The sequence below is a fragment of the Streptomyces sp. NPDC014894 genome (genome assembly GCF_043080985.1).
Taxonomy (GTDB): domain Bacteria; phylum Actinomycetota; class Actinomycetes; order Streptomycetales; family Streptomycetaceae; genus Streptomyces.
The window spans coordinates 135,463-176,008 of record NZ_JBIBWD010000015.1 but is presented as its reverse complement, the minus strand read 5'-3'; the positions used below and the strand labels follow the sequence as shown (position 1 = coordinate 176,008).

At 72.1% G+C, this 40,546-nt stretch carries 39 protein-coding genes and 1 riboswitch; of the genes, 27 read left to right on the top strand and 12 right to left on the bottom strand.

Annotated elements, in window-relative coordinates:
• Positions 1-188: 188 nt before the first annotated feature.
• The 10 genes from ACF089_RS29865 to ACF089_RS29820 all read left to right on the top strand — a co-directional run bounded on the left by ACF089_RS29865 (position 189) and on the right by ACF089_RS29820 (position 10,700).
• On the top strand, positions 189-797 hold the full coding sequence (locus ACF089_RS29865; protein ID WP_392033191.1) for a CDP-alcohol phosphatidyltransferase family protein: 609 nt from the start codon (positions 189-191) through the stop codon (positions 795-797).
• A 110-nt stretch (positions 798-907) separates the two neighbouring features.
• On the top strand, positions 908-3,403 hold the full coding sequence (locus tag ACF089_RS29860) for a sugar phosphate nucleotidyltransferase (RefSeq protein ID WP_392033188.1): 2,496 nt from the start codon (positions 908-910) through the stop codon (positions 3,401-3,403).
• A 98-nt stretch (positions 3,404-3,501) separates the two neighbouring features.
• Complete coding sequence (locus ACF089_RS29855) at positions 3,502-4,431, top strand: DUF881 domain-containing protein (protein WP_392033185.1); 930 nt, start codon at positions 3,502-3,504, stop codon at positions 4,429-4,431.
• A complete protein-coding gene (locus ACF089_RS29850) occupies positions 4,428-4,760 on the top strand; it encodes a small basic family protein (protein ID WP_006376801.1) in 333 nt (110 codons plus the stop codon). The genes ACF089_RS29855 and ACF089_RS29850 overlap by 4 nt, the downstream gene beginning before the upstream one ends.
• 5 nt (positions 4,761-4,765) lie before the next feature.
• Positions 4,766-5,698 carry a DUF881 domain-containing protein gene (locus ACF089_RS29845; protein ID WP_392033183.1) on the top strand — a complete coding sequence of 311 codons (933 nt, stop codon included), beginning with the start codon at positions 4,766-4,768 and terminating at the stop codon, positions 5,696-5,698.
• Positions 5,699-5,846: 148 nt separating this feature from the next.
• Positions 5,847-6,722, top strand: coding sequence for an FHA domain-containing protein (locus ACF089_RS29840; RefSeq protein WP_392033223.1), 876 nt, complete (start codon positions 5,847-5,849; stop codon positions 6,720-6,722).
• Between the two features lie 30 nt (positions 6,723-6,752).
• Positions 6,753-7,526, top strand: coding sequence for a MerR family transcriptional regulator (locus tag ACF089_RS29835; RefSeq protein WP_392033180.1), 774 nt, complete (start codon positions 6,753-6,755; stop codon positions 7,524-7,526).
• Positions 7,527-7,579: 53 nt separating this feature from the next.
• Positions 7,580-8,053 carry a bifunctional nuclease family protein gene (locus tag ACF089_RS29830; RefSeq protein ID WP_006123076.1) on the top strand — a complete coding sequence of 158 codons (474 nt, stop codon included), beginning with the start codon at positions 7,580-7,582 and terminating at the stop codon, positions 8,051-8,053.
• 217 nt (positions 8,054-8,270) lie between these two features.
• Positions 8,271-8,873 carry a MerR family transcriptional regulator gene (locus tag ACF089_RS29825; protein WP_392033177.1) on the top strand — a complete coding sequence of 201 codons (603 nt, stop codon included), beginning with the start codon at positions 8,271-8,273 and terminating at the stop codon, positions 8,871-8,873.
• Positions 8,874-9,008: 135 nt separating this feature from the next.
• Positions 9,009-10,700, top strand: a complete 1,692-nt coding sequence (locus tag ACF089_RS29820; protein WP_392033175.1) for a DNA polymerase IV — start codon at positions 9,009-9,011, stop codon at positions 10,698-10,700.
• Here ACF089_RS29820 and ACF089_RS29815 read toward each other — a convergent pair.
• Complete coding sequence (locus tag ACF089_RS29815; protein ID WP_392033173.1) at positions 10,610-10,993, bottom strand: PRC-barrel domain-containing protein; 384 nt, start codon at positions 10,991-10,993, stop codon at positions 10,610-10,612. The two genes, ACF089_RS29820 and ACF089_RS29815, sit on opposite strands and share 91 nt — an antisense overlap.
• Before the next feature lie 114 nt (positions 10,994-11,107).
• Positions 11,108-11,205, top strand: a riboswitch (glycine riboswitch).
• Between the two features lie 186 nt (positions 11,206-11,391).
• Here ACF089_RS29815 and gcvP point away from each other — a divergent pair.
• A complete protein-coding gene (gene gcvP / locus ACF089_RS29810; RefSeq protein ID WP_392033170.1) occupies positions 11,392-14,277 on the top strand; it encodes an aminomethyl-transferring glycine dehydrogenase in 2,886 nt (961 codons plus the stop codon).
• A gap of 350 nt (positions 14,278-14,627) precedes the next feature.
• Here the strand turns inward: gcvP and ACF089_RS29805 are convergent, their stop codons facing one another.
• Positions 14,628-14,825 carry a DUF5999 family protein gene (locus ACF089_RS29805; protein WP_392033167.1) on the bottom strand — a complete coding sequence of 66 codons (198 nt, stop codon included), beginning with the start codon at positions 14,823-14,825 and terminating at the stop codon, positions 14,628-14,630.
• Positions 14,826-15,140: 315 nt separating this feature from the next.
• Positions 15,141-15,728, bottom strand: coding sequence for a hypothetical protein (locus ACF089_RS29800; RefSeq protein WP_392033163.1), 588 nt, complete (start codon positions 15,726-15,728; stop codon positions 15,141-15,143).
• A gap of 504 nt (positions 15,729-16,232) precedes the next feature.
• Here ACF089_RS29800 and ACF089_RS29795 point away from each other — a divergent pair.
• Positions 16,233-17,747: a glutamate-cysteine ligase family protein gene (locus ACF089_RS29795; protein WP_392033160.1), complete on the top strand. Its 1,515-nt coding sequence runs from the start codon at positions 16,233-16,235 to the stop codon at positions 17,745-17,747.
• A 281-nt stretch (positions 17,748-18,028) separates the two neighbouring features.
• Positions 18,029-18,811 (top strand): CPBP family intramembrane glutamic endopeptidase, encoded by a 783-nt coding sequence (locus tag ACF089_RS29790; protein WP_392033157.1) that lies wholly within the window; start codon positions 18,029-18,031, stop codon positions 18,809-18,811.
• Positions 18,812-18,838: 27 nt separating this feature from the next.
• On the opposite strand, the gene ACF089_RS29785 is transcribed toward ACF089_RS29790, so the two are convergent.
• Positions 18,839-19,663 carry a PhzF family phenazine biosynthesis protein gene (locus tag ACF089_RS29785; RefSeq protein WP_392033154.1) on the bottom strand — a complete coding sequence of 275 codons (825 nt, stop codon included), beginning with the start codon at positions 19,661-19,663 and terminating at the stop codon, positions 18,839-18,841.
• Positions 19,664-20,064: 401 nt separating this feature from the next.
• Here ACF089_RS29785 and ACF089_RS29780 point away from each other — a divergent pair, with 401 nt between their 5' ends.
• Together ACF089_RS29780 and ACF089_RS29775 are read left to right on the top strand one after the other, a co-directional pair.
• Positions 20,065-20,964, top strand: a complete 900-nt coding sequence (locus ACF089_RS29780) for a phosphotransferase (RefSeq protein WP_392033151.1) — start codon at positions 20,065-20,067, stop codon at positions 20,962-20,964.
• Between the two features lie 550 nt (positions 20,965-21,514).
• Positions 21,515-22,156 (top strand): PadR family transcriptional regulator, encoded by a 642-nt coding sequence (locus ACF089_RS29775; RefSeq protein ID WP_392033148.1) that lies wholly within the window; start codon positions 21,515-21,517, stop codon positions 22,154-22,156.
• A gap of 110 nt (positions 22,157-22,266) precedes the next feature.
• Here the strand turns inward: ACF089_RS29775 and ACF089_RS29770 are convergent, their stop codons facing one another.
• Both ACF089_RS29770 and ACF089_RS29765 read right to left on the bottom strand, forming a co-directional pair.
• Positions 22,267-22,695, bottom strand: coding sequence for an SRPBCC family protein (locus ACF089_RS29770; protein ID WP_392033145.1), 429 nt, complete (start codon positions 22,693-22,695; stop codon positions 22,267-22,269).
• A 61-nt stretch (positions 22,696-22,756) separates the two neighbouring features.
• Positions 22,757-22,969: a hypothetical protein gene (locus tag ACF089_RS29765; protein WP_392033143.1), complete on the bottom strand. Its 213-nt coding sequence runs from the start codon at positions 22,967-22,969 to the stop codon at positions 22,757-22,759.
• A gap of 222 nt (positions 22,970-23,191) precedes the next feature.
• On the opposite strand from ACF089_RS29765, the gene ACF089_RS29760 reads away from it, so the two are divergent.
• Together ACF089_RS29760 and ACF089_RS29755 are read left to right on the top strand one after the other, a co-directional pair.
• On the top strand, positions 23,192-23,734 hold the full coding sequence (locus ACF089_RS29760; protein ID WP_392033140.1) for a Clp protease N-terminal domain-containing protein: 543 nt from the start codon (positions 23,192-23,194) through the stop codon (positions 23,732-23,734).
• A 49-nt stretch (positions 23,735-23,783) separates the two neighbouring features.
• Positions 23,784-24,812 carry a DMT family transporter gene (locus tag ACF089_RS29755; protein WP_392033137.1) on the top strand — a complete coding sequence of 343 codons (1,029 nt, stop codon included), beginning with the start codon at positions 23,784-23,786 and terminating at the stop codon, positions 24,810-24,812.
• A gap of 114 nt (positions 24,813-24,926) precedes the next feature.
• Here the strand turns inward: ACF089_RS29755 and ACF089_RS29750 are convergent, their stop codons facing one another.
• Positions 24,927-25,592, bottom strand: a complete 666-nt coding sequence (locus ACF089_RS29750) for a pyridoxamine 5'-phosphate oxidase family protein (RefSeq protein WP_392033135.1) — start codon at positions 25,590-25,592, stop codon at positions 24,927-24,929.
• A 23-nt stretch (positions 25,593-25,615) separates the two neighbouring features.
• Here ACF089_RS29750 and ACF089_RS29745 point away from each other — a divergent pair, with 23 nt between their 5' ends.
• On the top strand, positions 25,616-26,947 hold the full coding sequence (locus tag ACF089_RS29745) for an aminotransferase class I/II-fold pyridoxal phosphate-dependent enzyme (protein ID WP_392033132.1): 1,332 nt from the start codon (positions 25,616-25,618) through the stop codon (positions 26,945-26,947).
• Here ACF089_RS29745 and ACF089_RS29740 read toward each other — a convergent pair.
• Positions 26,938-28,086, bottom strand: coding sequence for a DMT family transporter (locus ACF089_RS29740; RefSeq protein WP_392033129.1), 1,149 nt, complete (start codon positions 28,084-28,086; stop codon positions 26,938-26,940). The two genes, ACF089_RS29745 and ACF089_RS29740, sit on opposite strands and share 10 nt — an antisense overlap.
• Before the next feature lie 178 nt (positions 28,087-28,264).
• On the opposite strand from ACF089_RS29740, the gene ACF089_RS29735 reads away from it, so the two are divergent.
• Positions 28,265-29,176, top strand: a complete 912-nt coding sequence (locus tag ACF089_RS29735) for a LysR family transcriptional regulator (protein WP_392033126.1) — start codon at positions 28,265-28,267, stop codon at positions 29,174-29,176.
• A gap of 41 nt (positions 29,177-29,217) precedes the next feature.
• Here the strand turns inward: ACF089_RS29735 and ACF089_RS29730 are convergent, their stop codons facing one another.
• Positions 29,218-29,685 (bottom strand): pyridoxamine 5'-phosphate oxidase family protein, encoded by a 468-nt coding sequence (locus ACF089_RS29730; protein WP_392033123.1) that lies wholly within the window; start codon positions 29,683-29,685, stop codon positions 29,218-29,220.
• A 142-nt stretch (positions 29,686-29,827) separates the two neighbouring features.
• Between ACF089_RS29730 and ACF089_RS29725 the strand changes: the two genes are divergently transcribed.
• Positions 29,828-30,541, top strand: coding sequence for a cysteine hydrolase family protein (locus ACF089_RS29725; RefSeq protein ID WP_392033120.1), 714 nt, complete (start codon positions 29,828-29,830; stop codon positions 30,539-30,541).
• Between the two features lie 116 nt (positions 30,542-30,657).
• Here ACF089_RS29725 and ACF089_RS29720 read toward each other — a convergent pair whose 3' ends face one another.
• Positions 30,658-31,326 (bottom strand): Rieske (2Fe-2S) protein, encoded by a 669-nt coding sequence (locus tag ACF089_RS29720; protein WP_392033117.1) that lies wholly within the window; start codon positions 31,324-31,326, stop codon positions 30,658-30,660.
• A 99-nt stretch (positions 31,327-31,425) separates the two neighbouring features.
• Positions 31,426-33,573 (bottom strand): prolyl oligopeptidase family serine peptidase, encoded by a 2,148-nt coding sequence (locus ACF089_RS29715; RefSeq protein WP_392033115.1) that lies wholly within the window; start codon positions 33,571-33,573, stop codon positions 31,426-31,428.
• 106 nt (positions 33,574-33,679) lie between these two features.
• Here ACF089_RS29715 and ACF089_RS29710 point away from each other — a divergent pair, with 106 nt between their 5' ends.
• The 7 genes from ACF089_RS29710 (at position 33,680) to ACF089_RS29680 (ending at position 39,899) form a co-directional block, all read left to right on the top strand.
• Positions 33,680-34,522 carry a HipA family kinase gene (locus ACF089_RS29710; RefSeq protein WP_392033112.1) on the top strand — a complete coding sequence of 281 codons (843 nt, stop codon included), beginning with the start codon at positions 33,680-33,682 and terminating at the stop codon, positions 34,520-34,522.
• Positions 34,519-34,902, top strand: coding sequence for a DUF3037 domain-containing protein (locus ACF089_RS29705; RefSeq protein ID WP_392033109.1), 384 nt, complete (start codon positions 34,519-34,521; stop codon positions 34,900-34,902). Before ACF089_RS29710 ends, ACF089_RS29705 begins: the two co-directional genes overlap by 4 nt.
• Positions 34,903-35,326: 424 nt before the next feature.
• Positions 35,327-36,088: a 3-oxoacyl-ACP reductase FabG gene (gene fabG / locus ACF089_RS29700; RefSeq protein WP_392033106.1), complete on the top strand. Its 762-nt coding sequence runs from the start codon at positions 35,327-35,329 to the stop codon at positions 36,086-36,088.
• Positions 36,089-36,105: 17 nt separating this feature from the next.
• Complete coding sequence (locus ACF089_RS29695) at positions 36,106-36,864, top strand: SDR family oxidoreductase (protein ID WP_392033103.1); 759 nt, start codon at positions 36,106-36,108, stop codon at positions 36,862-36,864.
• Between the two features lie 84 nt (positions 36,865-36,948).
• Positions 36,949-38,529: an ABC transporter substrate-binding protein gene (locus ACF089_RS29690; protein WP_392033100.1), complete on the top strand. Its 1,581-nt coding sequence runs from the start codon at positions 36,949-36,951 to the stop codon at positions 38,527-38,529.
• A gap of 91 nt (positions 38,530-38,620) precedes the next feature.
• A complete protein-coding gene (locus ACF089_RS29685) occupies positions 38,621-39,304 on the top strand; it encodes a uracil-DNA glycosylase (RefSeq protein WP_392033097.1) in 684 nt (227 codons plus the stop codon).
• 127 nt (positions 39,305-39,431) lie between these two features.
• Complete coding sequence (locus ACF089_RS29680) at positions 39,432-39,899, top strand: hypothetical protein (RefSeq protein ID WP_392033094.1); 468 nt, start codon at positions 39,432-39,434, stop codon at positions 39,897-39,899.
• Positions 39,900-39,968: 69 nt separating this feature from the next.
• Here ACF089_RS29680 and ACF089_RS29675 read toward each other — a convergent pair whose 3' ends face one another.
• A complete protein-coding gene (locus tag ACF089_RS29675) occupies positions 39,969-40,481 on the bottom strand; it encodes a hypothetical protein (protein ID WP_392033091.1) in 513 nt (170 codons plus the stop codon).
• Positions 40,482-40,546 lie beyond the last annotated feature (65 nt).

Sequence of the window (40,546 nt, the reverse complement as noted above, 5' to 3'; positions counted from 1 at the left end):
CCCTGTGGGAGAGTAGGACGCCGCCGAACAATTTTTAGCCTCAGTCTTCCCGGACCTTGTGTCCGGGGAGGCTGAGGCATTTTTGCGTTCACCACTTTCCGTGGCCGGCCACCCCTGTGCCGGTAATCGCCCTCGCTGAAGGTAAGGTCAGGGGAGTCATTGCCACATTGCACACAGGAGGCCCCCGGGTGGAGGTCCAGGAGACCCGCGTTCAGACGGACCGGGTGCTCACCATCCCCAACATCCTCAGCATGGCCCGCCTCCTCGGCGTGCCGCTCTTCCTGTGGCTGATCCTCCGGCCCGTCTTCGGCGGGCCCAGCAGCGATGGCTGGGCGCTCCTGGTGCTCATGCTCAGCGGCATCAGCGACTATCTCGACGGCAAACTCGCCCGCCGGTGGAACCAGGTGAGCAAGCTCGGCCGGCTTCTCGACCCGGCCGCGGACCGGCTGTACATCCTCTCCACCCTCGTCGGGCTGACCTGGCGGGAGATTCTGCCGCTCTGGCTCACCGCGGCCCTGGTGGCCCGTGAGCTGATGCTCCTGGTGATGGTGGGAATCCTCCGCCGGCACGGCTATCCGCCGCCGCAGGTGAACTTCCTGGGCAAGGCCGCCACCTTCAATCTGATGTACGCCTTCCCGCTGCTGCTGCTGAGTGACGGATCAGGGTGGCTTGCGTCACTCGCTGCTATTTTCGGATGGGCCTTCGCCGGATGGGGTACAACTCTGTATTGGTGGGCAGGGATCCTCTATGTGGTCCAGGTTCGCCGACTCGTCAAGGCGGACGCAGTGGCCGATTGACCTCGTCGATGCAGGGCTGTGCAGTGTCGCACGCCGCGCATGACGCCAGAGGGCCTCTTTGGACGAGCGCAGTCGGCTAGACCGTCTCTCTCAAGGAGGACGCTTCCGACATGAAGGCCGTCGTGATGGCCGGTGGCGAAGGCACCCGGCTTCGCCCCATGACTTCAAGCATGCCCAAGCCACTGCTCCCGGTCGTCAATAGGCCGATCATGGAGCATGTGCTTCGCCTGCTGAAGCGCCATGGGCTCAATGAAACCGTGGTAACCGTTCAGTTCCTCGCGTCGCTCGTCAAGAACTATTTCGGTGACGGCGAAGAGCTTGGAATGGAGCTGACCTATGCCAACGAGGAGAAGCCGCTCGGCACCGCCGGCAGCGTGAAGAACGCCGAGGAAGCGCTGAAGGACGACGCCTTCCTCGTCATCTCCGGCGATGCGCTCACCGATTTCGACCTCAGCGATCTGATCGCCTTCCACAAGGAGAAGGGCGCTCTGGTCACGGTCTGTCTGACCCGGGTGCCCAACCCTCTGGAATTCGGCATCACCATCGTCGACGAAGAGGGCAAGGTCGAACGCTTCCTGGAGAAGCCCACCTGGGGTCAGGTGTTCTCGGACACCGTGAACACCGGGATCTATGTCATGGAGCCCGAGGTCTTCGACTATGTCGAGGCCGATGTGCCCGTGGACTGGTCGGGCGATGTGTTCCCTCAGCTCATGAAGGAGGGCAAGCCGATCTTCGGCTATATCGCCGAGGGCTACTGGGAGGACGTGGGCACCCACGAGAGCTATGTGAAGGCCCAGGCCGACGTCCTGGAGGGCAAGGTCGACGTCGACATCGACGGATTCGAGATCTCCCCCGGGGTCTGGGTCGCCGAGGGCGCCGAGGTGCACCCCGACGCGGTGCTCCGCGGTCCGCTGTACATCGGGGACTACGCCAAGGTCGAAGCCGATGTCGAGATCCGCGAGCACACGGTCGTGGGATCCAACGTCGTGGTCAAGACCGGGGCCTTCCTCCACAAGGCCGTGGTCCACGACAACGTGTACATCGGCGAGCACTGCAATCTGCGCGGCTGTGTGATCGGCAAGAACACCGACATCATGCGAGCCGCCCGGATCGAGGACGGCGCCGTCATCGGCGACGAGTGTCTCGTCGGCGAGGAGTCGATCGTCCAGGGCAATGTCCGCGTCTATCCGTTCAAGACGATCGAGGCCGGCGCGTTCGTCAACACCTCGGTCATCTGGGAGTCCCGCGGTCAGGCGCATCTCTTCGGGACCCGGGGCGTCTCCGGGATCCTCAATGTGGAGATCACGCCCGAGCTGGCGGTGCGGCTGGCGGGCGCGTACGCCACCACTCTGAAGAAGGGCGCGACCGTCACCACGGCGCGTGACCACTCCCGTGGCGCGAGGGCGCTCAAACGGGCGGTGATCTCGGCGCTCCAGGCCAGCGCCATCGATGTGCGGGACCTGGAGAACGTGCCGCTGCCCGTGGCGCGCCAGCAGACCGCGCGCGGCAGCGCCGGCGGCATCATGATCCGTACCTCGCCCGGGGTGCCGGACTCCGTCGACATCATGTTCTTCGACGAACGAGGGGCCGATCTCTCCCAGGCCGGGCAGCGGAAGCTGGACCGGGTCTACGCGCGCCAGGAGTACCGGCGGGCCTTCCCGGGCGAGATCGGGGATCTGCACTTCCCGGCGAGCGTCTTCGACTCGTACACCGGCTCGCTGCTGCGTAATGTCGACACCACCGGGGTCGCCGAGTCCGGGCTGAAGGTCGTCGTGGACGCCTCCAACGGCAGTGCCGGGCTGGTGCTGCCGAGTCTGCTCGGACGGCTCGGGGTGGACGCCCTGACCATCAATCCGGGGCTCGACGAGGCCAGGCCGACCGAGACGGCCGATACGCGGCGGGCCGGTCTGGTGCGGCTCGGCGAGATCGTGGCGTCCGCGCGGGCCGCCTTCGGGGTGCGGTTCGACCCGGTCGGCGAACGGCTGTCCCTCGTGGACGAGCGAGGCCGGATCATCGAGGACGACCGGGCGCTGCTGGTCCTGCTCGACCTGGTCGCCGCGGAACGGCGCAGCGGCCGGGTGGCCCTTCCGGTGACCACGACCCGTATCGCCGAGCAGGTGGCGGCGTACCACGGCACCCAGGTGGAGTGGACGACGACCTCGCCGGACGATCTGACCCGGGTGGGCCGTGAGGAGACCACGATCTTCGGCGGCGACGGGCGCGGCGGGTTCATCGTGCCCGAGTTCAGCAGTGTCTTCGACGGTACGGCGGCTCTGGTGCGGCTGGTGGGCCTGGTGGCCCGGACCCAGCTCACGCTGAGCCAGATCGACGCCCGTATTCCGCGCGCGCATGTGCTCAAGCGGGATCTCGCCACTCCGTGGGCGGTCAAGGGGCTGGTGATGCGCCGGGTGGTCGAGGCGGCCGGTGAGCGACATGTCGACACCACCGACGGCGTACGGGTGGTCGAGGCCGACGGCCGGTGGGTGATGGTGCTGCCGGACCCGTCCGAGGCCGTCACCCATTTGTGGGCCGAGGGGCCGGACGACGCATCGGCTCAGGTCCTGCTCGACGACTGGTCCGCGGTGGTGGACAGCGCAGGTCACTGAGGTGTGACCGGTATGCCGGGAGCCGTCGGAATCGCGGCTTCCGGCACACCGGTGGGGCCATTCGGCGGTAGCGGTCACGACGTGCGACGATGTGCGGCATGCCCCAGCAGCACCCCGTTCGGAGCACTGACTCTCCGCCTCCGCGTCCCGACGCGTCCATGTCGCTGCTGACGAATGTGATGGAGCACAGCCTCGACGAGGGCTATGCGGAGGCGACCGCCCGCCGGAAGGCGGAGGGCGGCGGAATGCCCCGTCCGCTGAAGGCCAGACTGGGCCTCGCCGCGGGTCTGGTGGTCGCGGCCCTCATCGTCACCGTGGGCGCGGCGGAGGCGCGGATATCCGCGCCCGTGCTGGCCAAGGAGCGCGAGGAACTCATCGACCGGGTCGAGAAGGAGACCTCGGACGCCGATGCGCTGGAGCGCTCTGTCGAGACCCTGCGGGACGAGGTGGGGGAGCGGCAGCGCCGGGCCCTGAACGCGCCGGGCGGCGACCGTGAGCAGCTGGTCTCGCTGCTGGCGGGCGCGACGGAGGTCGCGGGTCCTGGGCTCAAACTCGTGGTCGACGACGGCGAGGGCAGCGAGCAGGGCGGCGGCGGCCCGCGTGAGACCAGTGGTTTCAGCGATACGGGCCGGGTGCGGGACCGCGACATGCAACGGGTCGTCAACGGGCTGTGGGCGGCCGGGGCGGAGGCCGTGGCCATCAACGGACAGCGGCTGACGGCCCTGTCGGCGATCCGGGCCGCGGGAGACGCCATACTGGTGGACAACAGGCCGCTGGTGCCGCCTTATACGGTGCTGGCGGTGGGGGACGGGAAGAAGTTGAAGACGGAGTTCCAGGACAGCGCCGACGGACGGTATCTCCAGGTGCTGCGGGAGAACTTCGGCATCCGTTTCAGCGTCTCCGCCCAGGACAAGGTGCGTCTTCCGGCTGCCCCGAGCCTGATCGTACGTACAGCAGAGCCGACATCCGCCTCCGCCGGGAAGGGCGCCGGGCAGGGCACGGCAGACACAGGGAAGGGCACATCGTGATCGCCGTACTGGGCCTCGTGGTCGGAGTCGTGGCCGGGCTTCTGGTCCGGCCCGAAGTTCCGGCGGTGGTCGAGCCCTATCTGCCGATCGCTGTCGTGGCGGCGCTGGACGCCGTCTTCGGCGGGCTGCGGGCCATGCTGGACGGGATCTTCGTGGACAAGGTCTTCGTGGTCTCCTTCCTGTCGAACGTCGTGGTGGCGGCGCTGATCGTCTTCCTCGGCGACAAGCTCGGCGTCGGCGCCCAGCTCTCCACGGGTGTGGTCGTGGTCCTCGGTATCCGGATCTTCTCCAACGCTGCCGCGATCCGCCGGCACGTCTTCCGGGCGTGAGGCCGATGAACGGCGACGCGCGCGGCGGCGACGAGCGGAAGGGCGCCGGCCCGGTGGACCGCGACTCCGTGGAGCGTGACCCCGTGGCCGGGAATCCGGTGGCCGGGAGCCGGCCGGACGAGCCCGGGGCGGACCGGGACGGTCCGGTTCCGGTGACCGGCGGCCCGGCGGAGGCCGAGAGCCCGCCGGAGGCCCCCCGGGGCGGCCCCAGGGCCCAGATGACGGGACGGCAGCGGCTGGTCGCGGGCCTGTGGCCGCCGCGGGTGACGCGCGCTCAACTCACCGTCGCCGCGCTGTTGTTCGTCCTCGGTCTCGGCCTCGCCATCCAGGTCCGCTCGACCAGCGACAACAGTGCGCTGCGCGGGGCCCGGCAGGAGGACCTCGTCCGGATCCTGGACGAGCTGGACAGCCGCACCGAGCGCCTGGAGCACGAGAAGCAGCGGCTGGACGACCAGCGCACGGAGCTGGAGAACAGCTCGGACCAGGCGGAGGAGGCGCGCCGGCAGACGGAGCAGAAGGAGCAGCAACTGGGCATCCTGGCCGGTACCGTCGCCGCGCGCGGGCCCGGCATCACGCTCACCATCACCGGCGGCTCCGGCGCGGTGGAGGCGGACATGCTGCTCGACGCGATCCAGGAGCTGCGCGCGGCGGGGGCGGAGGCGATCCAGGTCAATGACGTCCGGGTCGTGGCGGATACGTACTTCACCGGGACGGGTGGCGACATCGAGGTGGACGGGAACCGGATCGGCGCACCGTACATCTTCAAGGTCATCGGCAAGCCCCAGGATCTGGAGCCGGCTCTGAACATTCCGGGCGGAGTGGTGCAGACCCTGGAGAAGGAGCAGGCCACCGCCACGGTGGCCCGCTCGGAGAAGATCCTCGTGGACGCCTTGCGGCCCGCGAAGCGCCCTGACTACGCTCGGTCGTCGGCGCGATGAGGCGGGGTCGTGAGATGTCCCGCGGGTCGGAGCGAGAGGTTGCGGGGGGTCGGCACATCGAAGCTGTGCCGCGTGGTGGAAACTGTCTGACGGGTACGGACGTTGTGAGAATGTCCGGGTCGGCAGGTCTGATCAATGAGGGTTCGTCCTGCCCCACGGGCGGGTCTATTTCGGTCAAGGGGAATCGCCCGTGAAGTTGTTTGCGAAGTTGTTCGGAAAGAGCGCACGCGAGGACGGCGGCAACGCCAAGCATCGCGCGCGGCGTCATGGCCAGGAGGAGGAGCAGGGCGGTGAGCGGCCGCTCTTCCGCGACGAGGTCGCTGGTCCGGGCGGTGACATTCCCGGTGGGCGGGGCGCGTCGTCTGTTGACCCTGCCGGTCCCGGCCGCATAGGTTTCGGGGAATCATCACCCTCAAGTACGGGTGGAGGGTTTGCCCCCGATCCGTATGCGACCAATCCCCATGGGGGACAGCCGCGGCAGGAGGATCCGTCCATGGCGGCCGTGACGGTGTGTACGAGGTGCGGGAACCGCAATCCGCAGTCGAGCAAGTTCTGCTCCAACTGCGGCGCGCCGCTGCGCGGCGGAGTGCCCGCCGAGCGGGCCTCGGAGACGACCTCCACCATCTCGATCTCGGGCCTGGAGGCGTACGACTCCGAGGTGACGGGGCAGACGCAGCTCCCGTCGCTCTCGCCGGAGGCGCAGGCCGCGGTGGAGGCCCTGCCGCTCGGCTCGGCGCTGCTGGTGGTCCGTCGCGGGCCCAATTCGGGAAGCCGCTTCCTGCTGGACGGTGAGCTGACCACGGCCGGCCGTCACCCGCAGAGCGACATCTTCCTGGACGACGTGACGGTGTCGCGGCGGCACGTGGAGTTCCGCAGGGGGCCCGACGCCGGGTTCAGCGTCGCCGACGTGGGCAGTCTGAACGGCACCTATGTCAATCGTGAGCGGATCGACTCGGTCTATCTGTCCAGCGGTGACGAGGTCCAGATCGGCAAGTACCGGCTGGTCTTCTACGCCAGCCAGTAGTGGGGTATGCGACCCCGCCAGGGAAGGCACATGCGCACACCGACGGGCGGTGCCGGTCACGGCACCGCCGCCGCGGCGGAGAGGCTTTCCGCGGGCGAGAGGCTGATGAGCATCGGTACGGTGCTCGGTCAGCTGCGTGACGAGTTTCCTGAAGTCACGATTTCCAAGATCCGTTTTCTGGAGGCCGAGGGGCTGGTGGAGCCGCGGCGCACGCCGTCGGGGTACCGCAAGTTCAGCTCGGCGGACGTCGAGCGGCTGGCCCAGGTGCTGCGGATGCAGCGGGACCACTATCTTCCGCTGAAGGTGATCCGTGAGCATCTGGACGCCATGGCCCGGGGCGAGCAGATTCAGCTGCCCGCCCAGGGAGCCCCTCGGGAGCCCTCTGGCGACGCGTGGGGCTCCGGGGGCTGGGAAGTGCCCGGCGAGCGCCGTACGGCCGCCAGAGTGGGCCGGGCGGAGCTGCTGGCCGCCGCGGAGCTGGACGAGGAGCAGCTGGCGGAGTGGGAGTCGTACGGGCTGCTCGCGCAGCATCCCGACGGCGGCTACGACGCGGAGTCGGTGACCGTCGCCCGGCTGGTGTCCGATCTGGGCGGCTTCGGTCTGGAACCGCGCCATCTGCGGGCCATGAAGGCCGCCGCCGAGCGGGAGGCCGGCCTGATCGAACAGGTGGTCGCACCCTTGCGGCGGCATCGGAATCCGCAGACCAGGGCGCATGCCGAGGCGACCGCGAAAGAGCTGGCGGCCCTGTCCGTACGGCTGCACGCGGCCCTGGTGCAGACCGCCCTCGGGGTGCGGATCGGCTGATCCGGGAGGTGCCCGACTACCCAAACGGGTCGGGCACGTCCTAGGGTTGCTGTGTGAACGAGCTCGACGTTGTGGGTGTCCGGGTGGAAATGCCCTCCAACCAACCGATCGTGCTCCTGCGTGAAGTGGGAGGCGATCGGTACCTCCCCATTTGGATCGGTCCTGGGGAGGCGACCGCCATTGCCTTCGCCCAGCAGGGCATGGCGCCCGCCAGACCGCTGACGCACGACCTCTTCAAGGACGTCCTGGAGGCGGTGGGGCAGGAACTCACCGAGGTCCGCATCACCGACCTGCGCGAAGGGGTCTTCTACGCGGAGCTGGTCTTCGCCAGCGGAGTCGAGGTGAGCGCGCGGCCGTCCGACGCCATAGCGCTCGCCCTGCGCACCGGAACGCCGATCTACGGCAGTGACGGGGTGCTCGACGACGCGGGAATCGCGATTCCGGACGAGCAGGAGGACGAGGTGGAGAAGTTCCGCGAGTTCCTCGATCAGATCTCTCCGGAGGACTTCGGGACCAACAGCCAGTGACCGCCGCGCGGTGAGCCGGTGGCCGTCGGATTCCGGCGGTCACCGGAGAGGCCGTCGCGGGAGTGACTTCGGCGCATTCGAGGAGCCTTTCCCCGTTTTGGGGCACGGGAAACCACTCTCAGGGTGATTATCACTCGGCGTGCCGAGTGTGGCGATCGTTGACGCACCCCTGGTGACTGCCTACCGTCGAGTGGGCAGTTCAAGGACGGAGGTCGGCGTGAGAAGCAGCGGCGACGGTGCGGTGGGGGGTGCCCTCGGACGCGGTCTGGGGGAGAGCGGGCCGTATCCGCTCCCGGAGGGTGCGATCGACCGGCCGGCGGACACGGACACGGTCGGTTATCGAGGGCCGACCGCGTGCGCGGCGGCCGGGATCACGTATCGACAGCTGGACTACTGGGGCCGTACCGGCCTGGTCGAGCCCAGTGTGCGGCCCTCGTACGGCGCCGGGGCCCAGCGGCTCTACAGCCTGCGGGATGTGGTCGTCCTCAAGATCGTCAAGCGTTTCCTGGACACCGGGGTGGCGCTGCAGAACATCCGCGCCGCCGTGCGGCATCTGCGCGGCCGCGACCACGCGGATCTGGAGCGGATGACGCTGATGAGCGACGGGGCGACGGTCTACGAGTGCTCCTCGCCCGACGAGGTGGTGAGTCTGCTCCAGGGCGGTCAGGGGATCTTCGGGATCGCGGTCGGGGTGGTCTGGCGCGATGTGGAGACCGCGCTGTCGCAGCTGCACGGCGAACGGGTCGACACCGGCGAGACGCTCGTCGGCCACCATCCCGCCGACGAGCTGGCCAGACGGCGGCAGAATCGCGCGGTCTGACGGTCTGGGCCGCTGTCCGCCGTGGCGCGGCAGGGTCCTGCGGCGGTACGAGCCCCCGGGCCGGGGACCGGTGGTCGGGCCGGTGCGGGCCCGTCGGCCGGGGCGATGTCAGTGCCGTAGGGCAGCATCGAGGGTGTGAGACCCGCGCCGACGATCCTGCATCTGGACATGGACGCCTTCTACGCTGCCGCGGAGCAGGCGGCCAAGCCCAGTCTGCGCGGAAAACCGGTGATCGTCGGGGGGCTCGGCCCGCGCGGAGTGGTCGCCACCGCCTCGTACGAGGCCCGGCGCTTCGGGGCGCACTCGGCGATGCCCATGGCGCAGGCCCGGCGGCTCGCGCCGAACGCGGCGTATCTGGTGCCGCGCTTCTCCTTCTACCGTGCGATCAGCGATCAGGTCATGGAGCTGCTGCGATCGCTCTCCCCGCTGGTCGAGCCGCTCAGCCTGGACGAGGCCTTCGTGGACCTGGAGGCCGGCGGCGCGGCGCACGATCTGCCGTCGGCGCTGGCCGCCGGTGAGCGGCTGAGAGTGGACATACGCGCGGTGACCGGGCTGACCGGCTCGGTGGGGCTCGCCGGTTCCAAGATGCTCGCCAAGATCGCCTCGGAGCAGGCCAAGCCGGACGGGCTGGTGATGATGGAGCCGGGCGCCGAGCGGGAGCTGCTGGGCCCGCTGTCGGTGCGGATCCTGCCCGGGGTCGGCCCGGCGACGGGGGAGCATCTGCGGCGCGCGGGCATGACGACCTGCGCCGATCTCGCCGAGGCGGGCGAGGACGAGCTGGTGAGGCTGCTGGGGCGGGCGCACGGGACCTCGCTGTACCGCATGGCGCTGGGTCACGACGAGCGGCCCGTGGTGGCCGAGCGGGACACCAAATCGGTCTCGGTCGAGGACACCTTCGATGTGGATCTCCACGACCGGGTGCGGATCCGGACCGAGGTGGAGCGGCTCGCGCTGCGCTGTGTGGCGCGGCTGCGCGAGTCCGGGCACTCGGGGCGGACGATCGTGCTGAAGGTCCGGCGGTACGACTTCTCGACGCTGACCCGCTCCGAGACGCTGCGGGGCCCCACGGACGACGCCTCGGTGGTCCGGGAGGCGGCCGCGCGGCTGCTGGAGTCGGTGGACACCACCGGCGGGGTGCGGCTGCTGGGCGTCGGGGTGTCCGGGCTCGCGGACTACACGCAGGAGGATCTCTTCGCCCAGGCCTCCGCCGCCGCGGAGGCCGCCGCCGGCGCACCGGCGGCCGTGTTTCCCGCTCCCGGGCCGGACGGCGCCGGGGAGCAGGACGCGCGGCCGGCGGGCGGGGCGCGCGAGACGGATGCGGCGGGGGAGGCGGAGGGGGACGTGCCCGCGGTGCGGGAGTGGACGCCCGGGCACGATGTGCGTCATGACCTGTACGGGGCGGGCTGGGTGCAGGGCAGCGGCGTCGGGCGGGTCACCGTGCGGTTCGAGCGCCCCGGCTCGCCCCCGGGGCGGGTGCGCACCTTCCGGGTGGACGATCCGGATCTGATGCCGTCCGATCCGCTGCCCCTGGTGGGAGTGGGAGTGCGAGCGGGAGCGGAAGTTCCGGAGCCGGGCGCCGGGGCGGCGGGGGAGGCCGGGACGGACGCCGGGCCGCTGCCCGTACCGGAGTCGGCGGCGGTGGCGGACGCTGGGCCGGGGCCGGGGCCGGAGCCCGAGCCGGGGCCCGCGCCGGATGCCGGGGGTGCCGACGGGCCCGGCGGGGCTGGGCGCGGTGGTCAGTCCTCGTCGCCCGCCAGCCGGCCGAAGGAGCGGTCCTCCGGGGGCGGAGCGGGAGCCTCCGGAGACGCCGAGAGTTCGAGGCCGTAGTGCTGGTAGAGCTGGATCTCCTGCTCGGGGGAGAGATGGCGGCCGACGCCGAAGTCCGGCGCGTCCTTGATCAGCGAGCGTTCGTAGGGGACCCGGAGGATGTCGTCGGCGAAGGTGCTCGGCTCCAGCGGGACGAAGGCGTCCCGGCTGAAGAGCCCGGTGCGCACCGCCGCCCATTCGGGTGTACCGGTGGCATCGTCCAGGTACACCTCGTCGATGGTGCCGATCTTGGCCCCGTCGCGGTCGAACGCCTTGCGGCCGATCAGGCTGCGCGGATCGATATCGGTCTGCACGGTCCCTCCATATGGTCGCAACTGCTCTTTAATCCATACGAAAGGGCACATCGAAGGCGTCGGCCACTTGAGCGATCGCTGAAAGGGCGCGCTGGTAGGCTGGCAAGCGGCTGCTGACCCCGCGCGGGAGAGTCCACCGGCAGGACGACGGTGGCGCCGAAGGAGCAAATCCTCCCCGGAATCTCTCAGGCACCCTGTACCGCGCGGACGAGGTCACTCTGGAAAGCAGGGCGGGCGTCGGACGGCATCCGCTCTCACCGACGGTGAAAGCCGGAGCGTCGCAGGCAGGCGGTCCGGTGAAGCTCTCAGGTTGAGATGACAGAGGGGGAGGCCCGTCCAGGGCACCCCGCGTGCGGTGGTGCCTCTCGCAGGTCGCGTCAGACCAGGAGGCCTCCTACATGACCGCCAACCGCATTCCGCTCTCCAGCCTCGAACAGGGCATCCCGTTCGAGCAGCGCCACATCGGGCCCGACGCCGCGTCGCAGGCCAAGATGCTGGCCCAGGTGGGATACGGCTCGCTGGACGAGCTGACCGCCGCGGCCGTCCCCGACGTCATCAAGACCGCTTCGGCGCTGGGCCTGCCCGAGGCGCGCACCGAGGCCGAGGTGCTGGCCGAGCTGCGCACCCTCGCCGACCGCAACGCGGTGCTGACGCCGATGATCGGCCTCGGCTACCACGGCACCTTCACACCCCCGGTCATCCTGCGCAATGTCATGGAGAACCCGGCCTGGTACACGGCGTACACGCCCTACCAGCCGGAGATCTCCCAGGGCCGGCTCGAGGCCCTGCTGAACTTCCAGACCATGGTCGCCGAACTGACCGGACTGCCCACTTCCGGAGCCTCCCTCCTCGACGAGGGCACCGCGGCCGCCGAGGCGATGTCGCTCGCCCGCCGGGTCGGCAAGGTCAAGCAGGGCGTCTTCCTGGTCGACGCCGATGTGCTGCCGCAGACCCTCGCGGTGATCCGGACCCGCGCGGAGCCGACCGGCGTCGAGGTCGTCGCCGCCGACCTCGGCGAGGGCATCCCCGCCGAGATCGCCGAGCGCGGCGTCTTCGGCGTGCTGCTCCAGTACCCGGGCGCGTCCGGAGCCGTGCGCGACATCAAGCCGGTCATCGAGGAGGCGCAGGCGCTCGGCGCGATCGTCACCGTCGCCGCCGATCTGCTGGCGCTGACCCTGCTCACCCCGCCCGGGGAGCTGGGCGCGGACATCGCCGTGGGCACCACCCAGCGCTTCGGCGTCCCCATGGGCTTCGGCGGCCCGCACGCCGGCTTCATGGCCGTGCGTGAGAAGTTCGCCCGCAGCCTGCCCGGACGGCTCGTCGGCGTCTCCGTCGACGCCGACGGGAACAAGGCGTACCGGCTCGCGCTCCAGACCCGTGAGCAGCACATCCGCCGCGAGAAGGCCACCAGCAACATCTGCACCGCCCAGGTGCTGCTCGCCGTGATGGCCGGCATGTACGCCGTCTACCACGGGCCGGACGGACTGCGCACCATCGCCCGCCGCACCCATCGCTACGCCACCCTGCTCGCCGCCGGGCTGCGCGCGGGCGGCGTCGAGGTCGTGCACGGCGCGTACTTCGACACCGTGACCGTACGCGTCCCGGGCCGCGCGGCCGAGGTGGTCGCGGCCGCCCGCGAGGGCGGGGTCAACCTCCGCGCGGTGGACGACTCGCATGTCTCGGCCGCCTGCGACGAGACCACGCTGCGCACCCACCTCACCGCGGTGTGGGCCGCCTTCGGCGTCAGCGCCGACATCGAGGCGCTCGACGGGTCCGCCGAGGACACCCTGCCGGCCGAGCTGCTGCGGACCGACGACTACCTCACCCACCCGGTCTTCCACCAGCACCGCTCCGAGACGGCGATGCTGCGCTATCTGCGCCGGCTCTCCGACCGCGACTACGCGCTCGACCGGGGCATGATCCCGCTCGGCTCATGCACGATGAAGCTGAACGCGACCACCGAGATGGAGCCGGTCACCTGGCCCGAGTTCGGGCAGATGCACCCCTTCGCCCCGGTCGACCAGGCCGGCGGATATCTCACCCTCATCCGTGAGCTGGAGGAGCGGCTCGCCGAGGTCACCGGCTATGACAAGGTCTCCATCCAGCCCAACGCGGGCTCGCAGGGCGAACTCGCCGGGCTGCTCGCCGTCCGCGCCTACCACCGGGCCAACGGCGACGAGCGGCGCACGGTCTGCCTGATCCCCTCCTCCGCGCACGGCACCAACGCCGCCAGCGCCGTGATGGCCGGGATGAAGGTCGTCGTGGTCAAGACCGCCGACGACGGCGAGGTCGACATCGACGACCTGCGCGCCAAGATCGAGCAGTACCGCGAGGAACTCTCCGTACTGATGATCACCTACCCGTCCACCCACGGCGTCTTCGAGGAGCACGTCGCCGACATCTGCGCCCAGGTCCACGAGGCCGGCGGCCAGGTGTACGTGGACGGGGCCAATCTCAACGCGCTGGTGGGTCTGGCCCGGCCGGGCGAGTTCGGCGGCGACGTCTCGCACCTGAATCTGCACAAGACCTTCTGCATCCCGCACGGCGGCGGCGGCCCCGGCGTCGGGCCGGTCGGCGTCCGGGCGCACCTCGCCCCGTATCTGCCGAATCACCCGCTCCAGCCGACCGCCGGACCGGAGACGGGCGTGGGGCCGATCTCGGCCGCGCCGTGGGGTTCGGCGGGCATCCTGCCGATCTCGTGGGCCTATGTGCGGCTGATGGGCGGCGAGGGTCTCAAGCGCGCGACGCAGGTCGCGGTGCTGGCCGCCAACTACATCGCCAAGCGGCTGGAGCCGCACTACCCGGTGCTCTACACGGGTCCCGCCGGGCTGGTCGCCCATGAGTGCATCGTGGACCTCCGCCCGCTGGCGAAGGCGACGGGCGTCAGTGTGGACGACATCGCGAAGCGGCTGATCGACTACGGCTTCCACGCGCCGACGATGTCGTTCCCGGTGGCGGGCACGCTGATGATCGAGCCCACCGAGAGTGAGAATCTGAGCGAGATCGACCGCTTCTGTGCGGCGATGATCGCGATTCGACAGGAGATTGAGAAGGTCGGATCGGGTGTGTGGCCCGCCGAGGACAATCCGCTGCGGAACGCTCCGCACACGGCGGCTGCCCTGGGCGGTGAGTGGGAGCACGCCTACACCCGTGAGGAGGCGGTCTTCCCGGCCGGCGTCAGCCCCGCGGACAAGTACTGGCCGCCGGTGCGCCGGATCGACGGGGCCTTCGGCGACCGCAATCTGGTCTGCTCCTGCCCGCCTCTGGACGAGTACGACGGCTGACGGCTGACGGACGCCGACCGGCGGCTCACAGCTGACAGGCGGTGGCGCTGATGCGCGGGGGCCGGTGCGGAGATCTCTCCGGCCGGCCCCTCGTCATGTCCCGTACGAAGGGGTGGAGCGGCTACGGGCGGGGCGGTACGCACGGGCCGCGGGCCGCGCCGGTTCTGGCGCCCTCGTCCGGACGAGCCGCCCGGCGGACGGGAACGGTCGGGCCGGAGAGGCCGGACCGGAGCGCGGGCGGGAATGACCGGACCGGACCGGACCGGACCGGACCGGGCCGGAGCGGGCCGGAGCGGGCCGGAACGGAACGGTCGGAGCGCGGGCGGGAGCGGTCCGGCGGCGTGGTGCGGTCAGGCGGCCGTCGGCGTCAGACCCACCCGGTGCGGTGCGATGATCTGACCGTTCGGCAGCAGCTCGCCCGTGTCCTCGAAGAGCACCACCCCGTTGCACAGCAGGCTCCAGCCCTGCTCCGGATGGTGCGCCACCAGGCGCGCCGCGTCCCGGTCGGCTGAGTCGGAGGTCGGGCAGGGCGGCTGGTGCTGGCACATGGGCGGGTTCTTTCGCTGTGATGTGGTGAGTGTCCTGCGGCTCGATGAGGTGTTCATGGCCGCCCCCGTATCTGTAGGTCCGGTCCCCAGTGTTGCCCCACGGGCGTCATCCCGCAGGGATTTCGCGACAGCTCGTCTCACTGATTAATGACGCCTCACCCGTGTGCCCGGTTCATTCCAACTGCCTTGTACTTTCGGGTGGTTCAGGGGGGCCGGAAAGGACTAGTCCGGTGGTGGCGCACGTGCGCCCCGCGACCGACCGGTCACGGGGCGCGAACAGGGGGCGCGTTCGGCCCGCTGGGTGGTGGCGTCCGGTCAGACCGGGGAGCCGAGAAGGGGTGCGGGGGTGAGCCGCAGGGTCATCACGGGCAGAAGGTCGGCCACCCGGTGCGGCCGGTCGGCCGCGATGCCGGGCGGGGCGGGCGCGAGCGGGATCAGAACGTCGTTGGGCAGCGGTACGCCTGACGCGGCGTCGGCGCTCGTGTCGCCGTGCAGCCACAGGGTGAGCATGTACAGCTCGGGGATGGACAGAAGTCTGGGCTGGAAGGGGGTGGCGAGCGACTCCGCGTGCCGCAGGGCCCGTTCGGTGGAGGTGAGGTAGGGGCCTTCGAAGAAGTGCGAGAAGGCCCAGCCGTCGGGGGTGAGCACCGTCTCCGCGGCGGCCACGTGCCGGTCGGCGGCGCGGATCAGGAAGCGCCACCCCGTCAGCCGGGTGCCGGGGCGGGCCTGGTCGGGGGTGATGCGGTCGAGGACATGGACGGGCAGAGGTGCTTCGGGGCTCACAGGTCCCTGGACGGACCTGAGGGCGGGAATGCGGTCCTCGCTCACGGCGGCGGGAGAGCTGAGCGCGGTGAGGACGCTGCGCAGTGCGGGCGCGGGGGCCGGGAGAGCGTGCAGCGGCATGGTGGGTCGCCTCTCACTTGGGGAGACACGGTGAGGCAGAGGCAGATGCGGACGGCGCTGTCAGCGTGCGGGCCAGAACGGCCGGGAAGGCGACTGGGCGCCAACTCTCTGCCTGCTGGACAAAGTTTATACGACACGCGTTCTCGCAGTGTTTCCGCTAGCGGTCGTGCGCATTAACTGCAAGGCAGGTTCAGGTCTTTGGCAGGGGTGGGATGTGTCGGATTCCCGAGGAAATTTCCATCTCGTCCAGGGGATTAACCCCGGAGGCGGTAGGCCGAAACCGGACGGTGTTTTTCAGCATACGACCGGCGGTGGTATCTGCGTACTGCACTCTGCTGAGGGCCCGTGCTCCATCGCACCGGCGGATGTGCCCTGTGTCACTGATGACACCCTACCTGTCTCCGGGTGCTGCCGCCGCGTTATGGATCAGCCAGGCTGGGCATTATCGTCCGTGACGTGAGCGACCCGATGTCGCGCGATGCCCACTCGAGGAGGGACGCTTCGATGGGGGAAAAGGTCGTGGCCGGCAGCTTCGAGCTGTCCGATCGCCAGCGCTACCGGCGAAAGCTGCAACAGTGCCTGGCGGGGCTCGCGCGACTGCTGGCCGAGCGGCGGTTCGACCGGCCCAAGAATCTGATCGGTCTCGAAATCGAACTTAATCTAACAGGTTCGGACGGGCTCCCTCGGATGATGAATGCCGAGGTACTCGAGAGAATCGCAAGTCACGATTTCCAGACCGAGCTGGGAATGTTCAATCTGGAAGTAAACATTGTCCCCCACCGGCTCGGCGGCCGCGTTCTCGACCAGCTGGCAGAGGAGTTGCGCGCGGGGCTCGGATATGCCGACCGGAAAGCCAACGAGGTCGGCGCCGGGATCGTGATGATCGGGATTCTGCCGACGCTCGCCCAGGACGATCTGGTCTCCGCCAACCTCTCCGACGTGGACCGCTACACGATGCTCAACGAGCAGATCGTCGCGGCCCGCGGTGAGGAATTCACCCTCGATATCGATGGCGTGGAGCGGCTGACCTGCACTTCCGCGTCGATCGCGCCCGAAGCGGCCTGCACCTCGGTCCAGTTGCACCTCCAGGTGACGCCCGCCCGGTTCGCCGACGTGTGGAACGCCTCGCAGGCCGTCGCCGCGGTGCAGATCGCCGTCGGGGCCAACTCGCCCTTCCTCTTCGGCAAGGAGCTGTGGCCCGAATCCCGGCCGCCGCTCTTCCAGCAGGCCACGGACACCCGCCCGCCCGAGCTCCAGGCCCAGGGCGTACGGCCGCGCACCTGGTTCGGCGAGCGCTGGGTGGACTCCGCGTACGACCTCTTCGAGGAGAATCTGCGCTACTTCCCGGCCCTGCTCCCGATCTGCGACGACGGGGAGGACCCGCTGCGGATCATCGACGACGGCGGCGTCCCCGGCCTGCGGGAGCTGATCCTGCACAACGGCACGGTCTACCGCTGGAACCGCCCGGTGTACTCGGTCGTCGACGGCGTCCCCCATCTGCGGGTGGAGAACCGGGTGCTCCCGGCCGGCCCCACGGTCACCGACGTGATCGCCAACGCGGCCTTCTTCTACGGACTGGTGCGCGCCCTCGCCGAGGAGCCCCGGCCGGTGTGGACCCGGCTGCCGTTCTCGGCCGCGGCCGAGAACTTCGACACCGCGTGCCGCGAGGGCATCGACGCCGGACTGCTCTGGCCGCGCCCCGGCCGGGCGGGCGGCGTCACCCGGGTGCCCGCGGTCAAGCTCGTACGGGACGAACTGCTGCCGCTGGCGGCCGCCGGTCTGGACTCCTGGAACATCGAACCCGCCGACCGCGACCGGTACCTCGGGGTGATCGAGGAGCGGTGCAAGCGGCGGGCGAATGGAGCCACCTGGCAGGCGGAGACCTATCACCGCGCCCTGGAGGCCGGACTGGAACGGGACGCGGCCCTCGCCGCGATGACCCGCCGCTACAGCGATCTGATGCACGGGGGCGAGCCGGTGCACACCTGGCCGGTCGGCTTCCCGGGGCGCGAGGCCTGAACGCCCGCCGGGAGGCCCGTCCGTCCGCCGGGAATCCGGAGAGCCCGGCGCCGGGGCCCGTCCGCCCGCCGTGAGGCCGAGCGCCCGGCGCGCCGCTCCGTCGGGCCCGCCGCGCTCCGGGGCCCGCCGCGCTCCGGGACCTGCCTCCTCCCCGCGCGGCGGCGTCGGGCAAGCTGTGATCTCCCGTGCGGTGACACCGGCGTTCGTCCCGCGCCCGGGTGAGGATGGTGCCCGGCGGGACCGAACGACTGGAGGCATGTGTGCAGACGGCATCAGGACGCGTGGCTGATTCCCTTCCCCCCGAGGCCCTGTCACCGAAGACTCTGCGGTCCGAGACGCTCCTGGTGCTCGCCCTCTCGCTGGGCGCGAGCGCGGTATCGGCCCTGATCAGCTTTGTCGGATCGCTGACCAAACCGGGCGGGCTCAAGGACCAGGCGGCGACGCTGAACGGGTCGTACGCGCCCGGCCGCCCCTGGCTCGATCTCTCCTGGCAGCTCTTCGGCATCACCACGGCCCTGGTGCCGGTCCTGCTCGTCGCGCACCTGCTGACCCGCGAGGGCGCGGGCGGGCTCCGGTCGATGGGCTTCGACCGGACCCGGCCCTGGTTCGACCTGGGCCGGGGCACCCTGCTCGCGGCGGGGATCGGCAGCGCCGGTCTCGCGTTCTACCTGGCCGCGCGCGCCGCGGGCTTCAACCTCACGGTGGTGCCCGAGTCGCTGCCCGAGGTCTGGTGGAAGTTCCCCGTGCTGATCCTCTCGGCGATCCAGAACTCCGTGGTGGAGGAGGTCATCGTCGTCGGATATCTGCTGCGCCGGCTCGACGCGCTGGGCTGGACCCCGACCGCCTCGCTCGCGGCGAGTTCGCTGCTGCGCGGCTCGTACCACCTCTATCAGGGCATCGGCGGGTTCATCGGCAATGTGGTGATGGGCGTCGTCTTCGTGCTGCTCTACCGCCGGTGGGGGCGGGTCGGACCGCTGGTGGCGGCCCACGCGCTGCTCGACATCGTCGCGTTCGTCGGTTACGCGCTGCTCGCGGGCCGGGTGGGGTGGCTGCCCACCGCCTGAGCCGCCGCCGGGTCAGCCGCCGCCGGGTCAGAGGGCGGTCAGCAACTCCCCGTCGATGACCGTGACCGCGCTGCCCGTGAGCAGGGTGCGCGCGTCCCGCAGAGCGGTACGGACCGTTCCCGAGCGCGCGGACGCCTGGAGTCCGGTCAGCTCGGCGCGCCCCAGACGGGCCGACCAGAACGGGGCGAGGGCGGTGTGCGCGCTTCCCGTCACCGGGTCCTCGTCGATTCCGACGTTCGGGAAGAAGCAGCGGGAGACGAAGTCATGACCGAGGGACGGATCCTCGGCCGGAGCGGTGACGATGACGCCGCGCCGGGAGTGCGCGCCCAGCGCGCGGACGTCCGGCGTCAGCTCGCGCACGGTCCGCTCGTCCGCCAGCTCGATCAGGAGATCGCCCACCTGGGGGCCGGTGTCATGGGCCGAGAGCACGGCGGCTCCCAGCGCCTCGGCGACGCCCGCCCAGGTCTCGACCGGGGTCAGCGGGGCGGTCGGGAAGTCGAGGGTGATCGTGCCGTCCCCCTGCACGGCGGAGGTGAGAACGCCGCTGCGCGTGGCGAAGCGGACCGTACCGGTGGCGGCTTCGGCGGTGTGCAGCACATGGGCGGTCGCGAGGGTGGCGTGCCCGCACAGGTCGACCTCGGTGGACGGGGTGAACCAGCGCAGCGCCCAGTCGGCCTCGCCGCCCGGCGGGAGCGGGTGCGCGAAGGCGGTCTCCGAGAGATTGACCTCGGCGGCGACGCGCTGGAGCGAGCCGGGATCGGGGAAGGCGGTGGAGCCGGGCAGCAGGACGACTCCGGCGGGGTTGCCGGTGAACGGGGTGTCGGTGAAGGCGTCGACGATCTGGATCCGCATGGGCCGACGGTAGCCCGGCGCGCGCCCCCGAGCGCCGGGGCCCTGCGGTATCGGCGGTTCCGTGTGGCGGGGGCCGCTCGACGGCGCCCATCCGTATGGAGGGGGCCCGCTCCACGATGCCCATCAGTATGGCGGGGCCCGCTCCACGATGTCCCGATCGCGTCGGCGCCGCCGGGTTCGCCTGCGGCTCTGTCGTCCCGTTACCCTCCGCCTCCCCGCAACCCTCGGTCGTACGCCGCGAGTAGTCCTCGCCGGACCGGATGACCTGGGACGACGAGCGAGTCTGACCGCGTCGCCCGAGACGGGACACCCCCCTGTGTCCTTCGGCGCCCGAGCGGAGGCCAGGTGTGCCGGGCCGTAATGGTCGGCGCCGACTCCCTCGTCCGTGCCAGGATTCGGGGGTGGACACGACCGACATCACGCGCGCGATCACGGCTGCGACCTCGGTCGCCGCGTCGCTCGGCCTGCCGGCGGACGACGCGGTCGTTCTCCACCGCTCGAACAGGCTGGCGCTGCGGCTGACGCCGTGCGACGTCCTCGCCCGGGTGGCCCCCGCGGGGTACGAGGCCGCGCGGTTCGAAGTCGAGCTGGCCCGACGGCTCGCCCGGGCCGGATGCCCGACGGGCCTGCTGGAATCCCGGGTGGACCCGCTGGTGCACACCCGCGACGGTTTCACCGTGACGCTGTGGACCTACTACGAGCCCGTGACGCCTCACACCTCGCCGGCCGACTACGCCCGGGCGCTGGAACGGCTGCACGCCGGTATGCGCGAGGTCGACGTGGTCGACGTGCCGATCCCGCGGTTCACGGATCGCGTCGCGGAGGCGGAAGGCGTCGTCGCCGACCCGGATCTCTCGCCGGAGCTGGCCGACGCGGACCGCGCGTTCCTCAGCGGCAGACTGGCAAGCCTGCGACGGGCGATCGAGGGCCGCGGCGCCGTGGAGCAGCTGCTCCACGGCGAGCCGCATCCGGGCAATGTGCTCGCCACGAGGAACGGCCCGCTCTTCATCGACCTCGAGACATGCTGCCGCGGACCGGTCGAGTTCGATCTCGCCCATGTCCCCGAGGCGGTCTGCGAGCGCTGTCCGGACGTCGACCGGGGCCTGCTGGACGACTGCCGGCAGCTCGTTCTCGCGGTGGTCGCCGCCTGGCGCTGGGAAGTCGGCGACCGGCTCCCGAACGGGAGACGGTTCGGAGACGAGATGCTGCGTTCGCTCCGCGAGGGCCCTCCCTGGCCGACGCTCGACACGATCGCCGGTCGACTGGACGGTCAGGAGCCGAAGGCCACTCGACGGCGGTAGGCGGCGAAGCGCCGTCGCGACCCGCTGAGCGCCGGCCTCTCGCTGTGACGTTGAACCAGGGCGCTGCTGTCGACGCTCGACGCTGACACCAGTGAAAGGGCACGGGTGTCAGTGAAGAGGCCCGGCACGGGAGGCGCCGCCGCGTCTTCCGCCGCCGGTACGCCTGTTCGCTGCAGGCCCGGGAGCGGCGCGGGGCGGGCGGCGAAGGCACCGGACGGCCAGGGCGCCGCACGGTGGAGGTGCGGACGCCCGTGAGGCGATCCCGGCCGCCCTCCGGACCAGGGTCCGGCACGATCCAGCGGTCCCGCCCCGGCCCCGGTCCCGCCCCGGCTCCGCCGCGCCCGCGACGCGCAGCCCGGATGGCAGCCGGGCCGCCGCCGTGCGCACAAGCCCCGCCCCGGCTCCCGCCGCGACGCCCTGCTGTTCGGCGCGCTCGGACGAGATCCACTGCCGCGGGACCACCCCCGGTATCGCTCGGGCATTGTTCTGCGAGCTATTCCGATATATCGTTGAGGTATCGCGACTGATCAACGATGGAAGGAGCGTAACGATGCGTCCTCATGTTTTCGAGCAGGAGCCCGACGGCGGGCACTGCGGTCCCGGCCATCCGGGCCGGGGCGGGTTCGGCGGGCATCGGGGGGCCTTCGGGCCGTTCGGGCCGCCCGGGCCGCCGCTTGGGCCGCCCTTCGGGGGAGGTCCGTTCGGCGGGGGGCCCTTCGGCGGGCGCGGTCGGCACGGCGGCGGCCGGGGGAGGGCGCGGCGCGGTGATGTGCGCGCCTCGATCCTGGCGCTGCTCAAGGACCGTCCGATGCACGGGTACGAGATGATCCAGGAGATCGCCGAGCGCACCGGCGGGGTGTGGAAGCCCAGCCCCGGTTCGGTCTATCCGACCCTCCAGCTGCTGGAGGACGAGGGGCTGATCACCAGCGCGAGCGAGGGCGGCAAGAAGCTGTTCACGCTCACCGAGTCGGGCACGGCCGAGGCCGAGGCCGGGCCGGAGGCTCCCTGGGAGGAGGCCGGTCGCGGGGTCGACTGGGACTCCGTCAATGAGATCCGGCAGGCCGGCTGGGGGCTCATGGAGGCCTTCGGTCAGGTGTGGAAGACCGGCAGCGCCGAGCAGCGCGCCCAGGCGGTCGAGGTCATCGACGAGGCCCGCAAGAAGCTCTATCTGATCCTCGCCGGCGAGCGCTGACCGTATCGCCGTGCCGGACCCTGTCGGACCCTGCCGGACCGTGAGGTGAGGTGCGGTGCCGGGCTTCGCGCCGCCGCGCGGGCCCGGCGCGTCCGCGCGAGGTGAGCGCGTCAGCCGACCAGCCCGCCCAGCTTCCGCAGCGACTCCTGAAGGGCGGCCGTCGCCGAGTCGGTGAGTCTGGCGGCCATCAGGGAGACGGCCGCGCCGGTGAAATCGCCGTCGATCCGGACCCAGGTGGCGTCGCCGTCCGGGGTGAGCGAGTAGCGGTTGCCGACCATTACCCCCATCGGGCCCGCGCCCCGGACCGCCAGCACCCGGCCCGCCTCGAACTCGTGCACGGTCCAGGCCACCTCGGCGGGAAACCCCATCAGCTTCATGTTCTCGCGGTAGGCGGCCCCCAGTTCGAGCGTGGCGGGGCCGCCGTCCGGGAATCCGGTGTGCATCGCGTTCCACCGGCCGTACTCCCCGAAGTCCGTCAGCCGGGCCCAGATCCGCTCGGCCGGCGCCTCGATCCGGGCCTCGGCGCTGACGTGGGTCATACGACCACCCCTCCCTGTCCGGTCACGGTCGCCCGGAAGGTAGTGGGGGCGGGCGGAACATTCAATACTGATGGCGCGTCAGATCGCTGCGCCCGGCGGGCACCCGCCAGATCTCGGCCGAGTCGAACGAGTCCGAGGCCCGGGGGTGCGGCCCCTCGTCATGGCAGTGGAAGGCGGCCCAGAACAGGTCGGCGCGCAGGGCGGCGGCCGGCGCGTACACCCGGTACACGTACTGGCGCCCGTCGGCTGCGAGCAGAGCGACCATCCAGAACATGCCGGAAGGGACGCATCGGACGTGGGGTCGGTTGCCTCCCGTCCGAAGGTCTGGGGGTGAGTCGGGAGTGAAAGGCAAGGCGGCGCGCGCCCCTGAGGGTTGAGTGCTCCGATCTCATCCGCAAGGAGGAGAAACCGGTCGTCCGTGCCCACCTTCTGTGGGATGGGCAAATGGGACTCTACGGGGACGTACGGAACGCCGTCCGCTGATGAAGTGGGAGATGTGCAGATCCCTCCTTCCAGGCTGCCCGGGCAGCCCGCCGTCATCCGGGCCGAAGTCGACGCCGTGCTGACCGCCGAGCTGGTCTCGGCGGTCGCGGCCGCGCGCCGGAGGGCGGTCCGGGACGGGGACCGGGAGGTCGACACCGCCCATCTTCTGCATTCATTGGTCGAGACCGATCCCGAGGTCCGGGCCGTCCTCGGCTCCAGGGTCGCCCGGGTGCTCGGCTATCTCGTGCAGCGCAGCATCGGTTACGGGCTGCGCTGGCGGGGCTCGGCGGAGGACTCGGGCGCGCCGCCCGGCCCGCGGGAGCGGCGCGCCGGGACGCCGGGCTGGTCGCCCTCCGCGCTCGCCGCGCTGGACGGAGCGCCGGCCCGGGCCCGCTCGCGCGGGGCCGCGCGGACCGAGGGCGTCGATCTGCTCGCCGGTCTGGCGGCCGACGCCGGCTGCCGTGCGGTGGAGGTGCTGCGCCGGGCCGGGGTGGACGCCGGACAGCTCGGCGGCCGGGCGCGTCCCGGGCCCGGGGGCGGATCCCGCGTGCACTGACATGCGCCATGGGGTCGACGGTCCTGACCGGCCCTGACATCATGTGCCGATGCAGGCGTCTGGAAGAAGAAGCGCGAGCCTGGGCATCGCCCTGGTCTCGGCGCTGGCGTTCGGCGGGTCGGGCGTCGCGGCCAAGCCGCTGATCGAAGCGGGCCTCGACCCGCTGCACGTGGTGTGGCTGAGGGTGGCGGGCGCCGCGCTCCTCATGCTTCCGGCGGCCTGGATCCATCGCGATCTGCTGCGCCGCAAACCCGCTCTGCTGTTCGGCTTCGGGCTGTTCGCCGTCGCCGGCGTCCAGGCGTTCTACTTCGCGTCCATCTCCCGCATACCCGTCGGGGTCGCCCTGCTGGTGGAGTATCTCGGCCCGGCCCTGGTCCTCGGCTGGATCCGCTTCGTCCAGCGCAGGCCCGTCACCCGGGCCGCCGCGGTGGGCGTGGTCCTCGCGGTCACCGGACTGGCGTGTGTCGTCGAGGTGTGGGCGGGGCTCCGCTTCGATGCGCTCGGGCTGCTGCTCGCGCTCGGCGCGGCCTGCTGCCAGGCCTGTTACTTCATCCTCTCCGACCACGGCAGCGACGGGAAGGACCCGGCGGACCCGCTGGGCGTCATCGCGTACGGGCTGCTCGTCGGCGCCCTGGTGCTGACGCTGATCGCCCGGCCGTGGCGGATGGACTTCTCCCTGCTGGCGGGCGACGCGGATCTGGGCGATACGCGGGTGGCGGCCTGGCTGCTGCTGCTCTGGGTGGTGCTGATCGCCACGGTGTTCGCCTATGTCACGGGCGTTCTCTCGGTGCGCAGACTCTCGCCGCAGGTGGCCGGGGTGGTGGCCTGTCTGGAGGCGGTCGTCGCGACCGTGCTGGCCTGGGTGCTGCTCAAGGAGCATCTGTCGCTGCCGCAGATCCTGGGCGGTTCGCTGGTGCTGGTGGGCGCGTTCATCGCCCAGTCGCAGGCCCCGAAGGCGCCGTCGCCCGGTCCTGTGGCCTCCGGAACACCCTCGGGCGCCGTCGCCGCCGGGCTCCTCGCGGGGGAGCCGGACGGCGCGCCCGGCGAGGAGGTCCCGTCGACCGGCGCCCGCCCGTGACATGACATGACAGTCCCGGTCCGCCCCCGTACGGCGGCGGACCGGGACTCGCGTCACCGGGCAGGCCCGAACGCCGCCCTCACGCCCCGCCGGCCGGCGGCGTCCGCGCCGCGCTCACCGTACGAGGTACGCCGGTATCGCCACCGAGGGCGCGAGATCGGGGGCCGGGACGGGCGCGCCGTAGGAGCTGACCAGGGGGACGACTCCGGTCCAGTACGGCAGGTCCGTGTCCTCGGGGTCGTCGTTCGGCGGCCCCGTGCGGATCTTGGCCGAGACCTCGGCCAGCTCCAGCCGCAGCACCGCGGTCGCCGCCAGCTCGCGGGCGTTGGCCGGACGGGAGTCCCGGGAGCGGCCCGGAACCACCGCGTCCACGAGAGCGTCGAGGGCGACCCGCTTCTCCCGCTCGTCCGTCACCGTGTGAGCGGTGCCGTGGATCAGCACCGAGCGGTAGTTGATCGAGTGGTGGAACGCCGAACGGGCCAGCACCAGCCCGTCGACATGGGTCACCGTCAGGCACACCGCCAGCCCCGGATCCGTCCCGCCCGCCATGCGCAGCGGGCGCGACCCCGTCGAGCCGTGGACGTAGACACGGTCGCCCACCCGGGCGTGGAGGGTCGGCAGCACGACCGGAGCGCCGTCCCGTACGAAGCCGAGATGGCAGATCCACGCCTCGTCGAGGATGGCGTGGACCCGCGCGTGGTCGTACGCCGCCCGCTCGCGGGAGCGGGTGGGGACGGTGCGTTCGGTCGGCTCGTAGGCATCCGGCATTGCGCCCTCCATTGCACTAGTGCATAATATTGTTTGTGCTAGGAGAATATCGGATCGTCGGGCGGCGCGCATCGGACATCGCGGCCAGCATCGAGCAGGGCGTCGGCGCGGGAGCGCTGGAGCCCGGCGCGCTGCTGCCGCCGATGCGGGAGCTGGCGACCCGTCTCGGCGTCAATCCCAACACCGTCGCCGCCGCCTACCGCACCCTGCGCGAGCGCGGGGTCATCGAGACCGCCGGACGCCGGGGCAGCCGGGTGCGCCCCCGGCCCGCCAGCACCGCCCGGGGCTCCCTCGGCGTCGACGCCCCGCCCGGTGTGCGCGATGTGAGCGCGGGCAATCCGGACCTCGCGCTGCTGCCGCCGCTGCGCGAGGCCCTCGCCGCCGCCGCGCTGGGCGACGAGCGGGAGCCGGGGCTGTACGGACAGGCCCCCGTCGACGAGGAGTTCGCCCGGCTCGCCCGCGCCGGGCTGGACGCCGACAAGGTGCCCGGCGGACCCGTCGCCGTCACCTCCGGCTCCCTCGACGCGATCGAACGCGTGCTCATCGCCCATCTGCGGCCCGGCGACACGGTCGCGGTCGAGGATCCCGGCTGGGGCTCCCTGCTCGACCTCGTACCCGCCCTCGGGCTCAAGCCCGTCCCCGTCGGCCTGGACGACGACGGTCCGCTCCCCGGCGATGTGGAGCGCGCGCTGGCCGAAGGGGCCCGGGCCCTGATCGTCACCGACCGGGCGCAGAACCCGACCGGGGCCGTGGTGAGCGAGGACCGCGCGCGCCTGCTGCGCGAGGTCCTCGCCCGCCGCCCGCGCACCCTGCTGATCGAGGACGACCACGGGCACGCCATCGTCGACCAGCCGCTGCACCCCCTCGCCGGGACCACCGAGAACTGGGCCTTCGTACGCTCCACCGCCAAGGCGTACGGTCCCGATCTCCGCGTCGCGCTGCTCACCGGCGACCGGGTCACCGTGGACCGGGTGGCCGGGCGGCAGCAGCTGGGGCCCGGCTGGGTGAGCAGACTGCTCCAGCGCGCCGTCGTCCATCTGTGGACCTCGGGCGCGGTCGACCCCCTCGCGGTGGCCCGCTCGTACGGCGAGCGGCGCGACGCTCTCGTACGGGCCCTGGCCGAGCGCGGCGTCACGGCCCACGGGCGCAGCGGGATGAACGTCTGGGTCCCGGTGCCCGACGAGACGGGCGCGGTGGCCCGGCTGCTGCACTCGGGGTGGGCGGTCGCGCCGGGCGCGCGCTTCCGGATGTCCGCGCCGCCCGCCGTGCGGATCACCGTCTCGGGGCTGACGCCCGACGACATCACGCCTCTCGCCGACGCCCTGGCCCGGGCCGCCGGCCCGGCTCCGGCGCGCAGCTACGGCTGAGCCGCCGGGGCCCGCCCGGCGCGGGGATCGGGGCTCGCGGGGGCGGAAGGCCCTGGCGGACCGCAAGGCGTGAGCGGCTCGGAAGACGCGGACGGACCGGAAGGTGCGGACGGCTCGGACGGTCCCGCGGCCGCCGGTACGGAAGGTTCCGCGCGGTTCGCCCGCGGCCGCCGCCTGCTCTGCGTCAGCGCCGCCCCCGCCAGTACGATCACCGCGCCCACCGGCGTGTTCCAGCTCAGCTCCTCGCCGAGGACCGTGACGCCCGCCGCCGTGGCGATGACCGGGATGAAGTAGGTGACCATCTGGGCGGTGGTCGGACCGATCTCCGCCACCAGTCCGTACTGGATCAGCAGCGCGAGCCCGGTGCCCAGGGCGCCCAGCGCGACCACCGCCAGCAGCGGCGCCGGGGAGAAGGACTCCGGCATCGAGGTGAAGACCGGTGTGACGACGGCCAGCTGAGCCGTGGCGATGCCCAGCTGTGCCCCCGTGAGGGAGAGATGCGAGTGGCGGTCGCCGGCCAGGGTGCGCCGGACGTAGATCCAGCCGATCGCGTAGAAGAGGGAGGCGAGCAGCGCCATCGCCGTGCCCCGGAAGTCCAGCCCCGAGAAGCCCTGCCAGGCCCCGAGGACGGTGAGCACCCCGAGGAAGCCGAGGCCGAGCCCGGCGACTCTGCGCCGGGTCGGCCGGTCCTCGGAGAGCGCGACCAGGGAGAGCAGCATGCCCCACAGCGGCGAGGTGGCGTTGCAGATGCCCGCGAGCGTCGACGGAATCGTCAGCTCCGCGTACGAGAACAGCGAGAACGGGATCGCGTTCAGCAGCAGGGCCGCCACGCTCAGATGGGCCCAGGTGCGGATTCCGCGCGGCAGCCGCTCCCGGCGGACCGCCATCGCCACGGCCAGGACCGCCGTACCGAAGAACAGCCGGCCGAAGGTGACCTGGAAGGGGGCGAACCCCTCGGTGCCGACCTTGATGAGCAGAAAGCTGAAGCCCCAGACGGTGGAGAGGACCGCGAAACGGATCCGCCAGTCCAGCCGCGGCCGGCCGGCGGGGGAGGGCGGGGCCGGTGAGACGGATGCGGCGGACGGGTCGAACGGACCGGACGAACGGGACGAACCGGATGGACCGGATGGCTTGGACAAGTCGGTCGGGTCAGACGGGTCGGACGGGCCGGATGGGTCGGACCGGTCGGATGGGTCGGACGGTTCGGGCGAGGCTGCGGAGGGCGGCGCGGCGGCGGTGGTCATGCCCTCACTCTCACCCCTTCAATTTCGTAGAACAAGCGAGAATTCGTTGCAGGGTTCGATTAGCATTGCTTACATGTTGAATCTGGAGCGCCTGCGGACCCTGGACGCCCTCGCCCGTCACGGCTCGGTCAGCGGCGCGGCCGACGGACTGCATGTGACCACCTCGGCCGTCTCCCAGCAGATGGCGAAGCTGGAGCGCGAGGTCGGCCAGCGGCTGCTGGCGAAGAATGGGCGCGGGGTCCGGCTCACCGACGCCGGACGGCTCCTCGCGGACCACGCGGCCCGGATCCTCTCCCAGGTGGAGCTGGCCCAGTCCGATATCGAGGCCCAGCGCGGCCAGGTCGTCGGCGAGGCCAGGATCGGGGCGTTCCCGACCGCCGCCCGGGGGCTCTTCCCCGCCGCGATCGCGGCCCTCCGCGCCGACCACCCCGAGCTGCGCGTCCGCTCCCGCGAGCTGGAGCCCGAGGAGGGGCTGCGGGCCGTCGTCCGCGGCGATCTCGATCTCGCCGTCGTGCTCGACTGGAGCAACAAGCGGCTGCCCGTCCCCGGCGGGCTCGCCCAGGCCCATCTGCTGGACGACGCGCCCGATGTCGCCATGCCCGCCGGTCACCGGCTCGCGGGCCGCTCCGAAGTGGATCTGGAGGAGTTCGCCGACGACGAATGGGTGTCCTGGCCGGAGGGCGAGTTCTGCCACGACTGGCTGATGTTCACCCTGCGCTCACGGGGCATCGAACCGCGGATCTCCCATCTCGCGGGCGAGCACCACACCCAGCTCGCGCTGATCGCGGCCGGGCTCGGCGTCTGCGTCACCCCGCGCCTCGGCCGGGGGCCGGTCCCGGCCGGCGTCGCGCTCGTCCCGGTGCGGCAGCGGGTGCTGCGCCATGTGTACGCGGTGTGGCGCACCGACGCGGACCGCCGGCCCTCCATCCGGGCCGCGGTCGAGGCGCTGCGCGCGGCGGCGGCCGGACCGGCCTCGGGGCAGTGACACCGGACTCCCCGGCCGCCCGTCCGCCGGGGGGATCCGCCTCAGGGCGACGGCAGCCTGCTGAAATCCCAGGACACGATCGCGTCCGGCGTCAGCCGCAGCCAGGCGTGCCGCCCGTCGTGCGGCATCCGGTCGAGGCCGAAGTTCTTCCGCGCGAAGAGCCGTTCCGGGCCCTCCAGCTCGGGACAGGGCTCGCCGGTGCGCGGGGACTCGCCGACCGGGACCGCCGAGCCCGACAGCTCCACCCCGCACAGCTCGCCGTACGTCTCGCCGCCGTCCACCACCACGGCCAGCCGCGGATCGCGCCGCAGCTGGGCCCAGCGGCGGCTGCGGACGAGGGAGTACAGCCAGAGGGAGGTCCCGTCCCAGACGAACCAGAGCGGGCCGACATGGGGACGGCCGTCGGCGGCGACGGTGGCCGCCCGGCAGACGCGCCGCTCGGTCAGAAAGGCGTCCCGTTCGGCCGGGGGCATCATGATCCGGCGGCCCCGGCGCTGCGCTTCCGCCACGGCGGCTCCCTCCGTCGCACCAGTGACTGACTGAGTGTCAGAAAGCATGGACGGCCTTCCCTCCGTACGCAATGGGGGCTACCGTCGCGCGCCCCGCGGCCCGTACCCGAGGCCGGTACGGCTACGGACGGGAGGGGCGGCCATGACCGGCGCCGAACAACGGGACGGACCGCGGGCCGGACCGAGGGACGGACGGCGGAACGAACAGCGGCACGAACAGCGGGACGCACGGCGGCTCGCGCGACAGCTCAGGCCCGCCGCCACCGCGCTGCTCACCGTCGAGTGCCAGCGCGGAGTGGTGGGCCCCGGGAGCGAGAGCGCCCTGCCCGAACTCGCCGCAGTCGCCCGTTCCTCCGGCGCCCTCGACCGGGTCGCCCGGCTGGTCGACGGCGCGCACCGGGCGGGTGTGCAGGTGCTGCACGCCGTCGCCGAACGGCGGCCGGACGGCCGGGGCTCCGGTCGCAACGCGCGGCTGTTCCGCGCCGCCGGACGGCTGCCCGTGCGACAGCACCCCGGCACCGACGCCGTCCGCGTCGCCCCGCCGATCGCGGTCGCGGACGAGGACATCGTCGTACGGCGGCTGCACGGCCTCTCGCCCGTCGCGGGCACCGAGGTCGACGCGCTGCTGCGCAATCTCGGCCGCCGTACGGTCGTGATCTGCGGGGTCTCGGCGAACATCGCCGTGCCCAACGCCGTCTTCGACCTGGTGAACCTCGGCTACACGGCGGTGGTGGCGGCCGACGCGGTCGCGGGCGTGCCCGCCGAGTACACGGACGCCATGATCCGCCACACGCTGTCGCTCGTCGCCACGATCGCCGATGCCGACGCCGTCCTGTCCTGCTGGGGGCAGGACTGACGGGCGACGGGCGACGGGGCGGCGGGTTCGGCGGTTCGGCGGGCTGTCGGGCGGCCGAGGCGGGGGCCCGGCGCCGGCGGACCGCGACGACGACGGCGGGCGGGCGGCCGGGTGCCTCAGGCGAGCACGATGGCGTCCCCCTCGACCGTGATCGGCGTGGGCCGCAGCGGCGCGGAGGCGGGACCGCCGAGCACGCTGCCGTCGCTCGCGTCGAAATCGCTGTCGTGGCAGGGGCAGTTGATCATGTTGTCGCGGACGCTCCGGACCGAGCAGCCCCGGTGGGGGCAGGTGGCGGAGAACGCCCGGTACTCGCCCGCCGTCGGCTGGGTGATCACCAGCCCGTCGACGACCTTCCCGCCGCGCTCCGGGATCTCCGTGACCTTGGCGATCTCCCGGCCCGGCGCTCCGCCGCCCCGGCCCTCGCCCTCGTCCGCCCCGCCGGAGCCGCCGGAGCCACCTGAGCCGCCGGGTCCGCCGCCGTCGGCCGCGCCCGCGCACCCGGTCAGGGCGGCCGCGAGACCGGCCCCGCCCGCGACGGCGAGGGCGGTCCGGCGCGCGACGGCGGGGCCCGCGTCGGCGGCCGGGCGTACGGGCTCCGCGCGCGCGTCCGCCGGCCGTACGGCGTCCGGGCCGACGGCGTCCGCCCGTACCGTGGCCGGGTCGGCGGTGGCCGGCCCGGCGGCGTCCGGGTCGCCGCTGTCCGTGCGTACGGCGGCGTTCGTGCGTACGGCGGTCGGGTCTGCTTCGGTCGGGGGCAGCCCCCGCGATCCGGTCACTCCGGTCATTCCGCGGCTCCTTCAGCTCTGAACGGTCCCGTCAGCCGGACCCGGGGGCCCGGCTGTTCGCCCTGGTTTACGAGCCGGGCCGCGGAAAGATTCAGACCCTCAAAGATTCAAGGATTCTTTGAGGAAGGCCGCCTCCGTCCGCAGCAGACTGCTCACCTGGCTCCGCTCGGTCACCCCGTGCCCCGCGCCCGACAGCGGCAGCACCCGGTGCGGCCGGTCCGCCGCGAGCAGCGCCCGCGAGAGCCGCAGGGTGTGCGCGAAGAAGACGTTGTCGTCCGCGACCCCGTGCACCAGCAGCAGCGGCCGGGTCAGCAGATGGGCGTACGGCACCAGCGAGCTGCGCCGATACGCCTCCGGGGACACCCTCGGATGTCCGAGGAACCGCTCCTCCCAGTGGGTGTCGTAGAGCCTGCGGTCGGTGGGCGGCGCGCCCGCGACGGCCGCGTGGAAGACCTCCGGATGGTGCAGCACCGCGCCCGCCGCCAGATAGCCGCCGTAGGACCAGCCCCGGATCGCCACCGCGCCGGGATCGAGATCCGGGCAGCGCTCCGCCGCCGCGTGCAGCGCGTCGATCTGGTCCCGCAGCGCCGGGCCGAGCCGGTCCCCGTGAATGGACCGCTCCCACTCCCGGCCCCGGCCGGAGGTGCCCCGGCCGTCCGTGACCAGGACCGCGAACCCCTGCTCGGCGAACCACTGCGAGACGCACGACCACCACATTCGCGCCCGCACCACGAGCTGCATCTGCGGCCCCCCGTAGGGGCTGAGCAGCACCGGCAGCGGGCCCGAGCCCGGCTGGTGCCAGGAGGGCAGAAAGAGCTGGGAGCGCAGCCGGCGCTCGCCGAGCGTGAGCCGCCGGGGCCGGGGCCTGACCGCCGGCTCCTCGGCGAGCACCGCGATCCGCCCGGCCTCCGTACCGCCTTCGAGCACGGTCACGCGCTGCCCCGACTCGGTCCGGCTGTCCAGGACGACGGTGTCGCCGCCGGCCGAGGCGGAGTGGACGCCGGGGCCCTCGCTCAGGCGTACGAAACCGGACGCCGGTTCGTGGCACCAGACATGGACCTCGGTCGGGTCCTCGCCGGCGCTGAAGCAGACCCGCTCGCCGACCGTCGCGAGCACCTCGCGGACATGCAGCCCGGCCGGCGACCGCGCGTCGCCGACGAGCAGCCCCCGCCGATCGTCGTCGGCCGTGAAGGAGGTGACCGCCGTGCCGGAGGCGGTCCGTCCGGGGACGCCCGGCACCAGCTCCACCCAGACCGGATCGTGCTCCGTGTGCAGCTCACTCGTGGATCCGTCGGACGGGTCGACGGCCAGCAGCACGGCGGTGCGCTGGTCGCGGGTCTGCACCCGCACCAGGGGGCCGAGCCCGTCCCAGCCCGCCGAGGCGACGTACTCGAAGGTCCGGTCCGTCCACTCGCCCGGGCAGTGGGACTCCTCGTCCGCCGAGGCGGGCAGCGCCACCTCGGTCCGTCCGCCGTCCAGCCGCAGGATGTGCAGCGACACCTCCGCGTTCGCCGTGCCCGCCACCGGATACGCGACCTCCCTCGGCGGCCGCGCGGGATCGGCCGCATCGGACACGTACCAGCGCCGCACCGGAGCGTCGTCCACCCGCGCGACCAGCAGGGCGTCGCTCGCGGGCGACCACCAGTGGCCCCGCGACCGGCCCATCGACTCGGCCGCCGCGTGCTCCGCCAGGCCGTAGACCACGGTCGGACCCTCGGGACCGGCGAGCCGCCGGTCGGCTCTCCCGTCGGCCGCCACGACATGGAGCGCGCCGCCGGTGACGTACGCGATCCAGCGGCCGTCGGGCGAGGGGCGCGGATCGACCGCCGGGCCCGCCGACGGTATCCGCCGGGGCGCGCCGCCGTCCGTGGCGACCGACCAGAGCCGGCCGCCGAGGGCGAACACGGCGAGACGGGCCTCCGCGTCGGTCGCGTACGCCACCACGCCCGAGGAGAACTCCCGGGCCCGCTCCCGGCGGACCCTCTCCTCCTCGGGCACGTCCTCCGGATCCTCGCCCAGCACGGCCGGGTCGGCGAGGAGCCGTTCCCGTCCGGACTCGTACAGCCAGAGCCGGCCGGCCGGGTCGTCACCGGCGGAGCCGCGGACGAACAGGACGCGCCGGCCGTCCGGCGAGACGGTGAAGCGCCGGGGGACGCCGCAGGTGAAGTGCCCGGTGCGGCCCAGCTGATCGGGGAAGTCGGGGACGGCGACGCCCGAGCCCCGGGGGTTCTCGCTCTTCTCGGTCATGGGGGATCGTGCGCACCCCGGCCGCCGCCCGCGCAAGTGCTTTTCGCCCCGGGGCGGACCGCCCGCGCGTCACGGCGCGCGCGGGCCCGCGAAGTACTGTGGGGCCATGCTTTCCGAAGTCACGGCGACCCGCTATGTCACGCCCCTGCGTGAGGGCGGCTCGCTCCCGGGCATCGTCGAGGCCGACGACCTGGGCACGTACGTCATGAAGTTCACCGGAGCCGGCCAGGGACGAAAAACCCTGGTCGCCGAAGTCGTCTGCGGACAGCTCGGCCGCAGGCTCGGTCTGCGGGTGCCGGAACTGGTGGGGATCCAGCTCGACCCGGTGATCGGGCTCGGCGAGCCGGACCAGGAGGTGCAGGAGCTGCTCAAGGCCAGCGGCGGACTCAACCTCGGCATGGACTTCCTGCCCGGCTCGATCGGCTTCGACCCGCTGGCCTACGAGGTCGACCCCGCCGAGGCGGGCCGGATCGTCTGGTTCGACGCGCTGATCAACAACGTCGACCGCTCGTGGCGCAACCCCAACATGCTCGTGTGGCACGGCGACGTATGGCTCATCGACCACGGAGCCACCATGATCTGGCACCACAACTGGCCGGGCGCGGCGGCCTCCGCCGCCAAGCCCTACGACGCCTCCGACCATGTGCTGGCCCGCTTCCGGCCGGACATCGCGCGGGCGGCGGCCGAACTGGCCCCGCTCGTCACCGAGGAACTGCTGACCGAGGTCGCCGCGGACGTCCCCGACGAGTGGCTGGTGGACGAGCCCGGGTTCGACACCACCGACGCCCTGCGCCGCGCCTATGTGGAGGCGCTGCTGCCGCGCGCCGCCTCGATCCATACGAGGATCACGCTCGGCGCGCCCACCGCGCCGCGCCCCTCGCAGGCTCCGGGCTGGCTGGCCGGCCGCCTGGCCCGCCCGGCCGCGGACGGAACGGGGGCCGGAGCATGAACGGACGCGAGGTCTTCGAGTACGCGCTGCTGCGGGTGGTGCCCCGGATCGAGCGCGGCGAGTGCTTCAACGCCGGAGTGGTGGTCTACTCCCGCGCCCGCTCCTTCGTCGCCGCCCGCACCCATCTGGACGAGGCGAAGCTGATGGCCCTGGACCCGGGGGCCGATGTGACCGGCGTACGGGCCGCGCTGTACGCCGTCGAATCCGTCTGCTGCGGCGGGGAGCGGGCCGGACAGGCGGCCGTGGACGACGCCGGACGCCGGTTCCGCTGGCTGATCGCCCCCCGCTCCACCGTCGTTCAGCCGGGGCCGGTGCACACCGGGCTGACCGCCGACCCCGAGGCGGAGGTGGAGCGGCTGCTCGCCCTGCTGGTGCGCTGACCTCCGCCGTCCGCGCCGAGGCCGCCCTCGTGGCCGTACTCCCCGCCGGGGGTACGGCTACGAGCGCGTCGGGCCCCGCCCGTGCCCGCCTCCCCCTCCCGCCGTGCGCCGTCCCTCTCCCTCCCGTGCCCCGCTCGCCGACTCCCTCCCGTGCCCCTCCCGTGCCCCTCCCGTGCCCCTCCCGTGCCCCGTCCGTACGCCGTTCGTACGCCGCTCGTCTCCCGCCCGTACGCCGCTCGTCCCGCCGCGCCGGGAATCCGGAGTGGCGGCCCGGCGCACCCGGGGGGCCGTTGACACCGGGTGCGCGGGCTTCTAGCGTCTCGTCTGCCGAAGGTACTAAGCGGTCGCTCATCCGTGAGGCGCGCGAGCTGCCGGACGGGCCGCCTCGGGGCGGGCGCCGCACACAAGGGCGAGGAGAGCCAGCATGTCCACCACCGAGCAGCGCATCGCCGTCGTCACCGGGGCGGCCCGGGGCATCGGGGCCGCCACCGCCCTGCGGCTGGCGGCCGAGGGCCGCGCCGTCGCCGTGCTCGACCTCGACGAGGCGAGCTGCGCCGACACGGTCGAGCGGATCGTCAAGGCCGGGGGCAGGGCCCTCGCGGTCGGCTGCGACGTGTCCGACGCCGCCCGGGTCGAGTCCGCCGTGGCCCGCGTCGCCGCCGAACTCGGCCCGCCGACGATCCTCGTCAACAACGCCGGCGTCCTCCGCGACAACCTCCTCTTCAAGATGAGCGAGTCCGACTGGGACACCGTGATGAATGTGCACCTCAAGGGCGCGTTCCTGATGGCAAAGGCTTGTCAGGGGCATATGGTCGACGCGGGATTCGGCCGGATCGTCTCGCTCTCGTCGTCCTCGGCCCTCGGGAACCGGGGCCAGGCGAACTACGCGGCGGTCAAGGCGGGGCTCCAGGGATTCACCAAGACGCTCGCCAAGGAGCTGGGCAAGTTCGGCGTCACCGCGAACGCCGTCGCGCCCGGCTTCGTCGTCACCGAGATGACCGCCCAGACCGCGGCCCGGGTCGGCATGGGCTTCGAGGAGTTCCAGGAGGCGGCCGCCTCGCAGATCCCCGTCCGGCGCGTGGGCCGGCCCGAGGACATCGCGCGCGCCATCGCCTTCTTCACCGGCGACGACGCGGGCTTCGTCTCGGGCCAGGTGCTGTACGTGGCCGGCGGACCGCTCAACTGAGGCCGGGGGAGACCGAGATGACCGGGCATGTGCCCGAGAGCGGCAAGGTGGCGCTGGTCTCCGGCGGCAGCCGGGGGATCGGCTACGCGATCGCCGAGGCGCTGGTCGCGCGCGGCGACCGGGTGTGCGTCACCGGCCGCGGCGAGGCCGCCCTGGAGGCGGCGGTGGAGCGGCTCGGCCCCGGCCGGGCGATCGCCGTCGCGGGCAAGGCCCATGACGAGGCCCACCGGGCGGCGGCGGTGGAACGCGTCATGGAGGTCTTCGGACGGGTCGATTTCCTGGTGAACAACGCGGGCGCCAACCCGGTCCTCGGTCCCATCGCGGAGCTGGATCCGAATGTCGCGCGGAAGGTGTTCGACACCAATGTCGTCTCCGCGCTCGGGTTCGCCCAGCAGACCTACCGGGCGTGGCAGAAGGAGAACGGCGGTGCGATCGTGAACATCGCGTCCGTCGCCGGACTGGCTCCCTCGCCGTTCATCGGGGCCTATGGAATGAGCAAGGCGGCCATGGTCAATCTGACCCTGCAGCTCGCTCATGAATTCGCGCCGGGGGTGCGGGTCAACGCGATCGCACCGGCAGTGGTCAAGACCAAATTCGCCGAGGCGCTCTACGAAGGCAGGGAGGAGGAGGCCGCGGCGGCCTACCCCCTGGGCCGGCTGGGAATGCCGGAGGACGTCGCGGGCGCCGCCGCCTTCCTCACTTCGGACCGGGCGGACTGGATCACGGGCCAGACTCTCGTGGTCGACGGCGGCCTGTTCCTCAAGGCCGGGGTGTGAGTGAACGCCGCAGGGCCGCCAGGTTGACCCGGTGGGGGGCTGCGGTATGGTCGGCCAACTCACGGCTGAACGAGGAGCGTGCACGTGTTCTACCGGACCTGTCTGCGGGCCGCTGCAGCCCTGGCGTCCATATCGCTGTTGGCGGGCTGCGGCCTGTTCTCCGATGCGGAAGCGGGCAGTCAGAAGAAGATTTCCGTCGGTACCACGAGCGAGCCCACGACACTTGATCCGGCCGCCGCCTGGGACGGCTCCTGGGAGCTGTACCGGAATGTGTTTCAGACGCTCCTGAGTTTCCCCACGGGGAGTACGACACCCCGCCCCGACGCGGCGCAGAGTTGCGAGTTCACGGACACCTCGAGCAAGACCTACGTGTGCATACTCAAACCGGGGCTGGTCTTCTCCAACGGAGAGAAACTCGACGCCTCGGCGGTCAAGCACTCCATCGACCGCATCCGGCTGATCGACGTTCCGGGCGGCCCCAACGGACTGCTCAACTCGCTCGGCAGTGTCGAGCTGGTGGGCGATCGCACGGTGAAGTTCCATCTCAAGGTCCCGGACGCGACCTTTCCGTTCATCCTCGCCACGCCGGCCACTTCTCTGGTGCCGCCCGGCGAATATCCCCGGAACACCCTGCGCGACGACGGCGCCCTGACCGGCTCGGGGCCCTATGTGCTGCGTGCGTACATCAAGGGCAAGAAGTCGGAGCTGGCGAAGAACGACACCTACGACGGCTACGCGAAGCGCAAGAACGAAGGCGTGACGATCCGCTATTTCAAGGATTCCACGCAGATGGTGAGCGCGCTCCGGAAGAAGGAGATCCACGCGACCTACCGCGGCCTGGACGCCAAGGAGGTCGTGGATCTCCAGCAGAAGAAGCCCGCGAACAAGGATCTGCGGCTGGTCGAGACGGTCGGCACGGACATCCGCTATCTGGTCTTCAACGCCAAGGACCCCAACGCGGGCAAGCTCGCGGTGCGCCAGGCAGTCGCCCAGCTCGTCGACCGCGGAGCCCTGGTCTCCAAGGTCTACCAGGGCACGGCCGAACCGCTGTACTCCATGATCCCCAAGGGAATCGTGGGACACACCACGGAATTCTTCGACCGCTACGGCGACCCGAGCGTCACGAAGGCGCGGCGGATCCTGGAGGCGGACGGGATCGAGACGCCCGTGAAACTGGACCTCTGGTACACCACCGACCGATACGGCTCGGCGACCGCGCCGGAGTTCAAGGAACTGAAGCGCCAGCTCGAAGCCTCCGGACTGTTCGAGATCAAGGTGACCGGCAAGCCGGAGCAGGAATTCCAGAAGGGGTACAAGCAGGGGGCCTACCCCGTCTTCGGCCGCGGCTGGTTCCCCGATTTCCCGGACCCGGACAACTTCATCGCGCCGTTCGTCGGCGAGAACAACGTCCTCGCCACCCCCTACGAGAACCGCGAGATCACCCGGGACCTGCTGCCCTCCTCCCGCCGCCAGAGCGACCGCGGCGCGGTCGCCAGGAGCTTCGAGCGGGCGCAGGAGATCATCGCCGACGACGTCCGGCTGCTGCCGCTGTGGCAGGGCAAGCTGTACGTCGCGGTCAACGAGGAGATCGGCGGCGGCGAGCGCGCCTTCGACCCGCAGTCGATCATGCAGATGTGGGAGCTGTACGGGAAGGCCAGCTGGTAGCGGCCCCGCGGGGCCGCTCGGCGGGGCCGTTGTCAGTGGCTCCGGGTAAGTTCTGTGCTCGGTAACTGATCGCTTTCCGGAGGTTCTTGACGTGACCGACACCGACATGCTGCCCGAGTCCTGGCGCGGCGTCCTCGGCGACGAGCTGGCCCAGCCCTATTTCAAGGAGCTGACCGAGTTCGTCGAGGAGGAGCGGGCGAAGGGGCCGGTCTATCCGCCGCGCGAGGAGGTCTTCGCCGCCCTCGACGCCACGCCGTACGAGAAGGTGAAGGTGCTCGTCCTCGGCCAGGACCCGTACCACGGGGAGGGCCAGGGGCACGGGCTGTGCTTCTCGGTGCGGCCGGGCGTCAGGACCCCGCCCTCCCTGCGGAACATCTACAAGGAGATGCAGGCCGAGCTGGGTCTGCCCGTCCCGGACAACGGCTATCTGATGCCCTGGGCCGAGCAGGGCGTCCTGTTGCTCAACGCGGTGCTCACCGTCCGGGCCGGCGAGGCCAACTCCCACAAGGGCAAGGGCTGGGAGAAGGTCACCGACGCGGTGATCAGGGCGGTCGCCTCCCGCCCCGACCCGGCCGTCTTCGTGCTCTGGGGGAATTACGCGCAGAAGAAGCTGCCGCTGATCGACGAGAGCCGGCACGTGGTGGTGAAGGGGGCGCACCCCTCGCCGCTGTCGGCCAAGAAGTTCTTCGGCTCGCGCCCCTTCACCCAGATCAACGAGGCGGTCGCGGCCCAGGGCCACGAGCCCATCGACTGGCGCATCCCCGACCTGGGCTGACTCCCGCCGGGTGACACGGGCTCGGGTCGGGTGCCCGAGCCTGTGCGTGTTTGTCCATGGGGGCGGTTAGCTTCGTGACGGGGGGATCTCGTCGCCGTTCGCCGTATGGACGTGGGAGGCCGCAGTGATGGATCAGCAGGAGGCGTCGGAGGACGCCGTCATGACGCGGATCGGGCAGGCGGCCATGCTGCTGCACGGCGGCGACCGGGAAGAGGCGAGGAATCGGTTCGGCGCGCTCTGGGCGGAGATCGGCGAGCGCGGGGACGCGCTGCACCGCTGCACTCTCGCGCACTACATGGCGGACGCCCAGGACGACCCGGGCGACGAGCTGGTCTGGGATCTGCGGGCGCTCGCCGCGGCGGAGAGCCTCCGCGCCGAGGGCGCGGGCCCCGAGCCCGCGCCCTCGGTCCGGGCGTTCTATCCCGCCCTCCATGTCAGCCTCGCCGCCGACTACCTCAAACTTCGCCGCCCCGGGGCCGCCCGGGTCCATCTCGACCGGGCGCGCGGCGCGATGGCCGCCCTGGGGGACGACGGCTACGGCCGGGGTGTGCGCGGCGCCGTCGAGCGGCTGGAGCGGGAGCTGGGCCCCGAGTGAGCCCGGCCGGGGCGGACCTGCCCCGGACCTGCCCCGCCGCCCGCGCCCCGGAGCCCGCCCGTGCGCGGCTCAGGGCCGGTGCCGACCCGCGCCGCCGGGAGCCCTCCCGTACGCCTCACGGCACATCCGGGCCTGGGCGCCGCCGGGCCGCCAGCCGCCGTACGCCTCGGTCAGGGCGCAGACGTCCGGCGGTGCGCCGACTCCGGGCGGGGCCGCCGGGGGACGGCTCCGGCGGGTGGGCGCGGGTGCGGGCGGCGCGGCCCGCCGGGGCGGCCGCTCGACGGCCCGCGTCCTGGGCGCCTGTCCCGCCGGCCGCGCCCTCGGCTCGGGCACGGCCCGCGCCTCCGGGGCGACGGGCGGCGCGGGCCGCTTCCGCGGCGGCGGCCGGAGCACCTCACGGGCGGGCCCCTGCCGTACGGTCTGCGGCCGGGCGACCGACGACGGCGGCCGCTCGGCGCGGGGCGCGGGCGCGGGCCCGGGCAGCGGCTCCACGCTCACACAGCCGGAGAGGGTCAGCGCGGACACGGCCCAGACGGTCGCGCCGAGCAGATATTTCACGGTGATCGGATTTCGACGGTGCACGCGCGCCACTCTGACGCCTGCCGCGGCCCGGCCGTCGTCATACCGGCGCCCGGTGGCCCGGACGG

What these genes read in the sequence shown, in the direction of transcription:
- ACF089_RS29860 (WP_392033188.1), top strand. Translation starts at nt 908, where the DNA reads ATGAAGGCCGTCGTGATGGCCGGTGGCGAAGGCACCCGGCTTCGCCCC.
- ACF089_RS29855 (WP_392033185.1), top strand. Translation starts at nt 3,502, where the DNA reads ATGCCCCAGCAGCACCCCGTTCGGAGCACTGACTCTCCGCCTCCGCGT.
- ACF089_RS29845 (WP_392033183.1), top strand. Translation starts at nt 4,766, where the DNA reads ATGAACGGCGACGCGCGCGGCGGCGACGAGCGGAAGGGCGCCGGCCCG.
- ACF089_RS29835 (WP_392033180.1), top strand. Translation starts at nt 6,753, where the DNA reads ATGCGCACACCGACGGGCGGTGCCGGTCACGGCACCGCCGCCGCGGCG.
- gcvP (WP_392033170.1), top strand. Translation starts at nt 11,392, where the DNA reads ATGACCGCCAACCGCATTCCGCTCTCCAGCCTCGAACAGGGCATCCCG.
- ACF089_RS29805 (WP_392033167.1), bottom strand. Translation starts at nt 14,825, where the DNA reads ATGTGCCAGCACCAGCCGCCCTGCCCGACCTCCGACTCAGCCGACCGG.
- ACF089_RS29800 (WP_392033163.1), bottom strand. Translation starts at nt 15,728, where the DNA reads ATGCCGCTGCACGCTCTCCCGGCCCCCGCGCCCGCACTGCGCAGCGTC.
- ACF089_RS29795 (WP_392033160.1), top strand. Translation starts at nt 16,233, where the DNA reads ATGGGGGAAAAGGTCGTGGCCGGCAGCTTCGAGCTGTCCGATCGCCAG.
- ACF089_RS29785 (WP_392033154.1), bottom strand. Translation starts at nt 19,663, where the DNA reads ATGCGGATCCAGATCGTCGACGCCTTCACCGACACCCCGTTCACCGGC.
- ACF089_RS29775 (WP_392033148.1), top strand. Translation starts at nt 21,515, where the DNA reads ATGCGTCCTCATGTTTTCGAGCAGGAGCCCGACGGCGGGCACTGCGGT.
- ACF089_RS29770 (WP_392033145.1), bottom strand. Translation starts at nt 22,695, where the DNA reads ATGACCCACGTCAGCGCCGAGGCCCGGATCGAGGCGCCGGCCGAGCGG.
- ACF089_RS29765 (WP_392033143.1), bottom strand. Translation starts at nt 22,969, where the DNA reads ATGTTCTGGATGGTCGCTCTGCTCGCAGCCGACGGGCGCCAGTACGTG.
- ACF089_RS29755 (WP_392033137.1), top strand. Translation starts at nt 23,784, where the DNA reads ATGCAGGCGTCTGGAAGAAGAAGCGCGAGCCTGGGCATCGCCCTGGTC.
- ACF089_RS29750 (WP_392033135.1), bottom strand. Translation starts at nt 25,592, where the DNA reads ATGGAGGGCGCAATGCCGGATGCCTACGAGCCGACCGAACGCACCGTC.
- ACF089_RS29735 (WP_392033126.1), top strand. Translation starts at nt 28,265, where the DNA reads ATGTTGAATCTGGAGCGCCTGCGGACCCTGGACGCCCTCGCCCGTCAC.
- ACF089_RS29725 (WP_392033120.1), top strand. Translation starts at nt 29,828, where the DNA reads ATGACCGGCGCCGAACAACGGGACGGACCGCGGGCCGGACCGAGGGAC.
- ACF089_RS29720 (WP_392033117.1), bottom strand. Translation starts at nt 31,326, where the DNA reads ATGACCGGAGTGACCGGATCGCGGGGGCTGCCCCCGACCGAAGCAGAC.
- ACF089_RS29715 (WP_392033115.1), bottom strand. Translation starts at nt 33,573, where the DNA reads ATGACCGAGAAGAGCGAGAACCCCCGGGGCTCGGGCGTCGCCGTCCCC.
- ACF089_RS29710 (WP_392033112.1), top strand. Translation starts at nt 33,680, where the DNA reads ATGCTTTCCGAAGTCACGGCGACCCGCTATGTCACGCCCCTGCGTGAG.
- ACF089_RS29705 (WP_392033109.1), top strand. Translation starts at nt 34,519, where the DNA reads ATGAACGGACGCGAGGTCTTCGAGTACGCGCTGCTGCGGGTGGTGCCC.
- fabG (WP_392033106.1), top strand. Translation starts at nt 35,327, where the DNA reads ATGTCCACCACCGAGCAGCGCATCGCCGTCGTCACCGGGGCGGCCCGG.
- ACF089_RS29695 (WP_392033103.1), top strand. Translation starts at nt 36,106, where the DNA reads ATGACCGGGCATGTGCCCGAGAGCGGCAAGGTGGCGCTGGTCTCCGGC.
- ACF089_RS29680 (WP_392033094.1), top strand. Translation starts at nt 39,432, where the DNA reads ATGGATCAGCAGGAGGCGTCGGAGGACGCCGTCATGACGCGGATCGGG.